This is a genomic window from Pseudoroseomonas ludipueritiae (assembly GCF_014490445.1).
In the GTDB taxonomy this organism is placed as follows: domain Bacteria; phylum Pseudomonadota; class Alphaproteobacteria; order Acetobacterales; family Acetobacteraceae; genus Pseudoroseomonas; species Pseudoroseomonas ludipueritiae.
Map to the genome: position 1 here is coordinate 1 of NZ_JACTUZ010000020.1, position 45123 is coordinate 45123.

The 45123-nt window shown below is 64.2% G+C and carries 32 protein-coding genes and 6 pseudogenes; 25 read left to right on the top strand and 13 right to left on the bottom strand.

The window, feature by feature from the left end; translation table 11 throughout:
* Positions 1-419: 419 nt before the first annotated feature.
* Both IBL25_RS07535 and IBL25_RS07540 read left to right on the top strand, forming a co-directional pair.
* On the top strand, positions 420-3158 hold the full coding sequence (locus IBL25_RS07535; protein ID WP_187777941.1) for an HAD-IC family P-type ATPase: 2739 nt from the start codon (positions 420-422) through the stop codon (positions 3156-3158).
* 56 nt (positions 3159-3214) lie between these two features.
* The gene (locus tag IBL25_RS07540; protein ID WP_187777942.1) at positions 3215-3901 is read left to right on the top strand and encodes a CBS domain-containing protein; all 687 of its coding nucleotides are present in this window, start codon (positions 3215-3217) and stop codon (positions 3899-3901) included.
* Between the two features lie 42 nt (positions 3902-3943).
* Here IBL25_RS07540 and IBL25_RS07545 read toward each other — a convergent pair whose 3' ends face one another.
* A complete protein-coding gene (locus IBL25_RS07545) occupies positions 3944-4591 on the bottom strand; it encodes a universal stress protein (protein WP_367615574.1) in 648 nt (215 codons plus the stop codon).
* Between the two features lie 300 nt (positions 4592-4891).
* Between IBL25_RS07545 and IBL25_RS07550 the strand changes: the two are divergent.
* Positions 4892-5299: pseudogene (locus tag IBL25_RS07550) on the top strand (transposase); the annotation flags it as partial.
* A 297-nt stretch (positions 5300-5596) separates the two neighbouring features.
* Here IBL25_RS07550 and IBL25_RS07555 read toward each other — a convergent pair.
* Positions 5597-6715: an IS110 family RNA-guided transposase gene (locus IBL25_RS07555; protein WP_187777969.1), complete on the bottom strand. Its 1119-nt coding sequence runs from the start codon at positions 6713-6715 to the stop codon at positions 5597-5599.
* A 103-nt stretch (positions 6716-6818) separates the two neighbouring features.
* On the opposite strand from IBL25_RS07555, the pseudogene IBL25_RS07560 reads away from it, so the two are divergent.
* Positions 6819-7154, top strand: a pseudogene (locus tag IBL25_RS07560) (transposase); the annotation flags it as partial.
* A 52-nt stretch (positions 7155-7206) separates the two neighbouring features.
* A pseudogene (locus IBL25_RS07565) lies at positions 7207-8291 on the top strand (IS3 family transposase); the annotation flags it as partial.
* A gap of 57 nt (positions 8292-8348) precedes the next feature.
* Here the strand turns inward: IBL25_RS07565 and IBL25_RS07570 are convergent.
* A complete protein-coding gene (locus IBL25_RS07570) occupies positions 8349-9989 on the bottom strand; it encodes an ISL3 family transposase (protein WP_456315861.1) in 1641 nt (546 codons plus the stop codon).
* Between the two features lie 168 nt (positions 9990-10157).
* A pseudogene (locus IBL25_RS26855) lies at positions 10158-10870 on the bottom strand (transposase); the annotation flags it as partial.
* Between the two features lie 213 nt (positions 10871-11083).
* On the opposite strand from IBL25_RS26855, the gene IBL25_RS07585 reads away from it, so the two are divergent.
* Both IBL25_RS07585 and IBL25_RS07590 read left to right on the top strand, forming a co-directional pair.
* On the top strand, positions 11084-11548 hold the full coding sequence (locus IBL25_RS07585) for a CBS domain-containing protein (RefSeq protein WP_187777946.1): 465 nt from the start codon (positions 11084-11086) through the stop codon (positions 11546-11548).
* A gap of 227 nt (positions 11549-11775) precedes the next feature.
* Positions 11776-13296, top strand: a complete 1521-nt coding sequence (locus IBL25_RS07590; RefSeq protein WP_187777947.1) for an acetyl-CoA hydrolase/transferase family protein — start codon at positions 11776-11778, stop codon at positions 13294-13296.
* On the opposite strand, the gene IBL25_RS07595 is transcribed toward IBL25_RS07590, so the two are convergent.
* The 4 genes from IBL25_RS07595 to IBL25_RS07610 form a co-directional block, all read right to left on the bottom strand.
* Positions 13286-13573 (bottom strand): hypothetical protein, encoded by a 288-nt coding sequence (locus tag IBL25_RS07595; protein WP_187777948.1) that lies wholly within the window; start codon positions 13571-13573, stop codon positions 13286-13288. The two genes, IBL25_RS07590 and IBL25_RS07595, sit on opposite strands and share 11 nt — an antisense overlap.
* A 319-nt stretch (positions 13574-13892) precedes the next feature.
* Positions 13893-15005, bottom strand: coding sequence for an ABC transporter permease (locus IBL25_RS07600; protein WP_187777949.1), 1113 nt, complete (start codon positions 15003-15005; stop codon positions 13893-13895).
* Positions 15006-15007: 2 nt separating this feature from the next.
* Positions 15008-17797 (bottom strand): ribosome-associated ATPase/putative transporter RbbA, encoded by a 2790-nt coding sequence (rbbA, locus tag IBL25_RS07605; protein WP_187777950.1) that lies wholly within the window; start codon positions 17795-17797, stop codon positions 15008-15010.
* Positions 17794-18843 carry an HlyD family secretion protein gene (locus IBL25_RS07610; RefSeq protein ID WP_456315862.1) on the bottom strand — a complete coding sequence of 350 codons (1050 nt, stop codon included), beginning with the start codon at positions 18841-18843 and terminating at the stop codon, positions 17794-17796. Before IBL25_RS07610 ends, rbbA begins: the two co-directional genes overlap by 4 nt.
* Before the next feature lie 256 nt (positions 18844-19099).
* Here IBL25_RS07610 and IBL25_RS07615 point away from each other — a divergent pair, with 256 nt between their 5' ends.
* The 6 genes from IBL25_RS07615 to IBL25_RS07640 all read left to right on the top strand — a co-directional run bounded on the left by IBL25_RS07615 (position 19100) and on the right by IBL25_RS07640 (position 26034).
* Positions 19100-19735, top strand: coding sequence for a TetR/AcrR family transcriptional regulator (locus IBL25_RS07615; protein WP_187777952.1), 636 nt, complete (start codon positions 19100-19102; stop codon positions 19733-19735).
* A 6-nt stretch (positions 19736-19741) separates the two neighbouring features.
* Positions 19742-21538: a PHA/PHB synthase family protein gene (locus IBL25_RS07620; protein ID WP_187777953.1), complete on the top strand. Its 1797-nt coding sequence runs from the start codon at positions 19742-19744 to the stop codon at positions 21536-21538.
* Positions 21539-21546: 8 nt separating this feature from the next.
* Positions 21547-22326 carry an enoyl-ACP reductase FabI gene (gene fabI, locus IBL25_RS07625; RefSeq protein WP_379656221.1) on the top strand — a complete coding sequence of 260 codons (780 nt, stop codon included), beginning with the start codon at positions 21547-21549 and terminating at the stop codon, positions 22324-22326.
* A 6-nt stretch (positions 22327-22332) separates the two neighbouring features.
* Positions 22333-22935, top strand: coding sequence for an HdeD family acid-resistance protein (locus IBL25_RS07630; protein WP_202986714.1), 603 nt, complete (start codon positions 22333-22335; stop codon positions 22933-22935).
* A 151-nt stretch (positions 22936-23086) separates the two neighbouring features.
* On the top strand, positions 23087-24091 hold the full coding sequence (locus IBL25_RS07635) for an alpha/beta hydrolase (RefSeq protein WP_202986715.1): 1005 nt from the start codon (positions 23087-23089) through the stop codon (positions 24089-24091).
* 437 nt (positions 24092-24528) lie between these two features.
* Entirely contained in the window at positions 24529-26034 is a 1506-nt protein-coding gene (locus tag IBL25_RS07640; protein ID WP_187777954.1) for a DASS family sodium-coupled anion symporter, read from the top strand.
* 90 nt (positions 26035-26124) lie between these two features.
* Here the strand turns inward: IBL25_RS07640 and IBL25_RS07645 are convergent.
* Positions 26125-27089 (bottom strand): annotated as a pseudogene (locus tag IBL25_RS07645) (IS110 family RNA-guided transposase).
* Between the two features lie 228 nt (positions 27090-27317).
* On the opposite strand from IBL25_RS07645, the gene IBL25_RS07650 reads away from it, so the two are divergent.
* Genes IBL25_RS07650 through IBL25_RS07660 form a run of 3 tightly spaced genes read left to right on the top strand, consistent with a single transcriptional unit; the run spans position 27318 to position 30807 of the window.
* Entirely contained in the window at positions 27318-27959 is a 642-nt protein-coding gene (locus IBL25_RS07650) for a 2Fe-2S iron-sulfur cluster-binding protein (protein ID WP_187777955.1), read from the top strand.
* A complete protein-coding gene (locus IBL25_RS07655; RefSeq protein WP_187777956.1) occupies positions 27956-29575 on the top strand; it encodes an FAD-binding protein in 1620 nt (539 codons plus the stop codon). The genes IBL25_RS07650 and IBL25_RS07655 overlap by 4 nt, the downstream gene beginning before the upstream one ends.
* Positions 29572-30807 carry a complex I 51 kDa subunit family protein gene (locus IBL25_RS07660; protein WP_187777957.1) on the top strand — a complete coding sequence of 412 codons (1236 nt, stop codon included), beginning with the start codon at positions 29572-29574 and terminating at the stop codon, positions 30805-30807. Before IBL25_RS07655 ends, IBL25_RS07660 begins: the two co-directional genes overlap by 4 nt.
* Before the next feature lie 80 nt (positions 30808-30887).
* Here IBL25_RS07660 and IBL25_RS07665 read toward each other — a convergent pair.
* The 4 genes and pseudogenes from IBL25_RS07665 to IBL25_RS07680 form a co-directional block, all read right to left on the bottom strand.
* Positions 30888-31959, bottom strand: a pseudogene (locus tag IBL25_RS07665) (IS630 family transposase).
* 302 nt (positions 31960-32261) lie between these two features.
* Entirely contained in the window at positions 32262-33902 is a 1641-nt protein-coding gene (locus tag IBL25_RS07670; protein ID WP_187777958.1) for a Na+/H+ antiporter, read from the bottom strand.
* 327 nt (positions 33903-34229) lie between these two features.
* The gene (locus IBL25_RS07675; RefSeq protein WP_187777959.1) at positions 34230-34406 is read right to left on the bottom strand and encodes a hypothetical protein; all 177 of its coding nucleotides are present in this window, start codon (positions 34404-34406) and stop codon (positions 34230-34232) included.
* Between the two features lie 208 nt (positions 34407-34614).
* Positions 34615-35274, bottom strand: coding sequence for a TetR/AcrR family transcriptional regulator (locus tag IBL25_RS07680; RefSeq protein ID WP_187777960.1), 660 nt, complete (start codon positions 35272-35274; stop codon positions 34615-34617).
* Between the two features lie 140 nt (positions 35275-35414).
* Here IBL25_RS07680 and IBL25_RS07685 point away from each other — a divergent pair, with 140 nt between their 5' ends.
* From IBL25_RS07685 to IBL25_RS07720, 9 genes are all read left to right on the top strand, one after another.
* A complete protein-coding gene (locus IBL25_RS07685) occupies positions 35415-35732 on the top strand; it encodes a phasin family protein (RefSeq protein ID WP_187777961.1) in 318 nt (105 codons plus the stop codon).
* Positions 35733-36035: 303 nt separating this feature from the next.
* Positions 36036-37211: an acetyl-CoA C-acetyltransferase gene (locus IBL25_RS07690; RefSeq protein ID WP_187777962.1), complete on the top strand. Its 1176-nt coding sequence runs from the start codon at positions 36036-36038 to the stop codon at positions 37209-37211.
* A gap of 89 nt (positions 37212-37300) precedes the next feature.
* Positions 37301-38026 (top strand): beta-ketoacyl-ACP reductase, encoded by a 726-nt coding sequence (gene phbB / locus IBL25_RS07695; protein WP_187777963.1) that lies wholly within the window; start codon positions 37301-37303, stop codon positions 38024-38026.
* Positions 38027-38357: 331 nt separating this feature from the next.
* Entirely contained in the window at positions 38358-38726 is a 369-nt protein-coding gene (locus tag IBL25_RS07700) for a phasin family protein (RefSeq protein WP_187777964.1), read from the top strand.
* Positions 38727-38808: 82 nt separating this feature from the next.
* Positions 38809-41196, top strand: a complete 2388-nt coding sequence (locus IBL25_RS07705; protein WP_187777965.1) for a DUF3141 domain-containing protein — start codon at positions 38809-38811, stop codon at positions 41194-41196.
* Positions 41197-41199: 3 nt separating this feature from the next.
* Positions 41200-42603 carry a bifunctional enoyl-CoA hydratase/phosphate acetyltransferase gene (locus IBL25_RS07710; protein WP_187777966.1) on the top strand — a complete coding sequence of 468 codons (1404 nt, stop codon included), beginning with the start codon at positions 41200-41202 and terminating at the stop codon, positions 42601-42603.
* Positions 42600-43793, top strand: a complete 1194-nt coding sequence (locus tag IBL25_RS07715; RefSeq protein WP_187777967.1) for an acetate/propionate family kinase — start codon at positions 42600-42602, stop codon at positions 43791-43793. Before IBL25_RS07710 ends, IBL25_RS07715 begins: the two co-directional genes overlap by 4 nt.
* 93 nt (positions 43794-43886) lie before the next feature.
* A complete protein-coding gene (locus IBL25_RS27520; RefSeq protein WP_367615573.1) occupies positions 43887-44315 on the top strand; it encodes a Rap1a/Tai family immunity protein in 429 nt (142 codons plus the stop codon).
* A 19-nt stretch (positions 44316-44334) separates the two neighbouring features.
* Complete coding sequence (locus IBL25_RS07720) at positions 44335-44625, top strand: glycine zipper domain-containing protein (protein ID WP_187777968.1); 291 nt, start codon at positions 44335-44337, stop codon at positions 44623-44625.
* The last annotated feature ends 498 nt before the right edge of the window (positions 44626-45123 follow it).

The following is a 45123-nucleotide window of genomic DNA, read 5'->3' on the forward strand; positions in this document are numbered from 1 at the left end:
GGCGGCGCCGCTGTCCGGCTGTGGCGGGCTGCCGCGCAGCCGCGGCAGCAGCGCGATCAGCGCCGGCGCCACCACCACCGCGGTCAGCGTGCCGGTGGGTAGGTCGTAATTTGGACCGGTAAACGGACCTGAGTTCTGACCCGGCGACCGATTACATGGCAGTTAGAAGCAGGTCGGCTCGTCTCATGAGATCGGCGCGCGCCGTCGGCACTAGGAATAACAACTCCGCACACTGCAGTGGAAGGACATCTTTCCTTTGATGCGGCGTCGAGCAGAAAAGTCTCCCTCTTCCGTTCGCCATCTGGCTCCATTGCACGGTCAATGGCGGTTGATCCAAATCACAGCAGATGTCATTTCCTTAATCTAGACTGCTGTCGGCCTCTCCACGAGAGGCTACTGCGAGGAGGAAAGGATATGGGATGCTGCAGGACGGTCAGAACATCCTGAACCAGCAGGGCCGGCCCGTAGCGGACTGGCATAGTCAGCCGGCTCCTGCGGTGCTCGAGGCTCTTGCCGCCACGCCCGGTGGATTGTCCTCAGAGGAGGCCCGTCGGCGACTGGAGCAACATGGTCCCAACGCTTTGCCCGTCACCCAGGGGCCACATCCCCTCCGGCGTCTTCTCGCCCAGTTCCACAACGCCCTGATCTACTTCCTCCTCGCAGGCGCTGCTGCTGCCTGGAGCCTTGGACATCAGATCGACGCCTTTGTTATCTTGGCAGTCGTGCTCATCAACGCGGTCGTTGGATTCGTTCAGGAAGGCAAGGCCGAGAAGGCCCTCAACGCCATCCGTTCGATGATCGCCCCGCGCGCCAGTGTGACCCGCGACGGCCAAAGGGTCAGCTTGCCCGTCGAGCGGCTAGTCCCGGGGGATGTCGTGCTGCTCGAAGCGGGCGACCGCGTGCCGGCCGATCTGCGCCTTCTGCGGGCCCATGCCTTGCGCATTGACGAAGCGCTGCTAACAGGCGAATCCGTCGCGTCCAATAAGCAACTGGCCCCTGTGTCGCCGAATGCTCCGCTGGGCGACCGCCGCTGCCTGGCCTTCTCCGGCAGTCTGGTTTCGGCCGGCAGTGGTGCGGGGGTTGTCGTAGCGACCGGACAACGGACCGAAATCGGCCATATCAGCAAATTGGTCGGCTCCGTACAGGAGCTCACAACGCCCCTCCTGCGACAAGTCAACGCCTTCGGCCGCCGATTCACCGCGGTCGCCATCGTGGCGGCCGCCTTGCTCTTCGCCTTCGCGGTGACAATCCGCGACTACGACTGGGCAGATGCTCTCATTGCTGTCGTCGCTTTGGCGGTCGGGGTGGTGCCGGAAGGGCTGCCTGCGGTGATCACGATTACGCTGGCAATCGGTGTGCAGCGCATGGCCGCGCGCCACGCCGTCATCCGTCGACTCCCGGCCGTGGAGACGCTCGGTGCCACTTCGGTCATCTGTTCCGATAAGACCGGGACGCTGACGCGCAACGAGATGACGGCTTGCCGCATGATGACTGCCGGTGCGGAGATCAGTGTCAGCGGATCGGGTTATGCGCCGGATGGGAAGCTGACCACGGTCGGCGTCAGTGCCGAGGATGATGCTGAGGCGAATGCCCTCGCAGCGCCCTTGCTACGCGTCGCACTGCTTTGCAACGATTCTCAGCTCAAACGCGCGGCAGTGCATTGGGTCGTCGAAGGCGATCCCATGGAGGGCGCGCTCCTGACCCTCGGTAGGAAAGCCGGCCTCGAGCCGGATCACCTGCGGGCGGAATGGCCGCGCCTGGATGAAATTCCCTTCGACGCGCAACACCGCTTCATGGCGGTGCTCAGCCAGGGCCCGGGTGGCGAGGCTTGGCTGTTCGTCAAGGGAGCCCCGGAGGCCCTGCTGCAGCGCTGCAGCCATCAGGCCGATCAGGAGGGCGAGGTCGCGCTGGACCGGCCGCACTGGAAAGAACATATCGTCCGGGCAGCAGCCAGCGGTCAGCGCGTCCTGGCCTTTGCCGCGCGTCGGGTATCCCAAGGCCGCCAGATCACACCTGCTGTGCTGGAGGAAGGCCTGACCTTCCTCGGCCTGGTCGCTTTTATTGATCCGCCACGCGACGAGGCGATGACCGCCATCCGCCGCTGTCGTGCCGCCGGGATCGCCGTTAAGATGATCACAGGCGACCATCCCGAAACGGCCGCAGCCATAGCCCGGCAGATCGGCCTTGATGAGGCGCCGGTCACCATGACAGGCGCAGAACTCGACACACTTTCCGATGGAGCCCTGGCTACGGCCGTCAGCCGCGCCAGCGTCTTTGCCCGCACCAGCCCAGAGCACAAGCTGCGCATCGTCAGGGCCTTGCAGGCGCAGGGCCATGTCGTGGCCATGACCGGTGATGGCGTGAACGATGCACCGTCGCTGAAGCAGGCCGATATCGGTATCGCCATGGGACACAAGGGCACGGAGGCGGCGAAGGAAGCCTCGCAGATGGTGCTGATGGACGATGACTTCGCCTCCATTGTCGCCGCAGTGCACGAGGGGCGGGTAGTCTACGACAACATCCGTAAGGTCATCGCCTGGACGCTGCCGACCAATGGCGGTGAAGCGCTCACAGTGATAGCCGCCATTCTGCTGGGCTTCACAATGCCCATGACGGCAGCGCAAATTCTCTGGATCAACATGGTGACGACCATCACGCTCGGCCTGATCCTGGCTTTCGAGCCGGCCGAGCCCGGAGTCATGCGCCGCAAGCCACGCTCACGCCACGGTTCGCTGCTATCGCCCTTCCTGCTCTGGCGCGTTGCCTTCGTCTCGGTGCTGTTCATGGCCGGCGGCCTCGCCATCTTCTTCCATGCGCTAAACCGGGGTCTGGGCGAGGACGTGGCGCGGACCCTGGTTGTGAACACCATCGTGGTGCTGGAGATCTTCTATCTGTTCAATGTGCGCTATCTGCACATGACGTCGATCACCCTGCGCGGCATGCTTGGCACGCCGGCGGTGCTCATCGCCCTCGTCCTGGTAGTTCTGGCGCAGCTCGCCTTCACCTACCTGCCCGTCTTGCAGCAGCTGTTTGCAACGGCGCCCGCACCGCTGCTCGAGAGTGCCCTCGTGCCGCTCCTTGGCGTCGCTCTCCTGCTGATCCTGGAGGCGGAGAAGATGCTGCTTCGCCGCCTGGGGCTGTTCGCGGCAGAGGTTTGAAAAGCCTGCTAATCCAACCGGCGCTTGCGATTATTCAACCATAAGGAAACCTTCCGATGCACGTCCGTGACATTATGACCCGCGATGTGATGACCGTGACGCCCGAGACCCCCGTACCCGCCCTCGCGGCCTTGTTCGCCGAGCGTGGCATCTCGGGCGTTCCTGTCGTGGAGGCCGATGGAAAACTGGTCGGAATGGCGACGGAAGGCGACCTGATGCGCCGGTTGGCGGCGGAGGGGGAACCACCCCGGTCGTGGTTCCGCAGCCTGCTGGAATCCGAGCAGCGCCAAGCACAGCATTATGCCCAGACCCATGGCCGCCATGCCAGGGATGTCATGTCGACCGAGTTGCTGACGATCAGCGAAGAGGAGAGCGTAAAAAAGGCCGCGGCGATCCTGGAACAGAAAGGTATTCGTCGCCTGCCGGTCGTGCGGGATGGAAAGCTCATCGGCATCCTCTCCCGCGCCGATCTCATGCGCGCTGTACTGGCTCCGCCGGAGGCAGCCGCGACGGCAACCTCGGACCGGGAGATCCACACTCAGATCCGCCGGGAGATGCGGAAGCATCCCTGGGCCGATTCTTACCTGCTGTTCGTGGATGTCGTGGGAGGTGTCGCGACCTTCCACGGCTTCTGTCGCTCTACCGAGATTGGGCAGGCATTGCGCGTCCTGGCTGAGGCCGTACCCGGCGTCAAGGATGTGCGGCTCGATCTCGCACCAACCCCAGTCTTTGTCATTGATTGAGCCATGGGCGGCGGCCGGGCTTTGCCCGGCCGTTTCCGGCCATCAAGTCAATTTCGGCACCAGCATGACATCGCAAGGCGCGAATTGCATGATCCAGCTCGCCGTACTGCCCAGGATGAGATCCAGCAGGCGGCCACGTCCATGCCTTCCAAGCACAGCAAGATCGATGTTGGCATGCCGGACATAGTCGCGGAGAAGCCAGCCCTTGCTGCCCTGCTCCACCACGACCCTGATCGTTTCGTCAAGACCGTCCGGCAAGTCGGCATCGACGAGGAATTGGCTGCATTCGTCCCAGGCCTCAGCTGCGAATGCCTCCTTTCTCTTGTCTCCCTCGACAAAGCCCGCATAAGGCACATCGAACGTGTGAAACAGCGTGAAGTCTGGGTCTCTGAAGTATCTCAGGGCGGTCCGCAAAGCTGCTCGTGAGCAGGCTGACAAATCCGTCGCCACGAGGATCTTTCGATAAGCCTGCCGGGCACGTTGGCGAACCACCAGGAAGGGGATTGCGGCCACGCGCAAGACTTCATCCGCCGTCGTGCCGGTCAGCATGCGCTCAAGGGGATCCGTCCGCGCCATGCCGGTGACAATCAGCCCAACATCCTGGCTCTGGGCCACGCGCAGCACCAGCTTGGATGGTGCGGCCCGCTCGACCACGAGGTCGGCAGCAACGCCATGGTCATGAAGGTCAATCCTTCACTGCGTGCGTGCCAGCGACATTGGGTCAGCAGGCCTCCGCCAGGCCGACAGATCCCGCAGACCATCCTCCCTGCAATCAGCCTGGAGGACCATTGCGTCGCCAGTTGGGCGGCGGGATCGAAAGCACGATCACAACGGGCACTCAGGTCGGTCGCAAGGAGCACCTTCGATGGTGGGGCGGGGGGATCTGCAGGGAGCATAAGCCACTTCTCCTGATGGGACCTAACACTACTTTGGCACTTTGAGGCCGAGGAACGGTTACCTCCCTGCTGAACGATGCAGCGGGAGGCGAGGATGGCGACCGTTCATGGTGGTGGCGCTGACCTGGATCGCTGGCTGGCGCCGTTCCTGGCGGTGCTCGGCCGCAAGACGCGCCGGACCTGGGCGCCGCTCTATTTGCGGGGCTTGCTGGGCCCTGGTGAGCGCAAGAGCCTGCAGCCGATGGCAGTTCGCCTGGGGCTGGGTAGTCATGACCAACTGCAGCACTTCATTGCCAGCCCGGCCTGGGATGATAGGCCGCTCTGGTCGGTGCTGGCGCATGAGGCGGACCGGCTGGTTGGCGGACCTGCGGCCTGGCTGGTGATCGACGACACGGCGCTGCCCAAGAAGGGTGCGATGTCGGTCGGCGTGGCGCCGCAGTACTGCGGCCAGCTGGGCAAGAAGGCCAACTCTCTGATGTTCGTCGTCAACCGTCTTGGGCGTGATCCGGCGACCTCGGCCACAATGGCGAGGTGATGCTGTGTATGACTGCTGCGCAGCGCAGGAGGCAGAGCCGCTGAGACGACGGCGAGCAGACTCTGATCCGCGGGTTGGTTACCGCATTCCCGTGTGTTCGTCTGGGGCTGCCTCTCTCTGCCAGCGGGCGTCGACGGGTGTCGGCCACACAATTGGTCTCGAGGGATCCCCTGCCGGGGCCCTGCCCCCAGCGATGCGCAACAGGATGTGGTGGTCAGGCCTGAATGGTCCTCGTTTGATCGGGCGGTACGATAAGGCGTGCAGTCAGCTCGCGAGGTTTGGCTTCACCTCACGGCCGATCGCCCATAAGAAGGCCGCCATCTCGCGCGCGATGGCGGTGGTGACCACGGACTGGCGTTTGCCGTGGGCCATGAGCTTGCGGTAGCGGCTGCAGAGCCGCAGCTGCGCCTTCCAGGCGATCTCGCAGACGAGTTTCGGCAAGCCGGCTTGGCGTTCCTGGAGCAGACGGCTCATCCGCGCCCGAAAGCGATAGGTCCAGGCGCCCTCGATCAGCACCCGCCGAGCGCGGCTATTGCCTGCCTTGGTGATGCTTCCACGCCGGACCCGCTCGCCCGTCGAGTTCTCCGAGGGGACCAAGCCGAGATAGGCCATCAGCTGCCGAGGGCTGTCAAAGCGGCGCACATCCCCGATCTCGGCGGCGAAGGTGACGGCGGTCAGAAAGGCGACGCCGCGCAGTGCCTGATAGGCAGCGATCACCGGTGCCATGGACCAGGAGGCCACGGCCTCGGTGACCTGCCGGGTCAGGCGCTCGAGCCGGGCCTCGGCATCCAGGATCGCCTGGCGGTACTCCGCAAGCACCAGATGCTGGGCGGGATGCTCGAAGGCCTGCTCGGAAAGCCAGCGCGTGTGCGCCCGGCTCCAGGCTGTACGGCCGGCGAATACCCGGCCGTGGCGGAGCAGGAAGGACTGCAGGTGCTGGCGCGCGGAGCGCAACTCCTCCATTGCCGTTTCCCGGGCGCGCACAAGCTCGCGCACGGCCTCGTGGGCTGGATCCGGAACCCAGACAGGCGTGAGTTCGCCCGCCCGATGCAACTTGGCCAGGGTCAGCGCATCCCGTCGGTTGGTCTTGACCCGCTCGCCCGGGCGCTTCGGGATCAGCGAGGGGGCGACCACGACGCAGTCCTGGCCGAGTGCTGCGATCTGACGCTGCAGCCCGTATCCGGTCGGTCCGGCCTCATAGGCAAAAGCCAGCCGTCCGTGTCGCTTTGCCAGCTTCCGGACCAAGCGCTCCACCGCCTCGGGCGTGGCGTCGATGTCGCCAAAGAAGCGCACCTCGCCGTCGCGCCCCGCCTCGGCCAAGGCCACCGAGATTTTCAACTTCGACGTGTCCAGACCGACGTAGACCTCGCACTCCTCCTGCATCGCTCGTCTCCTCCGCGTGCGGCTCCATGCCGGCACATCCAGCAGGATCCCGCTCGCCAGATACTGCCGGACGAGCCGCTGCTTGAACGACGAACATACGGTCTGCCAGTCGCTGGTCTCGCTCACCCTGGCGCAGGGGGAGGTGCCGGTTCCGGTGGGCCTGCGGCTGTTCCTGCCCAAGGAGTGGACTGATGATCCTGGACGCTGTGCCCGGGCAGGTGTCCCTGAGACCGCGATGGTGCCGCAGAGCAAGGGCGGGATCGCGCTGGAGGAGATCGACCGGCTGCATGCCGCGGGCGTGCGGTTCGGCACCGTGCTGGCGGATGCGGGCTACGGCGCGAGTGCAGCATTCCGCCAGGGCCTCGATGCCCGGGGGCTGCTCTGGGCCGTCGGCATTCCGCGCCACCAGAAGGTCTACAGCGCTGCGGTACAACTGGTGCTGGACTTGCTTCGGAAAAGTGGAGGGTTCCTGATGAGGCAAAGGGAGCTCCATGACGCAGCAGCGACGGTTCACGAAGGAGTTTGAGGACGAGGCGGTCCGGCTGGTCCGGACGAGCGGGCGGAGCCAGCGCGAGATCGCCGAGGATCTTGGGGTCGGTCTGTCGACGCTGGTCCGCTGGATCAGTCGGAGCCGGGACCGGCAGATGGATGCGCCGGACCGATCCGGGACGGAGGACGTCGCTGTCGAGTTGAAGCGGCTGCGGCGGGAGAACGAGATCCTCCGGCAAGAGCGGGACATCCTCAAGCGGGCCACGGCTTTTTTCGCCAAGGAGGGAAGTCGGTGAGGTTCGCGCTCATCGATGCGGCGAAAGAGGAGTTCCCCATGCACCGTCTCTGCCGTGTCCTCGGCGTCAGCCAGAGCGGCTACTTTGCCTGGAAGGGCCGCCCCGCCTGCCGCCGCCAGCACGAGGATATGGTGCTGCTGGCCCATGTCCGGTCGGCCTTTGCGCTGTCCAACGGCACCTACGGCGGCCCGCGGATGACGCGGGAGCTGCAGTACAGCGGTTTGGCCGTCGGGCGCCGCCGGACGGCCCGCCTGATGCGGGAGAATGGCCTTCGTGCCCGGCAGAAGCGGCGGTTCAGGCGAACCACCGACAGCCACCATGCCTGGCCGATCGCGCCCAACCTGCTGGACCAGGACTTCTCGGCGGAGGGTCCCAACCAGAAGTGGGGCAGCGACATCTCCTACATCTGGACCCGCGAAGGCTGGCTGTATCTGGCGGTGGTCATCGACCTGTTCGCGCGACGCGTCGTCGGCTGGGCCGTGGCGGATCGGCTGCATCGGGAGCTCGCCCTGGCCGCCCTCCGCAAGGCTCTCACCATGCGCCGCCCCGCCCCAGGGTTGATCCATCACGCGGACCGCGGCAGCCAGTACTGCTCCACAGACTACCAGGCCGAACTCCGAAAGCACGGCGTCCTGATCTCGATGTCGGGCAAGGGGAATTGCTACGATAACGCCGTGGTGGAGACGTTCTTCAAGACGCTGAAGGCGGAACTGGTCTGGCCCACCATGTTCGAGACGCGCCGAGGCGCCGAGCAGGCCATCGGCCGCTACATCGATGGCTTCTACAACCCCGTGTCGATGCCGGAGTGAAACTGGTTCTCCCGCACTTTCCGTGCTGGTGGGTGAGGCTCAGGCCGCCTGCAGAATACGGGCGCGGAGGAGCTCAAAGCCCGCGCGTCCATACATGGTGCGCTTGATCATCTTGAGGCGGTTGATCTGCCCCTCAACGGGACTGGTGGTCCAAGGCAGGTCGAGTGCGGCCCGCACCGCGGCGATGTCCTTGCGCAGCTCGACGGCGAAGCTTGCGAGAGGACTGGCGGCAGCCTCGTCCAGCGCCTCCTCAAGCCTATCATCCCCTTTCCGCCGCAGCAGACGGGCAATGCGCTTTGCGACGGCGACTGTGGTCTGCAATGCCGGCACCTCCAGCAAGCGCGCGGTGAATGTACGGTCCGCATCGGACGGTAGCTCGCCATCTGCCATGAGGAGACGCGTGGTGCGGCGGAGTGTTGGCGGTTGCCAGATCTGCCCCCTGGCTGCTCCCGGCAGGGACGCTGCGGGATCACGCCTGCGGCGCTCAGTGGCCCAGGCCCGGACCGTCGAAGGGCGGCCGGGAAAGCCAGCGCTGGCCAGTTCCCGCCACAGCCGCAGAGCATTGTGACACCCCTCGGCCCAGCGCTGCTCCAGGGTGGTACGGTGGCGATCCAGGATGCTTCCCCGCGGTATCCTGGGCCAGCTCGGGGCCGCCCCGGCCTGCAGCCAACGGCGGAGCGTCTTGCGATCGGCCCCTAGCTGGCGCGACATGTCGCTGATCGAGACACCGGCCGTGTGCATGCGGGCGGCTTCCTCGTAGCGGGCCTGCCGCCGCCGCCGTCCCGCCTCCCGGCGCTGCTGGGCCGCTGAGGGCCTGGTTTCGGTGGGCACAGCGGCAGCCGCCCTGATGGCGCAGCCGGCCGCCACTTCTCGCCCGATCCGCCGGATGGCGGCGTGGTGGCGCTCCACCACCGCCTGGACGGCATCGCCGAGGTTGCGCAGCAGGTGCCAGCGATCAGCGACCTGCACGGCGCCCGGCGCGCCCTGACGCGCGCCATCCGCATAGGTGCAGGCCCGGTCCCGGGCGACCACCTCCACGCCAGGGTGCTGCCGCAGCCAGTGGCTCAGGGTCTCGGCTTGGCGATCCGGCAGGAGATCCACCACCTGATTGCGCTCCAGATCGACGAGAATGCTGCCGTACCGGTGGCCGCGGCGCCATGCCCAGTCATCCACCCCGAGCACGCGGGGAGGCGGGCTGGGTTCTGGTGGCGGGCTCTGCCGGCGCGCCATGCGGATCAGCGTGTCGGCGCTGATGGCAATGGCCAGTCGCGCCGCGAGCCGTGCGCCGGCCTCGCCGCCCAGAGCCAGGCCGAGATGCCGTTGCAGGTCGGCCAGCCGGAGGGTGCGGCGTGCCCCACCTGCGGCGCTCTCTGCCAGGCGCTCCACAAAGGTTTGGCGCCGACACTCCTGATTGCGACAGCGCAGGCGACGCGCCTGGATCCGCAAGGTCACCGGGCGGCCCTGCCAGGGCAGATCCTGCAATCGGCGCTCATATCGACTATGCACCACCGCTGAAGGGGCGCCGCAGTCTGGGCAGGCCGCTACCCTGTCCCGGAATGCGGCTACGATGACGAGGCCGTCTGGTGCCGGCAGGATCTGCCGGACCAGCAGCCCCGCCGGGATCAGGGGCAGCAGATGCTTGAGCATGGCAGGCCTCACACATCGGTCGAGGCGCCTCATCTGCGTCCCAGGCGCTGTGCCTGCCACCCACCAGCACGGAAAGTGCGGGAGAACCAATTTTCGATCGGCGTTGACAACCCCGTCCGGCGCCACTCCGCGCTCGACTTCACAAGCCCGGCCCAATTCGAGAAAATGGCCGCCAACTGATCCAACGCCTCTCCACTAAACCGAAGCAAGTCCAACGACCTTGCCCTTGTGCGCCCGGATGACGCGTCTCGCGGTGCTGGGCTGGAGGGTGAGCGAGGCCTGCCGCATGAGGCGCAGAACGCGCTTGCGGTTGATCGGCGGCTCTCCACTGGCCCGCCTTGCCCGGTTCAGCAGGGCGGCAACGCGCCGATAACCGTAGGTGGGCCGGGCATCGGTGACGGCACGGATCTCGGCCAGGAGCGCGTCGTCGCCCTCGCGCTGATAGGGGCCGCGGCGGCGTCCCGGACCCTTCAGCTGCTCGACCAGATTTGAGCGGGCGACGCCCAGGGTGTCGGCCACCGCCTTCACCGGGAACCGGCCGGAAGAGGCGAGGGTAGCCGCAAGCCGGGCTTTCTCCCCCGGGCAGCGTCCAACGCCTCCCGCAGGATCTCGGCCTCCATGGTCTTGCGGCCGAGCAGACGCTCCAGGTCGCGGACCTTGGCCTCGAGCTCGCGAACACGGCTGGCGGCGACCACCTCATCGTCCGCCCGGACCGCCTCCAGGCCTCCCTCGGCCATGCGACGCCTCAACCCGAACAGCAGGCTGGGAGAGACGCCGTGGAGCCGGGCAACGGCCGAGACCGTCATGCCCGGCTGGGACGTCTCCTCGACCAGCCGGACCTTCTCGGCGGCAGTGTAGCGCCTGCGGCGCTCGCGGCCGGTGATGATTTCGACGCGCTCAGCGGGATTGGACATAGGCGTATGCCTAGGCTCAGACCTAGGCCCTCAGGTTACGCCACCTGTCCGGTCGAAATGGGGGGCACTCCACCCGGAAAGTCTGGTCGATTGGCGCGCCCGTCATCTGGTCTATGTCGGACTGAATCCGAAGTCCTGCTGCTTCTGGACCGTACGGGTCATGATAGACTGCCCTCGCCTAAAGAGGCAGCCACCAAGATCAAGGAGGATACAATGAGTGTGCAGGCGAAAGACATCATGACGCAGCAGGTGATCACGGCCTCGCCAGATTCTACATTGAAGGAGATCGCCAGTCTCTTTACGACGCATTCTGTCAGCGCAGTTCCAGTCTGCGATTCCTCCGGGAAGGTTATCGGCATCGTCAGCGAACGGGACTTGCTTCGCCCCTTTGAGAAGACGATCGCCCAACGACGGGACTGGTGGATATCCGTGTTGGCGGAGGGCAACGACCTTGCACCTCAGTCCGTAACGTTTATCGGACGTGACCAGCATCGCGCCACGTTGCTGATGACATCGCCTGTCGAGACGGTGACCGAGGACACCGAGCTTGCCGAGCTCGCGGAAATCATGTCGCGGAAGGACATCAAGCGGTTACCTGTCCTTCGCGAGGGCCGTCTCGTGGGGATTGTGAGCCGCGCAGATCTGGTTCGGGCCATTGCCACGTCGAGCCCGGACTAAGGAGCGCTCCTGGGCGCGGCGCCACAGGAACGAACGGGGGGTTGAAACTCTATGCAGCCGGGCCCTCACTAATCCCGCTTTTCGATGGCCGAGGCACTACCCGCCGTCAATGGTGCAGTCAGCGAAGGGACGGGGTATTTTCATCGTCTGGATACACCTAAGCTGCGTGTCCATAAGAAGCCACCGCCCGTGCCGCGTAACAGTGGCCGCAATGGGAGCTGATGTTTATGTATCGTGACCGCCTGCGCATGCCTGCCCTCTGGAGCAAGGTAATGAGTCCGGAACAGGCGGCGACGCTGTTTCGCGACGGCATGGTCGTGGGCATGAGCGGCTTCACCCGCGCCGGCGACGCCAAGGAGGTGCCGGTGGCCCTGGCCGAGCGGGCTGCGACGGATCCCCTCAAGATCACCCTGCTGACGGGCGCCTCGCTGGGCAACGACATCGACCGCATCCTGTCCGATGCCGGGGTGATCGCGCGGCGGATGCCCTTCCAGGTCGATCCCGGCCTGCGCCGGCGGATCAACAACGGCGAAGTGATGTTCATCGACCAACACCTCTCGGAAACCGTGGAAATGCTGCGGTCGCGCCAGCTGGGTCCTATCGATCTCGCGGTGATCGAGGCAACGGCCATTACCGAGGAGGGGCATATTGTGCCCACCACCTCGGTGGGCAATTCAGCCAGCTTCGCCATCCTGGCCGAGAGGATCATCATCGAGATCAACCTTAACCATCCGGCCGCATTGGAGGGGCTGCACGACATCTATATTCCGACCTATCGACCGCATCGCGATCCCATTCCCGTGGTCTCCGCGCGCAGCCGCATCGGTATGACAGCGATTCCCATAGACCCGGCGAAAATCGCGGCCATCGTCATCACCCAGAAGAACGACAGCACTGCACGGATCGACCCGCCGGATGACGACACTCGCGCGATTGCCGGGCACCTGTCCGATCTGTTCCTGCACGAGGTCAAGAAAGGACGAATGGGCCTGACCCTGCAGCCGATGCAGTCCGGCATCGGTGCCATCGCCAACGCCGTGCTGACGGGTTTCGTCGATAGCCCCTTCCACGGCCTGACCATGTATTCGGAGGTCCTGCAGGACAGCACTTTTGAGCTCTTCGATGCCGGCAAGCTGGATTTCGCCTCGGGCTGCTCCATCACCGTCTCCGGCGCCTGGTATGACCGCGCCATTCTGGGCATCGAATCCTATAAGCCGCAGCTCATCCTGCGACCGCAGGAGATCAGCAACCACCCCGAGGTCATCAGGCGGCTCGGTGTGATCGCGATCAACACGGCCCTGGAATGCGACATCTATGGCAACGTCAATTCTACCCATGTGAATGGCACGCATATGATGAATGGCATTGGCGGCTCGGGCGACTTCGCGCGGAACGCCCACATGGCCATCTTCGTGACCAAATCCCTCGCCAAGGGGGGCGCCATCTCCTCCATCGTGCCGATGGTGCCGCATGTTGACCATAACGAGCATGACGTGGATGTCATCGTCACCGAATGCGGGCTGGCCGACCTGCGTGGCTTGGCGCCGCGCGAACGGGCGGAATGCGTGATCGGCAACTGTGCCCATCCCAGCTATCGCGAAGCCCTGCTGGACTATTACCGGGCGGCCGTCAGGCGCGGCGGGCAAACCCCCCACCTGCTCGAAGAGGCTTTCGCCTGGCACGTTCGGGCCCGCGAAACCGGGTCGATGCGGCTCCCCATAGGCGGTTTGGTCTCCACTACACCGTGACTTGAAGATAGACGTGGTTGCCGGTTGTGGGGTGGCAGCGATGCAGAAAGCCGTAGGTATGCTGGCCCTGACGTTCGTTACTGTCGACAAGTTTCCAGATTTCGCCGTCGCTGTTTTGCTCCAGGTCAGCGCCGTCACCTAGCCCCTTGGCCATAAGTTCCTTTCCCAGTGCCCGCCACCCCAGTTCCAGGAATTCGGCAGACCGGACCGGGCTGGGCAGGAAGCGGCGATTGTCGTTCGCTGGGCCTCCAATTGTGCCCAAACCTTCTTCATGCATTGGCTACCTCACTACCTCCGTCGTGCCTCCGCCATCGTCGTATATGGCTCAGCCTGCGGCAGCCGCCTTCCCTCTGGGCCAGCGCCCGCCACCAGACAGGCGCATGTTCACCCTTGCCGTTCGGACCACCAGGATCGCAGACGCGGCGCATACAGGAACAGCGCGGAGCTGGCCGCAATCATCAAAAGAGCTATGACAAACGCCACGACCTAGAAGCTGATGTCGCCCTCAGCGACGAGCCATCCCGCAATGATGGATGGCACAAAGAGCAATAATCTGGCGATCCAGGGCATGTCGATATCTCCGATTGACTGTGCCGTCAGCGCAGGAACTGCCGAAACCTCTGCAGGGAGAAGGCAAACAGCACCGACCCGATTACCACCATCGCCAGAAGCTGTGGCCAGACCACGGTCAGCCCCGCGCCGCGGAACAGCACCGCCTGGGCCAGCATGACGAAATGGGTGTTGGGTGCAGCGAACATGATAATCTGAATGACCTCAGGCATGCTCTCGCGCGGCGTCACGCCGCCCGACAGAACCTGTAAGGGCAGCAGAACCAGCATCAGCAGCAGACCGAATTGCGGCATCGAGCCCGCGACCGTGGCCAGGAAGATGCCCAGGGAGGTCGTCGCGAAGAGCTGCAGCGCCGCGCCTGTCAGAAACAGCGCGATCGATCCCTGGATGGGGACCGTCAGGATTCCCTGCACGACAAAGATGAGGGAAAATCCCGTGGCAGCGAGTACCACCAGCCCCATCGACCAGATCTTGCTGACCATGATCTCGGTCGCCGTCACCGGCATCACCAGCAGATGCTCGATGGTGCCATGCTCGCGCTCCCGAATAAGCGCCGCGCCGGTGAGAATGATCGAGAGCATAGTCACCGAGGAGATGACGTTGGTAATGGCGCCGAACCAGCCTTTGTTGAGTTCCTGGTTGAACCGGGAACGAAGGTTCAGGTCGATCGGGACTGTGGCGCCGCCGCGATAGCCATTGAGGAACTCGCTGACTTCACTCGAGGTGATGGACTGGACATAGCCGCCGCCGGAGAATGCCTGGGTCATCCGGGTGGCGTCGACGTTGAGCTGGATAGTCGGTGCACGGCCAGCCAGAAGATCGCGCTGAAAATTCGGCGGAATATCGAGGGCGAAAGTATCGAGGCCCGCATCCATGCGGCGATCCATCTCCGGCTGGGAGATGATCCTGGGCACGGAGAAATAGGGGGGATTGAACGCCGTGATGATGCGCGAGGAGACAGGCGACTGGTCCTCGTCCACGATCGCAATAGCGGCTTGATTGAGGGTCTCCGGCATCGATTTTGAGGCGGTGTAGATCGACAAGGTGAAGGCATAGGCGATCAACACCAGCAGCATGGGATCGCGCGCCAGGCCGCGCAATTCCTTGATGCCAAGCTGTAGGATATTCTTGACTTGCATGGTCAGCGCGCCTGTTTGTTGAGAAGCGCTGTCCCCAACAAGAGAAGCACTGGAATAGCGATGAGAAGGGGCAGGAAATCAGCCCAGAGGTCAGCGAAACCCAGCGCCTTGGAGAAGGTCCCGCGTGAGATCGTTACGAAATAGGTGGTGGGATAGAGCCGTCCTATTACCGCCCCGGCGCCTTGCAGCGACGAGACCGGGTCCGTCATGCCAGAAAACTGCACCGCGGGAATGATCGTCATCAGGGAAGTGCCGAAGATCGCGGCGATCTGGCTGTTCATGAAGGTCGAGATCACCAGGCCCATCGCCGTGGTGATGGTCACATAGAGCAGGGCCGCCGCGGTAAAGGTCAGCAGGCTCCCGGTAAAAGGGACACGAAAGATGAAGACGGCCGCGGCCGTCAACATGACGAAGTTCGACATCGCCAGGGCGATATAGGGAAGCTGCTTGCCCAGCAGGAATTCCAGGCGCGTGACCGGCGTCACGTAGAAATTGATGATCGAGCCGAGCTCCTTCTCCCGCACGACGCTGAGCACCGCCAGCATTGCCGGAATCATCATCAGAAGCAGCGGAATGACCGCCGGTACCATAGCCACTAGGCTCTGAATATCCGGGTTGTAGCGGTACCGGATAGCGAGCTGGAAGCTCCCGACCGTAGCGGCATCGCCATAGAACTGCCGGGCTTTCTGGGTCAGCCAGTTCTGATGCATGCCCTGCACGTAGCCGCTGACGGTCTCGGCTCTGGTGGGCATGGCGCCGTCGATCCAGGCACCGATTTCGACCGCCCTGCCGCGCGCCACATCTCGGCCAAAGCCGGAAGGGATCTCGATCGCCAAGCTCAACTCGCCGTTGCGCATGCGCCGATCGAGATCGGCATAGTCGGCGATGGGAGGCTTCTCGATGAAGTAGCGGGAACCGGCGATCTGCAAGGTGTAATCGCGACTGACGGTCGTATCATCCCGGTCGAGCACGGCGAAGGAGAGGTTCTCGACATCCATGTTGATGCCGTATCCCACCACGAACATCAGGATCAGGGTGCCAAGCATGGCCAGCGTAGCCCGGATAGGATCGCGCCGGAGTTCGAGAGATTCACGCTGCGTATAGGCGAACATGCGGCGGACGTCGAAGGTCCGCTTCCGATGTACCTGCCTAGCTGACACTGCCGGCTTCTGATCACTGGTCCGGGCGGGAGCGCCTCGCGGTTCGGATCCTGCTGTGCCCTCCGCTGCGCGAATGGCATCCTCAAGATAGGCGATGAAGGCCTCTTCAAGAGTCGTGGCACCACGTTTCTCGACGATGGCGGATGGCTTCTCGCTGACGAGGACCTTGCCGGCATGCATCAGCGAGATGCGATCGCAAAGCTCCGCCTCGTTCATAAAATGCGTCGAGACGAAGATCGTCACCTGGTCCTTGCGGGACAGGTCGGAAAGGATCTGCCAGAAACTGTCGCGGGCGATCGGATCGACGCCGGAGGTTGGCTCGTCCAGGATGAGGATGTCGGGTGCGTGGATCATGGCCACGGCCAGCGACAGGCGTTGCCGGATGCCCAGCGGCAGGGAGTCCGGCAACGCTTCCGAAATCCCGGCAAGATCGAAGCGCGCGACCATTTCATCGATCCGCGCCGGAATGGCGGCGGGATCCAACCCGAAGAGACGGGCGTGAAGATCGAGATTCTGTCGTACGGTCAGCTCAGTGTAGAGTGAGAAGGCCTGCGACATATAGCCGATGCGGCGGCGTACCGCCATGTCCCTGGCATCGACCTCCTTACCAAAGAGGCGCGCTTTCCCCTCGCTGGCGGAGAGTAGACCGGTCAGCAACTTCATGGTCGTGGATTTTCCGCAGCCATTCGAGCCCAGAAACCCGAAGATCTCCCCCTTGCCAATGCGGAAGCTAACATCGTCGACGGCCGTGAAGTCGCCAAAGCGCATGGTGAGATGCTCGGCCTCGATCGCGACCTCGCTTTCCGCTTCGGCCCGCGGCGGAATCACCACCTCCTGGTGATCGCTCCGCCGTTCCTCCGGCAGCAAGGCGATGAAGGCTGCATCCAGTGTCGTGGCGCCGGTCTGCTGCCGCAGATCATCCGGGGTTCCGGTGGCCAGCACCTTGCCCGCATCCATGGCCACCAGCCAGTCGAAGCGATCAGCCTCCTCCATATAGGCCGTTGCAACGATGACGCTCATGCCCGGGCGGTCCTTGCGGATCTCGTCGATCAGTTCCCAGAACTGGCGACGCGACAGCGGATCGACGCCCGTCGTGGGTTCGTCGAGGATCAACAGATCAGGGTCATGGATCAGCGCGCAACACAGCCCGAGCTTCTGCTTCATACCGCCGGAGAGCTTGCCGGCCGGGCGGCTCGCGAAGGGTGACAGCCCGGTGCTGCGCAGCAATTCGGCTATCCGGCGCTCGCGCTCCTGCTTGTCGTGACCAAAGAGGCGCCCGAAAAAGTCGACATTCTCGAAGACCGACAGCGTCGGGTAGAGATTCTTGCCCAATCCCTGCGGCATATAGGCGATCCGGGCGTAGATGCTACCGCGATGGGTCGCATTGGCGATATCGCCGCCGAGGACCTCCACGGCCCCGTCCTGAACGGCGTGGGCCCCCGACACCAGCGACAACAGGCTGGACTTGCCGACGCCGTCCGGCCCGATTAGCCCGACCATGACACCCGATGGCAGGTCGAGATTGATCGCCTCCAGGGCCGTTGTCTTGCCGTAGCGCAGCGACACTGCCTTGATCTGGACGACGTGGGGGCGCTCCACCGCCGGGGGCGCGACGAGGTCGATGCTGGTCATTGCGCCAGCTGGCCCGTCAGGCCCGGCGGCCATGCAGCCTGTGGATCCAGCCGGACATAGGCCATGCCGGGCAAGCCGGTCTTCACCTGCCGGATGTAGCGCTGCAGCAGCTCAGGTGAGATCTGAGCGCGGATCCGGAACATCAGCTTCTGGCGTTCTTCGGCAGTTTCCACCGTCTTGGGCGTGAACTGCGCCACGTCAGCCACGAAACTCGCCGTTGCGGGGATGACGTATTGCGGGGCGGCATCGAGGATAATGCGGATCTCGGTGCCCATGGCGACGCGGCCGGCCTGCTCGGTCGGCAGGAAGAACGTCATATAGACATCACCAAGGTCCACCAGATTCAGCACCCGCCCACCGGCCGAGAGGACTTCGCCGGGCTCTGCCACACGATATTGCACGCGCCCGGCTCGCGGCGCGACCAGCGTGCTGTCATTGATGTCGGCCAGGATGCTTTCGATAGCCGCCTTCGCGGCATCCACCGACGCTTCCGCATCGACGACCTGTGCCTTGGCCGCATTGATAGCTGCCTCGGAGGCGGCCAGTTGGGCCTGCGCTGCGCCCACCGCGGCACGCGCACCCTGCGTGGTCGCCCGATTGTCGTCGAGCGTCTGGACGGAGACAGTATTGCTGGCCGCGAGTTGCTCGGACCTCGCCAGACGCCGCGTCGCGGCATCGAGTTCGGCCTGCCGTTGAGCGACGACGGCGACCGCCGCCGTGCGCTCGGCCTCGCGTTGGGTCACCAGGCTTTGCGCCGAACCGATGCCGATGGTCGCCCGCTGCAACTGGGCCTCGGCCTGGCGCCTTTGCGCCTCCAGCTGCATGGTATCCATCCGCGCCAGCACTTGGCCCGGCTCGACAAAGTCTCCCTCGCGGGCCAGGATTTCTCGGATACGGCCCGCTGTTTTTGTCGAAACATCGATCTCCACCGCTTCGATGCGGCCGTTTCCGCTGGCAATCCCCTCCGGAAGATCGCTGCCGCCTAGTTTCTTCCAGGCGAAATAGCCTCCGCCGGCGACCAGCGCGGCGAGTGCGCCCAGCAGCAAGCGCTTACGAGTTGCTGTCATTGCCATTCAAGCTCGGCCCCATCATTACCTCGTCCGGCATAAGCTCATGCCCGACATGCCTCAATGCCCCGCTGCCCCGATGCCAGGTCCAGACGACTGGGATCCTATCCTGGCGGCGGCTGCGCTCTCCCTTGCCCACCCGGGGCAACCGCACCCGCCCTGCAATGTTCTCTTTAATTTCCCCTCCGCAGTCAACTGCGGTTGACCATCAGTGACAAGAGGGTAACCTGGGGGCATGGCACAGGAATTCCCCTCGGTTTCGAGACTCAGCGATACGTCTGGAGCGCAGAAGGTCAGGACGCTGGATCGCATCCTGAGCGCGGCAATCGTCCAGTTCTCGCGCCGGGCCTACGAGGAGGTCGGACTGAGGGGTATCGCCGCCGCCGCTGGTGTCGATGTCGCTCATGTCCATTGGAGCTTCGGATCCAAGGAGCGGCTCTTTACCGAGGCGGTTCGACGAGCCACCACCGTCGATCGTGTGGTGTCGACCGCCGGATGTGACCTCCCGCGGTCACTGGCTCGCCAGATCCTCCTGCCCGCTGGAGGACGCCCGCCCGCTGAGATCGGGCAACTAGAGATCGTGATCCGCTCACTCTCCTGTGTCACAGCCGGACCCTTGCTACGGGATTTCATTCCGGAGGCATTGATCGAACCGCTGAGTGAACAGATCGGGGACCCAGACGCGCGGCGGGCCTCGCTGGTTGCGGCTCTGCTGGCGGGGGTCAGCATTCTCAGGAATGTTCTCAAGGCCCAGCCTTTGTGCGGCGCGGATGAGGGCGCGCTCGAGGCTCTAATCGCCGACACTATTGACCATATCGTCAGGGCGCATCCCGGTGAGCTTCGACCGGACATCATCACAAGAGGGGCTTAGGGGCTGATGAACACCATGCAAGCCATCGCCCATCCCGCGAACCATCTCACCCCGCTCGCTCAGAATCATGAAGCGCCGGAGGGTGAAGCCTTCAGAGTCATCGATCGGATGCGCGAGGCCTTGAGCGCGCAGCTGACAGGCGGACTCTCGCCGACGGCTCTGGCAATGGCTTTCTTCGACTGGTCGCTGCATCTGGCCATGGCACCCGGCAAGCGGATGGAACTCGCCGATAAGGCGTCGCGAAAGCTGGTCAGGCTGATGACGTACGCGGCCACCGCCGGCCTCGATCCCGAAGCGCCAGCTTGTATCTTGCCACTGCCGGGCGACTATCGCTTCCATAACGAAGGCTGGCGGAAGCTGCCCTTCAACATCTGGTCCCAGGCTTTCCTGCTCAATCAGCAATGGTGGCACAATGCCACGCATGGTGTGCCGGGCCTCACCCCACATCACCGCGACGTGGTCTCCTTTGCCGCCAGGCAGTGGCTGGACATCTTCTCGCCCTCAAACAATCCGCTGCTCAATCCCGAGGTGCTGACCAAGACCATGGAAGCAGGTGGAAGCAATCTGCTGCGGGGCTTCCGGAACTGGGCTGAGGATGTGAGCCGCCTCGCCGCCGGCCAACCGGCACTCGGCACCGACTCCTTCTTGCCGGGACGCGACGTCGCGGTCACACCGGGCAAGGTGATCTATCGCAATCACCTCATCGAGCTGATCCAGTATGGGCCGATGACGGAGACGGTGCTGGCGGAACCTGTCCTGATCGTCCCGGCCTGGATCATGAAATACTATATCCTTGATCTATCGCCACAGAACTCTCTGATCCGCTATTTGGTCGGTCAAGGTCACACAGTGTTCTGCATCTCCTGGCGCAATCCCGACGCCAAGGATCGCGACCTGACCCTGGATGACTACCGGCGCCTGGGGATCATGGCGGCGCTCGATGCTGTGGCGGCCATTCTGCCGGGCCGCAAAGTGCATGCCACCGGCTATTGCCTGGGCGGCACCCTGCTCGCCATCGCAGCGGCAGCCATGGCCCGCGCCGGTGACGACCGGCTGGGGTCCATGACGCTGTTCGCGGCCCAGACCGACTTCTCAGAGCCAGGAGAACTGGCGCTCTTCATCGACCACAGTCAGTTGCATCTCCTGGAGAGCATGATGTGGCAGCGCGGCTACCTCTCCTCCGACCAGATGGCTGGCGCCTTTCAGCTGCTGCGCAGCAATGACCTCATCTGGTCGCACGTCGTGCACGACTATCTGATGGGCCAGCGCACTCCCATGATCGACCTGATGGCCTGGAACGCGGATTCCACCCGCATGCCCTACAGGATGCATGCGGAGTATCTGCAGCGCCTCTACCTGGACAATGAGCTCGCCGCAGGCAGTTTCATGGTGGAAGGGCGGCCTGCGGTGCTGCAGAACATCCGCGTCCCGATGTTCGTCGTCGGCACGGAGCGCGATCATGTCGCGCCATGGCACTCGGTCTATAAGATCCATCTCCTGACCGACGCAGAGGTTACCTTCGTGCTCACAAGCGGCGGCCACAATGCCGGCATCGTCAGCGAGCCAGGCCATCCCCGCCGTCGCTTCCGCATGGCCACGAAGCAGGCGGCCGATCCTTGCGTCGGTCCCGATGAGTGGATGGATATGGCGCGCTTGAGGGAAGGCTCGTGGTGGAACGAATGGGCCTCCTGGCTCGCCGCCCACTCCGCGCCGGATCGCCTGCCTCCTCCCGCCATGGGCGCTGCCGGGAAGGGTTATCCTCCTCTCGAAGACGCCCCGGGCAGCTACGTGCTCCAACGGTGAGGCCCGGTATGAGCATGACGCCTATCGTTGATCTGAGTGGCAAGCGCGGCCTGGTGGTTGGCATCGCCAATGCGCACAGCATCGCGGCCGGGTGCGCCGCCGCCTTTCGGCAGGCCGGAGCCGAGCTTGCAGTTACCTACCTTAACGAGAAGGCGAAGCCCTTCGTGCAACCTGTCGCGGAAGCCTTGGGGACCTCTCTCCTGCTGCCCTGCGATGTCCGCGTGCCCGGTCAGCTCGAAAGCGTCTTCGATACTGTGCAGCGGGAATGGCCAAGGCTGGACTTCCTGCTGCATTCCATCGCCTTCGCCCCCCGCGAGGATCTGCAGACCGGTGTTATCCATTGTTCCGCTGAGGGCTTTGCCCTGGCCATGGACGTGTCCTGCCATTCCTTCATCCGTATGGCGCGGCTTGCCGCACCACTGATGAGCGAGGGCGGCTCCCTGATGACAGTGAGCTTCTATGGCGCAGACCGCGTCGTCGAGAATTACAATCTCATGGGGCCGGTCAAGGCAGCGCTGGAGGCAAGCGTCCGCTACATAGCTGCGGACCTCGCCAACCAGGGCATTCATGCGCATGCCATCTCTGCCGGCGCGGTCAAAACGCGGGCGGCTTCAGGCATCGATCGCTTCGACGCCCTTCTGGACAAAGTCCGTGACCGCACTCCCGCCGGCCGGCTTGTCAGCATTGATGAAATCGGCCGGATCGCGGCCTTCCTGGCGAGTAGCGCCGGCGCGCCGCTCTCCGGCTCCGTCATCTTCGCCGACAATGGTTTCCACACCACGGCCTGACCAAAGATGCTCATCACCGATCGACAATGGAAGGACACCGGCATGGCCCGGGATATCGACGTGAACAGCCTCGAAGGTGCCATGGGACGGATTCAGTCGAACTGGATCTGGTTCCTGGCCTTCGGTCTCGGGCTGGTACTGCTCGGCCTGGTGGCCTTTGCCAATCTCTTTGTGACGACACTGGCCACGATCTTCATGCTCGGCATTCTCATGCTGGCGGCGGGGATTGCGCATATCGTGCTGGCCATTCGTGGCAGGAACTCGAGCCGCTTCTGGGTCTGGCTGGTCTCCGGGCTGCTCTATGCCGCCGCCGGTCTCCTGGTCATCGTGAACCCGCTCCTGGCTTCCGCGGTCATGACCCTGTTCATCGCCCTCGCCCTTCTCGTGGCGGGCGTGGCTCGCCTCTGCGTTGGCCTTGGCAGCAGCGCCGGCCGTGAGAAGATCTGGTTCATTGCCAGCGGCGTTCTGACAATGCTGACGGGCCTCCTCATTGCGACCGGCTGGCCCGTGAACAGCCTCTGGGTCGTCGGCTTGTTCCTGGCCGTCGATCTTCTCATCCAAGGCTTCGCCTATGCCAGCTTTGGCCTCGCCCTCAGGACGACAAAGTAAGGCTGCTATGGACGATCACCGCCCCGGCGCGACGGGCACATGGGGAAGGCTCCCGGCCTTTCTCCTGCTCTTTCTCCTGATTGGCTGCGCAGCCCGGCCAGGAATGGAGGTCCTGACCCCCTCTGCGACGACGCCGGCCTCAGCAGACGCCGTGACGGTCTATGTCGCCACCACTCGCGAGCGACAGGCTCCCGATCAGAACAGCTTCACCAATCGGCGGGCGCATGAGCTGAACTTCGCCGATTACACTGTCTCGGTTCCGCCGACGCACAAGCCCGGACGCATCGAATGGCCCCGCACGCCCGTCGATCCGGCGACGAGTTTCACGCCGATCCGCGACACTGTGCTCACGCGCCCGTCCTTCGAAGCCGCGCTCGCAGGTCGCCGATGCGGCGAGACCGGAGCGAGCACCGCCGTCTTCGTTCATGGCTACAATACCAACTTCCCAGAGGCCCTGTTTCGGGTCGTGCAGATGACCGCGGATACGGATCCCAGGACGATCCCCATTCTCTTTGCCTGGCCATCAGACGCATCGACCCTTGGCTATGTCGCGGACCGCGATTCAGCGATGTATTCCCGTGACTATCTTGCGGATTTCCTGCTCAGGCTGACCCAGCTCTGCGGCGGCGGCCAGATTACCCTGGTCGGTCACAGCATGGGGGGGTGGCTGACAGTTGAGGCACTCCGCCAGTTGCGCCTTGCGGGCCGTGACGACGTCCTCAAGCGATTACAGGTCGCGCTGGCCTCGCCCGATATCGATATTGAAGTTTTCCGCACCCAGATGAGCATTATCGGGCCCCTCTCCCCGCCGATGACCGTGCTGGTGTCCCGTGATGACCGGGCCCTGTCCGTCTCCAGCCGCCTTGCTGGCGCGCGCCAAAGGCTGGGTCGGCTTAACGTCGACGAACCCGAGGTGCAGGAGGCGGCCCGCACCGCGAACCTCAACATTATCGATATTTCTGGCCTGGAAGCGTCGGACAGCTTCAACCACGACCGGTATGTCAGCTTTGCTGGAGCTTACGCCAAGATGGCAGCGACCGGAGCTGTCACACCCGGCACCGGGCTTCGGCAGGCCGGGGCGTTCGTGTTTAGAGCTGTCGGAACGGCCCTTTCCAGCCCCTTCGTGCTGGCCGGCCAGGCACTGTCGCCTGAATGATCGCCAGCGGCGACAGATCCACTTGGTAGCGTGGGCTTCAATCGGAGCGACGCCATCTTCGGAGAAGGTTCGTGAGATTGCCACTTCCTTATCGCACCTTGCGAAGCAGTTGGAGGTGTGGACTGCTCCTGCTGTGCCTGGTGAAGTCGGCCAGCGGCGGCGTCGCGCTGAGGACCCACGTGAGGCTGCAGCCGCCGAACGATTGTCCTGAAGAGGTAATACTGCGCCTCGTGCTTGAGCGGCTGCCCCGCCTCGCTTGCTGAGCAGCGGGATGGGGCCTGATTGAGATGCCCTGGCCATCGTGGCGCTGGTCCCTACTGGGGAACCCTTAAAGGTGGACCTGCTTCATGCAGCGGCCCTGCTCCCGATGTAGGAAGCCGTCGAGAGACTGTAACCGGGGCCTCTTCCGGCCGTCTGTAAATTGATAGGGAGCCGCGATGTACGAGCGTATAAGGGCGATACTGCATTATTTCGACCAGGTCGTACCGTTCCGGCTTAAACCGGCTATTATCACGACGCTCGTCCTCGTCGCGCTGCTGTTGCTACCGGTGCCAGACGGCCTGACACCCAAGGCCTGGGGCCTGGTAGCCATCTTCCTCACCACGATCGTCGCCATCATCCTCAAGGTGATGCCAATAGGCGTCATGGCGATGATGGCGATCGTGATCGTCTCACTGTCGCAGGTGACCTCCACTTCCTCGAAGGGGGCAGTGGCCGATGCACTGGCCAGCTTCTCCAGCCCGCTGATCTGGCTGATCGTGGTGGCCATCCTGATCTCGCGCGGCCTCAAGAAGACCGGGCTCGGCAACCGGATCGGCCTCATCTTCATCTCGCTGCTCGGCCGCCGCACGATCGGGATCGGCTATGGTCTCGCGGTCTGCGAACTGGTGCTCGCGCCGTTCACGCCCAGCAACACGGCGCGCGGTGGTGGCATCGTGCATCCGATCATGAAGTCGATCGCTACCGCCTTCGATTCGGATCCTGCCAAGGGGACAGAGCGCAAGATCGGAAGCTACCTCGCGCTGGTGAACATGCATGCCAATACGATCACATCTGGCATGTTCGTGACTGCCACCGCGCCCAACCCACTGGTGGTAGATTATGTGGCGAGGGTGACCAACGGGAGTTTCCACCTGTCCTGGACGACCTGGGCTCTGTGCATGGTCCTCCCTGGTCTTGTTTGCCTTCTGCTCATGCCGTTGGCGATCGCCGTCTTGTCGCCGCCCGAGGTGAGGGCTACCCCGCATGCGGTGCAGTATGCGCGCGACGAGCTGCGGCAGATGGGACCGCTGAGCGGCAAGGAGAAGGTAATGATCGGCACCTTTGCGCTGCTGCTGATGCTGTGGGCCAATATCCCGGCGATGCTGTTCGGACCCGCCTTTATTTTAGACCCGACCGCCGTGGCCTTCGTCGGCCTCTTCGCGCTCATTATCACCGGCACCATCAACTGGGACGACGTGCTTTCGGAGAAGAGCGCCTGGGATACGCTGGTCTGGTTCGGTGCGCTGGTGATGATGGCGGAGCAATTAAATAAGATCGGCGTGATCGCCTGGTTTTCCGATGCCCTCAAGAGCGGCATTCTTGCCGCGGGGATGGGCTGGCAGGCGGCGGCCGCGCTGCTCGTCGCCCTGTTCGTGTTTTCACACTACCTCTTCGCTAGCACCACAGCGCATATCAGTGCGATGATGCTCGCCTTCCTCACGGTGGGCGTGCAACTGGTGCCGCCAGAATACCATGTGCCCTTTCTTCTGATGATGGTGGGCGGTTCGACCATCATGATGACCCTGACCCATTATGCCACCGGCACTTCGCCTATCATCTTTGGCAGCGGCTATGTGACGCTCGGCAATTGGTGGCGGGTCGGTTTCGTGATGTGCGTCGGTGAGTTGCTGATTTTCGCAGTGCTGGGCAGCTTGTGGTGGAAGCTGCTGGGCTTCTGGTAAGCCGATCCGGCATCGGCGATCAAGCGGCCCGCACAGTCGAAGCCTAGCCGGGCCGGCAACAAGGTGATTTTGGAGCGACTGTCTTGGCGGTCAAGCGTGATGAGGCTGCCAAGGCTGCTTTTCCCGGATGATAGCGTTGAGGATGGTAAGAAGCTTGCGCGCCGTGGCGATGATGGCGGCGAGCTTGGATTTCCCGGCCTGGAGCAGGCGTTGGTAGAAGGCCTTGAGGGTCGGGTTGTGGCGGATGGCCACCATGGCGCCCATGAAGAGGGCTGAGCGGACGACCGCCCGTCCTCCGCCGATGAAGCTGCGGCCCTGCCACTGACCGGACTGGCGGGTCCATGGGGCCAGGCCCGCCATGGAGGCGATCTGGCGCCGGTCGATACTGCCCAGTTCAGGCAGTTCGGCGATCAGGGTGCGGCTGATGACGCGGCCGATGCCGGGGACGGAGGCGAGCAGTTCCTCCTTCTCCCGCCAGGCGGGGGAGCCGCGGACCGCCTCGTCGATATCATGATCGAGCGAGGCGAGTTCCGCCTCCAGCGCCTTGAGCAGGCGGACAATGGAGGCGAGGAGGCGGCGATCGGTGAGGCGCTTCTGGCGCTGCCGCTCAGCGGTGATCATCTGGATGATCTGGCGGCGCCGGGCGACCAGATCCGCCAGCAGACTGGTCGCGGCCTCGGGCAGCGGGCGGATGGCGGGGCGGGTCGCGGCCAGGAAGTGGGCGATGAGCGCGGCATCGATACGGTCGGTCTTGGCACGCTGGCCAGCGCCTTGGCAAAGGCGCGGACCCGGGCCGGGTCGACAATGACCAGCGGCAGCTGCGCGGCGGCCAGGCCGGCGGCGACGATGGTCTCGAAGCCGCCGGTGGCCTCGACGGCGACGATGCTGGGCTTAAGGGGCAGGAGGCGCTGGATCAGCGCCTCGATACCGGCGGCGTCGCGTGGGACGCAGAAGCTGGCCTCGGGCATCGGGTCCTGCCCGTGCAGGGCGATGTCGAGACGATCCTTGGAGACGTCAATGCCGACAAAGATCGCAATTGCAGCGGTGGGGTCCATCTTGTCCCGTCCTTGCACAAGCGGGCTTCGCTGGCGGCCCAAGCGACTGTTCGGGTTCGATGGAACGGCAGAGGCAGACCCGGGCTCCAAAACGGGCTTCCAGGCCCCAGGGGGAAACGGGCTCACCTCTGCCACCGCTCCCGGAACCTTATCGGCACCGCGATCGGCTCGCACCAAGTTACAAGGGGGGCCGCTGTTAAAGAGAATGGCACCGGCAGCGCGGCGGAGGTGAGCTTCATCTTCGATGGTCATGCTATCGCAGCCACGGCCGGGCTTTCCCTGCTGCAGGCTTGGAGCGCTGCCGGCTTGCCCTTGACCGAGAATGTGGGCTGCATGGGCCAGGGCGTCTGCGGCGCCTGCCGCGTGTTGGTGCGCCGTGCCGGCGAGAGGCTGGCCGGCACGGCACTGGCCTGCGAGACGCAGGTGGAGGAGGGGATGCAGGTCGCCTTCGTCGACCACTTCCCGGCCGACCGCCCCCATGCTTACGACCTGCGCACGCTGACCGATAGCTGGACCGCACTGGACCAGATCGACGCCGTCTTCCCTGAGGCCAAGCACTGCCGCCACTGCGGCGGCTGCGATCGCGCCTGCCCCAAGGGCATCGAGGTGCAACGCATGGTCAACCTGGCCGCCGGGGGCCACGCCTTCGCAGCGGCCGAACTGTTCGATCACTGCGTACTCTGCAACCTCTGCGTTGCCGCCTGCCCGGAGCACATCGATCCGGCGCATCTCGGCCAGTTCGTGCGCCGCATGAACGCCGCGCTGACCTTGCGCCCCGTCGACCTGATTATGCGCCTGCGCGAGATCGAGGAAGGGCGTCAGCCGGTCGATCCCGACGCCCCCGGCGCCAACCCACCGGTGCGGACATGACTGCCGGCATTCCCTACCCCGAGGCGCTGGCCGCCTGGCGCGCCCGGATGCCCGCCCTGCCGCAGGCGCTGGACCTACCAGTGCCCGATTTGCTGCGCGGATTCCACCCAGACCAGCAGCCCGATGCCACGGTGCCGCTGCGCGTGGGCGCCAGCGCCGGGCAGCCCTGCCGGGCCGAGTTGGCCGCGCTGTTGCACGCGGATGCACTGGTCGAAGATGTTGACATCGCCGGCGCGCCGACCCTGGACACCGATGTGCTGGTGATTGGCGGCGGCGGCGCCGGCTGCGTAGCGGCGCTGACGGCGGCGCGCGCCGGGGCGCGGGTGGCATTGGCCACCAAGCTGCGGCTGGGCGACAGTAACACGGTGATGGCGGAGGGCGGGATCCAGGCCGCGGTGGGCCCGGACGACAGCCTGCAGCGGCATTTCGAGGACACTCTGCGCGCCGGCCAGTTCGCGGCCGACAAGGCGCTGGTGGCGGCGCTGATCTCGGACGGGCCGGCGGTGATCCGCTGGCTGATCCAGGAAGGCATGGGCTTCGATCTGGCCGAGGGCAGCGACCGCATGGGCGGTACGCTGCTACGCAAGAAGCCCGGCGGCGCCACAGCGGCGCGGCTGCTGTCCTACCGCGACTTCACGGGCCTCGAGATGATGCGGGCGCTGCGCGAGGCAACGCTGCTGGCCCCCGGCATCACGCTGCTAGACCGCCATCCGGCGCTGGAGCTGCTGACCGACGATCGCGGCCGCTGCGCCGGCGCCGCGCTGCACGATTTGGCGCGGGGCCGCACAGTGCTGGCGCGCGCTGGCGCCACGGTGTTGGCCACGGGCGGCGCCGGCCGGCTGCACATCGCCGGCTTCCCGACATCCAACCATTATGGCGCCACGGCGGACGGGCTGGTGCTAGCCTACCGGCTTGGCGCCACGCTGCGCGAGATAGACAGCTTCCAGTATCACCCGACCGGCATCGCCTGGCCGCCCTATCTGGAGGGGCAACTGGTCAGCGAATCTGCCCGCTCCTCTGGCGCCGCGCTTGTGAATGGCCTGGGCGCGCGCTTCGTGGACGAGTTGAACACGCGCGACGTGGTGGCCGCCGCCATCCTGCGCGAGATCGTCGAGGGGCGCGGCATCGTGCGCGACGGCTATGCCGGGGTGTTTCTCGATACGCCCGGGCTGGAGCAAACGAAGCCCGGCATCCTGGGCAAAAGCCTGGTCACGCTGACCCATCTCGCGCGCCGCGCCGGGCTCGACGCGGCGGCCGAACCCTTCCTGATCCGCCCGACCCTGCACTACCAGAATGGCGGCGTGCTGATTGACCCGGAGGGGCGCAGCGGCATCCCCGGCCTGCTCTGCGCCGGGGAGGTGACGGGCGGGCTGCATGGTCGCAATCGCATGATGGGCAATGCGCTGCTGGAGCTGGTGGCGTTTGGCCGCCGCGCCGGCCGTAACGCCGCCGCCGATGCGCGGGGGGAGCGGCCGCGCAATGTCGGCCTGACTCACCTGGCTGCTTGGCGCCGCTCCCTGATCGCGCAGGACCTGCCGCTGTCGCGCAAGGCGCCGCTGTTATTCCCCCCCTATGGCAATTTTAACGCGGTCACGGACCGGGGAAGAGCTGCATGAAAGTGCTGACCGAAGACCGCAACTGCGTGGGCGCCGACCTGGCCGCCTGGACGGCGGTGGGCGGCGGCGGCGGCCTGGAGCGCGCCCTGGCCGATCCCCCCAGCATCATCCCGGCTATCGAGGCATCGGACCTGCGCGGTCTGGGCGGCGCCGGGTTCCCGACGCACCGAAAATGGACGGCCGTGGCGGCGCAGCCGCCCGGCCTCGGCAAATGGGTAGTGTGCAACGGCAATGAGGATGAGCCAGGCACTTTCAAGGATCGCTTCCTGCTCTCCCGCACACCGCACCAGGTGATCGAGGGCGCTCTGGTGGCGGCCCTGGCGGTAGGCGCCGCCAATATTGTCCTCTACGTCAACCCGCGCGAGGGCGCCACAGTGGCGGTGCTGCGGAAGGCGGTAGCGCAGTGGGAGGCCCACCCGCTGCTCGCACGGCTGGGGGCCACCATCGGGGAGGCGCTCCACCTTGTCGTCGTCACCGGGTCGGGCCTGTATATCGGCGGAGAGGAAACAGCTGCCATCGCCAGCATCATGGGCGGCTTCCCCTTTCCCTCGCTCAAGCCGCCATTTCCGGCGGAGCAGGGAGTGCATGGCGCACCGACCCTGCTGAACAATGTCGAGACCTTGACGTATGCTGGGCAGATCCTGCGCCATGGGCCGGCATGGTACCGCGCGCTCGGCCTGGGGGGCGCGCCGGGCGCCAAGCTGTTCTCGCTGTCGGGCGACGTGCTGCGTCCTGGGCTGCACGAACTGCCCATGGGCACCTCTCTCCGCACCCTGGTCTTCGAGCATGGCGGCGGCATGCTGGGGGACAAGGCCTTCAAGGCGGTGTTCACCGGCGGCCCCTCCAACACGCTGTTGACGGCTGCGGACCTTGACGTGCCAATGGATTTCGACAGCCTGCGGGCACGCGGCTCCCGCCTCGGCACCGGCGCGATGATCGTGGTAGGGGAAGGCACCAGCATCCTGCGCAAGACGGCGGAATATGTCGCTTTCTTCGCCAATAATTCCTGCGGCCAATGCCCACCCTGCAAGATCGGCACGCATCAGGTGTCGCGCATCCTGGAGCGGATCGAGGCCGGCGCCGGCCGGCCTGGAGACCTCAAGGCGCTGGAAAATCTGACGCAATTGTTGCCTGGTAGCGGACGCTGCGGGCTTGTGGATGGAGCGGCCACGGTACTGACATCCTCACTGAAGACCTTCCGTGCCGAATATGAACGGGCATTGGTCGGCTGAGCCCAGCCGGTCAGCAAGCCCGCTATCATCAAGACCACGAGGTCGCGGGGCGCGGAGAAAGGTGACTGATACGCCCGGTTTCATCGAGTGACCTGTGCCCAAGCGCGAGTTCCGATGCTTGTGATGCGTTGAGGCTGTTGTGTAAGCCAGTTCCAGGCATCGGAGCAGGCCTCGACGATGGCGTCGTAGCTGTCGAAGACACGATTGCTGAGCTTGTTGCTGCGCAGATAGGCCCAGACGGTCTCGACGGGGTTGAGTTCCGGACTGTAGGGCGGCAGGTGCAGGAGGGTGATGTTGTCCGGCACGCGCAGCCTGCCGCCCGGGCGATGCCATCCCGCACCATCGATGGTCAGCACGGCATGCGCCCCGGGGGCGACATTGGCGCTGATCTCGGCCAGATGCAGGTTCATCATGGCAGTATTGGCCAAGGGCAGTACCAGGCCCGCGCCGATGCCGCGGGCCGGACAGATGGCGCCGAACAGATAGGCCCAGGAATAGCGCTGGTCTCGCGGGGCCACGGGCCTGGAACCGCGTGGGGCCCAGAGCCGGGTCAGCGTGCCTTGCTGGCCGATGCGGGCCTCGTCCTGCCACCAGAGTTCCAGCGGCTTGCCGCGGGCACGCTCTGGCAGCCGGGCCTCTATGAGGGCGGGGAACGCCTGCTGAAAGACGCCTGCGCCGCGGCGTCACGGCCAGGATGGCGGGGGCGCGCGACCAGGCGGCGAAAGCCCAGCCGATGCAGCAGGGTGCTGATGGTCCGCTCGGCCGGCACCACGCCGAAGCGGGCCTGGATCTCGTGTGCCAGATCCGCTCTGCGCCAGCGCACCACGCCGTGCTGCGCCAGATCCGGCCCCTGGCGCACCCATTCGGCAACCGCGCTTTCCTGCTCGGGCGACAGCCGCCGCCTGGGGCCGACATCGCCTGGCCGATCCGATAGCCCGGCGAGGCCTTCGTCATTGTAGCGGTGCACCCAGTCCCGCAGCGTCTGCCGCTCCATCCCCGCAACTCTGCCGCCTCCGTGCGCGAGGCACGCTCCAGCACCAACGCAAGCGCCAGTATCCGCCGCGAGGCCGCAGCATCCTTCGTGCGCCGGGCTGCCTGGCGCAGCCCGGTCGCATCCAGCTCCATACGGGTTATCTCGATCGCTATCGCCATGCCGGACACTCCGTCTGTCAAATGCAGAGCCCAGCGAATCACCTCCAGCCCGAGCCCGATAGCCCTCACGAGTCAGCCAAATCAGCTGGCCGTATGAGTACGACGCTTCGAATAGCTCATAGTGATCAAGATATTATTCGATCACGGAGCATTTACTATAAACGCAATATTTCGCGACCATCTATGAACGCCCAATCCTTCCTCGGTATCCTCCGCCTTGAAGCCGCCGCCGAATGGACCAGTCCTGACAGAGCCTCAACTTGCGTGGCTACCCCCTCTACTATCTACTGTGATGCGATCCGCTAACGCATTCCGACGCGGGCCTCGACAAGATCAATCTCACGGACAAGCCTACGGACAAGATCATCGTGGATCTGGCGGGAACGACCGAGACGATAGAGTTCCTCACGCTCGGCCCGCATGGCCTCCAACCGAAGCCGGTGATCGATCTCCTCCAGCCTTCTGACCTGGGCCGCGGCTTCACCGGTCATGGCGCGGCCGTCAATGCGTTGCCGGTAAAGCTCCATCAGCCGGGCGGCGGCGTCTGTGATGAGATCCGCGTCGCTACGGCCCTGTGACAAGTCATGCTGCATCCCTTCGATGGCCTTGATCGCAGCATGGGCCGCGGCGATGCGGGCACTATCTTCCTCTTGCTGATGGGAAGGCTCAGGCGGCAATTCGAGGCCTGTGAGAAGAATAGGCAGGCCGATGCTGGCGGTGGCCAGCGAGACGATGATCACCCCGGCGGCCAGAAAGATCGCCAGGTCGCGCGCCGGGAAGGGAGAGCCATCGTTCATGAGAAGAGGAAGCGTCAATACACCTGCCAAGGTAATGGCGCCTCGGACGCCTGCCAGTGAGGTGGCGACGACCAGGCGCCAGCTGGGCTTCGGCACTTGTGTCCCTTTCCTGGACGCACGAAACAACGTGAAGCGCAGCGACAGCCAGACCCAAAGGAAACGCAGCGCCGCCAGAGCCGCGTTGATCGCAATGACATAGACAATCAGCCAGACAGGATCGTGGTGGCCGGTCGTACGCACGACTTCCGCCGCGCCGACCACAATGCTTGGTAGCTGCTCGCCGAGCAGGACAAAGATGATGCCATTCAGGGTGAACTGCACCGTGTCCCAGACTGCGCTGCGGCGCACGCGTGTGACAGCGAGTGCCTGACCGCTCTGTTCCGCATAACTCATGGTGATACCCGCTGCCACGGCGGCAAGAATGCCGGAGCAGTGGAGGTGCTCGGCCAGGAGGTAAGCGCCGAAGGGGATCAGCAGACTGATAAGGATCTGGGAACCGGTCTCCTCGCCTAGACGGCGGGAGACAAAGTCCTTCGCCTTCATCACGACCCAGGTCACGGCGGCGCCGAGAGCGATGCCGCCGAGAGCGACCCACAGGAAGGTGCCGAAGGCCTCTGTCATCGAGAAGATGCCCGTGAGCGCAGCCGCTACGGCAAACTGCATGCAGACCAGCCCCGAGGCATCGTTGAGCAACGATTCCCCCTCGAGGATATGCATCAGCCGCTTTGGGATCGGCACGCGGGCAGCGATGGCGGATACCGCGATCGGATCCGTTGGCGAGACGATGGCCGCCAGTGCGAAGGCCACCGCCAGCGGCATCGACGGGATCATCCAGTTGATGAACAGGCCGACGCCGACGACTGTGAAGACAACCAGGCCGAGGGCCAGCTCGAGGATCGTTGCCTTGTCGCGGAACAGCCCTTCCTTGGGAATGCGCCAGCCATCGAGAAAGAGGAGCGGCGGCAGGAACAGCAGGAAGAAAATGTGGGGTTCCAGCTGCACACCGAGATCGGCGACGGATGCGATGACGGCGCCCAGCGCAATTTGGACCAGTGGCAAAGGAAGGGCTATGGGCGACAGCCTCGCGAGAGTTCCGCTCAAGACGACGGAGACCAGAAGAATCAACGAGACGCTGATACTTTCCATGCTGACGTTTTCTCCATGGATTGAGGTCCCAGCATTTTGAAGTCCGACCAAAGCAGGACGGCATGACGAAGGGCTGCAATATCAAGGCCCCAGTGGGTGGGGCTGGGTAAGGGCGCGCAGCACGTCGGGCTGGAGCACACCAGGCTGCACCACCACCTGAGACGAGGGCGGCAGTGGGGGCGGCGGCACGACTGCTGGCTCGGGAGAGCGCAGACAGCCCCGCACGATGGGCGCACAAACGCCATCCCGCCCGGCCAGATCATCATTATCACCCGTATAGTTCAGGCCAATGACCCGTCCTTGGGCGATGCGGAAGATGGCGTGACATTAGGAACCGCTGCCGGCGACCTTGAACCCACCAACCAGGGGAAGCGTCATGTCGAAGCCGCCGACATTGGCGTTGGCCTGCTCGTAGGAGAGCAATTCCGATCCGTCCTCGAGCTTCAGGGTCCGCTTGGGGATGCCGGTACAGGCCTGCAGGTCCACCGCTTTCATGCCGACCACGCTTTGCCGTGCCTCGCGCGCGACCCGAGCGCCTTGAGAGGAACAGCCGGCCAGCATCAGGGCCAGGAGCAGGACATGGCAACAGTAGGCATCGATCCCCCCTGGGTGTGGTGCTGCAAGGCGGGTGTGGCTACAGGCGCGGGCGATGCCCGAGAAGTTTACCAATCCTGGTGCGCGTCGATCCCGACGAGCAAGATTGCCGCGTCCGTCAGGATGACCGCCCACGACTGGATCCCCGCACCTTACTGGAGGCCCCAGGCTTACTGACCTTCGGAGAGGGCGGCGGAGGAACGGCAGGTGAGTTGCCTATACTCACATCAATGATGTTCGCGATCAGCATCTCGAGATGATCATCGACCTCACCTTGGAGGGGCTCGGTCCGCAGCACATGGCGGAAAATGCTGATGCCTACAAGGCAGGCTGCCAGCAGCGCAGCACGCTGGGGTGCCAGGTCATCAAGCTTCGGAACGAGCGGCGTGATGACATCTCTGACAAGGACTTCGCGGAGAAGTGGTATCGCCTCGGGACTGAGCAGATTTCGAACCAGAATATCCAGGGGATCGATTACCCGGAGGGCCTGGTCCAGGCTGGGCTCCATAATTCTGGCGGTTAGACGCGCTGTCAGCTCATCGCGTTCGCCCGCGAACAGGCGTTGCGGCTGGACAGCGATATTCACTACCTCTGTGAAGAGCTTCTCCTTCGAGCCGAAGCTGCGATGGACCAGTGCGACATCGACGCCGACATCGGCCGCTATGTCACGGAGCTTGGTCTCCTCATAAGTGTGCTGCGCGAAACGGAGCATCGCAGCTTCCAGAATGCGGCGGCGTGTATCCTGCCCGCGGTTCTCGATATCCTGTTTCAGGGGCATTTCACCCCTCGGACCCATTGCTCATGCTTAACCTTCAGTATAGCGTTGCTTGGTATCAACCGTGGTTGATATAGATCAGGGCCGCTTGGCTGGCGAGCTGATAATGCTCATGCGTGACCATGCAAGGGGAGTATTGTGTCATGTCGACGGATCCACGCGAAGCCCGGCTGCTACTTGCGCCGCCGGAAGCGACGGCGTTCCCGGCCTCCCCGGATTGGGCGAGGCCGCTGACCGATGCGTCCAGCAGGTTTTCGGGCGAGTTCCTGAAATTCGCCGCGTCGGGCTTGCGAACCCAGGCTGAGTTTCTGCATGAACTCGCGAGTTGCAAGGATCTCGCGGATGTCTTCCAGCTTCAGATCAGGTTCATGCAAAACACGTGGGAGCTTTGCCTCACCGGAGCGGCACACTTGTCGAAGATCACGCCAGACAACTCGGTCTTTGCACGGAGCCCCTTGTAGCGCCATCGCCCAGGCAGAGGCGGCGCGAGTCAGGAGAAGCGACATCCTGCGCCGGACCGGCGGCCTCTTAGGCTGACCGGGACGCACAGCGGCACTGTTCCGTTTCGGCCAAGCTCTGGTATCGCGATTTCCGCTGTCGTGGCGCCCATCCGGCCAGAAGACGACGCGGAATCATCTGAATGTCCACGAAACAACGGTTGTTGACATAGATCAAGGCGGCGGACCAAAAGGGGGTTAACTCTTGGCAATATGGTCCGGAGTTCTGCGGATCTCCTTGGTAAGCGATGGGGACTGGGCGAACTGATGAAGAATGACATCGTGATTGTCGCCGCAACCCGCACGGCGGTTGGCTCCTTCAACGGCGCCTTTGGCGCAACCCCAGCCCATCAGTTGGGTGCAGCCGTGATCAAGGCTGCCCTCCAGCAGGCGAAGGTCGAGCCGCGGGAGGTCGATGAAGTCATCCTGGGGCAGGTGCTGACGGCGGCTCAGGGCCAGAACCCGGCGCGTCAGGCGGCGATCGGCGCTGGCCTGCCACAGGAGACCACCGCCTGGGGCCTGAATCAGGTCTGCGGCTCGGGCCTGCGCGCCGTCGCCGTGGCGGCGCAGCAGATCGCCAGCGAAGACGCCGCTGTCATGGTGGCCGGCGGTCAGGAATCCATGTCCCTGTCCCCTCACGCGGCCCATCTCCGGGCCGGCGCTAAAATGGGTGACGTCCCCTTCGTCGATACCATGATCAAGGACGGTCTCTGGGAAGCGTTCCTTGGCTATCACATGGGAACCACCGCCGAGAACGTCGCCCGGAAGTATCAGATCTCCCGCGAAGACCAGGATGCCTTCGCCGTTGCCTCGCAGAACAAGGCGGAGGCGGCGCAGCGGGAGGGACGGTTCAAAGGGGAGATTATCCCCTTCACAGTATCGACACGGAAGGGTGATACCATTGTCGATCGTGACGAATACATCCGTGCTGGTACGACGCTGGACGCCGTAACCAAGCTTCGCCCGGCCTTCGCCAAGGACGGTAGCGTCACCGCCGGCAATGCCTCGGGCATCAATGACGGCGCCGCGGCCCTGGTGCTCATGAGCGCCGCGGAAGCCAACAGGCGGGGCTTGACCCCCCTCGCCCGCATCGCCTCCTGGGCGACCGCCGGTGTTAATCCCGCCCTGATGGGCACAGGGCCCATTCCCGCGTCACGCCGGGCGTTGCAGAAAGCTGGCTGGAGCATCGGCGATCTCGATCTGATCGAGGCCAACGAGGCCTTTGCGGCGCAGGCCTGCGCGGTGAGCAAGGAACTCGGCTGGGATCCGGCCAAGGTCAATGTCAACGGCGGCGCCATCGCAATCGGTCATCCGATCGGTGCCTCCGGGGCGCGCATCCTGGTAACCCTGCTTCACGAGTTGATCCGACGCGATGGCAAGAAAGGCCTGGCGACGCTGTGCATCGGCGGAGGGATGGGTATCGCGCTTACCATAGAGCGTTGAGAGCGCCGGGTCGTTGCGGGCGTCGCAGAGTTCCCCAATACAGTGAAGACGCCTGAGCCTTTTCAGGCCTGACGGGAGAAGAGAAAATCATGTCGAAAGTGGCGGTCGTCACGGGGGGAACACGCGGTATCGGTGCCGCGATCTCGAAGGCCCTTCATGCAGACGGCTATCGGGTGGCGGCTGTCTATGCTGGCAATGATGATGCGGCGTCGGCTTTCCAGCAAGCGACCGGAATCGCCGTTTACAAGTGGGATGTTTCGAATTTTGAGGCCTGCGCCACTGGCCTGATTCGGGTAACCGAGGAACTCGGCCCTGTCGACATCCTGGTGAACAATGCGGGCATCACGCGTGACAGCATGCTGCACAGGATGACGCTCGAACAGTGGCAGGCCGTCATCAATACCAACCTGAACTCGCTTTTTAACATGACCCGGCCGGTGCTCGAGGGAATGCGGAGCCGCGGCTTCGGTCGCATCATCAATATCTCCTCGATCAACGGGCAGAAGGGTCAGATCGGGCAGGCCAACTACTCCGCCGCCAAAGCCGGGGACATCGGATTTACCAAGGCATTGGCACAGGAGAGTGCCAAGAAAGGCATCACGGTCAATGCCATCTGTCCCGGCTACACAGCCACAGACATGGTGCGGGCTATGCCACAGGATGTTCTCGAGAAGTCGATTCTCTCGCAGATCCCCGTGGGTCGCCTTGGCGAGCCGGAGGAAATCGCTCGTTGCGTGCAGTTCCTGGCTTCCGAGCAGGCAGGCTTCATCACCGGCTCAACGCTCACGGTCAACGGAGGGCAGTATCTCAGTTGACCAGCCATCCGTGGCTCGCCATCGGGCGGTAGGGAGAACAGAAAGCATGGCATTGCAGCTTAATGGCGAGAGAAGAGTAGCAGTCCATCACCACAACGAATCGCGTGATGTTGCTGTTCACAGCAGCATTTTTCCGGATTCTAATGTTAGACTTACTGCTCAAACTCGAAAGGCTTTACAAACCGGTTAGGCGGACTAAGAGATCGTGAGTGTCAGGCCGCACGCTCCTCATCGTGCCCGCGAACTGCGAGCCACCTCTTCAACCAGAGCTGCCGCTGACCCGCTGGCCTTCCATTTCCCCCAGATCACTCCATCATCGAAGGATCACTCCATGTCTGCTTCCTTTCCGCCCAAAATTGACGGCATGCCAAACCTGTCCTGGGATGCCATTGCGCCGCGCCTGCAGCCGCTATGGCATGCCACCCAACAGTCGCAGTCCATCGTCGCTGACGCCGCCAAGCGCGAGATAGAGATCCTCGCCGAAGTGCAGGGCCGGTTCGGCACGGCCGTGCAGAAGCTGGCCAGCGCCAGGGAGCCCGGCCAGTTCCTTGCGGCTCAAACGGAGGTCATGGGCGCCTTTCTCCAGGGCGCGACGCTGAATGCCCGCAATCTCCTCCAACTCTCTGAGAAGCTGCAGGAAGCGAATGCGTCTTTGCTGGCAGAAGTGGCCAACAAGGCATCGACAACGACCGGCAAGTAAGTTCCCGGCATCGGGCGCGGCCTCGGCGGCGCCCGCCATGCTGCTCGCTTGCGGCATGGATCCCCCATGCGCGAGGCATCTCATGAATAGTTTTGCCGATCTCCCCGCTGCCGCCTGGAACGCCCCCTGGACGCTGTGGCAGTCCGCTGCCGAATACGCGATCGATGCCTGGCAGCGGCAGATCCTCTTTCTCGACGTGTTGCGTCAGCGTGGTAATCAGTACCACGAGCACATGGCGGAGAAGGCGCCCAATGTGTTGCACTTCTCGGCACAGGTGGTGCTGGATGGCAATCGCTTGCCGCGACCCGTCAATTATATGCTCTCCCGCATTGTGCCGGCAGGGGGCATCGAGATCGACGGCCGCAAGCGACCTTTCATCATCATCGATCCTCGCGCCGGGCATGGGCCCGGCATCGGCGGCTTTAAGGCTGATAGCGAAATTGGGGTCGCGCTGAAGGCCGGCCATCCCTGCTACTTCGTCGGCTTCCTGCCACGCCCGGAGCCTGGGCAGACGGTCGAAGATGTCATGCGGGCGGAAGTAGCCTTCGTGTCCCATGTTGTCGGTCTTCATCCTGAAGCCGAAGGATTGCCAGTCGTGATTGGTAATTGCCAAGCCGGATGGCAACTCCTGATGGCGGCCGCAACACATCCGGAAAGCTTTGGTCCTCTCCTGGTAGCAGGCACCCCCTTATCCTTCTGGGCAGGAGAGCGGGGCCGCAATCCTATGCGCTATTCGGGCGGTATGCTGGGTGGAACCTGGCTGACCGCATGGGCGAGCGACATCGGCAACGGTCTGTTCGATGGCGCCTGGCTGGTGCAGAATTTTGAGAATCTAAATCCCGCCAACACGCTGTGGACCAAGCAGTACAATGTCTACAGTAAGGTGGACACCGAACCGCCTCGGTTCCTCGAATTCGAAAAATACTGGGGCGGCTACGTTCTGCTGAACGAGCCTGAAATCCAGTACATCACCGATAACCTCTTTGTCGGCAACCGATTGGCCACAGCGGAGCTGGTGACGCAGGATGGCCTGCGGATCGACCTGCGCAACATCCGTTCCCCCATCATCGTCTTCTGTTCCAGGGGCGATAATATCAGCCCGCCGCCGCAGGCGCTCGGCTGGATTCTGGATCTCTACGAAAGCGTCGATGACATCCGCGCGCATGGTCAGACGATCATCTATGCCCAGCATGACAGCATTGGCCATCTCGGGATTTTCGTCTCCGGCAAGGTTGCGCGGAAGGAGCACGAGGAATTCGCCTCCAATATCGACTTCATCGACGTGCTGCCGCCCGGCCTCTATGAAGCAGTGATCGTCGACCATCGCGAGTCCACGCCGCAGGGCAGCCCCTATATTCTGCGTTTCGCAGCGCGGGACATCGAGGATCTCGTTGCGATCGTGCAGCCCAGCCAGCGCGACGATCGCAGCTTCGCCGCGGTCTCCAGGCTCTCCGAGATCAACCTCACACTGTATCGCAACCTGATGCAGCCCTGGTTGCTAGCGGTGATGACAGAGGAAGCGGCCGAGACAATCCGCTTGATGCACCCGCTTCGGCTGAAGCATGAGCTTCTCTCTGACGCTAATCCGCTGTTTGCTGGTCTGCCGGATATGGCAGCCCGTGTGCGGGAAGGCCGGAGGCCAGCATCCCCTGACAATCCCTTCCTGGTGTTGGAACATCAGGTTTCAGATCAAATCGAGACGCTGCTGGATCAGTGGCGGGATGCCCGCGATAACATCGTCGAGCTGACCTTCCTTAGCGTCTTCGGCAATCCCGTATTGCAGGCACTCTTCGGCCTCGGCACGCCTGAAGCGCCGGTACGTCGGCGCCCTGGCCAGGATCCGGAAAGGCGCGCCTTCGTTGCGCGTCAGGTGACCGAGCTACGGAATGCTGTCGCCGAAGGGGGGCTCTTTGAAGCCTTACTGCGTGCTTTGGTCTTTGTTGGCCTTAAGGAGGGCCTGGCCGATGAGCGGACCTTCAATATGCTGCGTCGCCTGCATGATGCGCACGGCAAGAACCTCACGCTGCAGCCCTTCAAGGAGACGCTTCGCCGGCAGTTTTTCCTGATCATGCTGGACGAAGACGCAGCGTTGAAGACCATGCCTGATCTTTTGCACGAGGCCAGCGCTTCGGAGATCGAGGCTGGGCTATCGGGCCTGGTAGCGATCTCGGAGGCGAGCGGAGGCCTGAGCTCCATGGGGCGGACGCGGCTGCGCCAGATTGAGGACATGTTTCGCAGGGCCTCGCGCGCGGCCTCCTTGGCCGATCTCACCGGATCTGCTGCACCCGTTACGACCACAACGACGTCCGTCCCTGCTGTAACCACCGCCCCTGACGTGCCATCTGATTCATCCACGCCTTCCGGCGCAGCACCATCCGTTGCTCCTTCTGTACCGGCGGCGCCCTCCCCTGCGCCGGCCGCCAAGGTCGTGCCCGCTCGTCCGTCGGGTCGGAAAGGGAATGGGAGGTAGCGCATGACGACCGACGTCGTCCCGAACCGGACCTTCGCCGAGATAGAGGTCGGTGACAGTTCCAGCCTGACCCGTGTCATCGCGCAGCAGGATATTGAGCTTTTCGCTGCGCTGACCGGTGATGCCAATTCAACGCACCTGACAGCGCCGCGCCAGCCCGAGGGAGGGCCCCTGCCGACAGCGCACAGCATGCTGGGGGCCTCCCTGATCTCCACCCTGCTGGGAACGCACTTGCCCGGTGCCGGAACAACTTATGCTGGGCAGACGTTGCGGTTTGAGAGGCCGGTCCAGGCGGGGGACGCTTTGACCGTCTCAGTGACCGTCAAGGAGAAGCGGGACGCCGATAGCCGCATCTGGCTGGGCTGCCGTGGCACCAACCAGCGTGACGAGCTGGTGTTCGACGGCGTGGCCGAGGTCACCGCACCCGCCGGGAAGCTCTGGATCTCCCCCGGCGATCTGCCCGAGGCGGTGCTGCATCGGCACTCCAATTACGACCGTCTGATCGCCCGCTGCGCCGGCCAGCGCAGGGTACCTTGCGCCGTCACCCATCCTTGCGATGCAGCCGCCCTCAGCGGCGCCCTTGAGGCCTGGAAGCAGGGCCTGATCCTACCGATTCTGGTTGGGCCCACCGCGCGCATTCGGGGGGTGGCGGCGGAGGCCGGGCTGGAGTTGGGCGAATTGGAGATCGTGGACACGCCCCATAGTCATGCCTCGGCAGCGCGCGCCGTCGAATTGGTCCGGGATGGTCAGGCCGAGTTGCTGATGAAGGGCAGCCTGCACACTGACGAGCTCATGTCAGCTGTCGTCGCGCGGGAGGGTGGGTTGCGCACCGGACGGCGCATCAGCCACGTCTTCATCATGGACGTCCCGACCTATCCGGAACCGCTCTTCATCACCGATGCCGCTATCAATATCCTTCCCGACTTGGCGACCAAGGCCGACATCATCCGAAATGCCATCGACCTGCACCGCGGGCTGGGCCTGGGGGCCCCGCGCGTTGCCCTGCTCTCGGCCGTCGAGACCGTGAACCCCAAGATCCCCAGCACACTGGATGCGGCAGCGCTGTGCAAGATGGCAGATCGCGGGCAGATCGTCGGCGGCATCCTCGACGGACCGCTGGCGCTGGACAATGCCATTAGCCCGGCTGCGGCCCGCATCAAGGGCATCGTCTCGGAGGTCGCCGGCCGGGCCCAGGTGCTGGTGGTGCCGGATCTCGAGGCGGGCAATATGCTGGCCAAGAATCTCAGCTTTCTTTCCGGCGCCGATGCAGCAGGCATCGTCCTTGGGGCACGCGTCCCAATCATCCTGACCAGTCGCGCCGACAACGAACGCGCCCGCCTTGCTTCCTGCGCCGTGGCCGCGCTTTATGCCGAGCATCTGATTCTTCAGGCCGGGCCACGGGCGTGATGCGCACCATCCTGGTGGTGAATGCCGGCAGTTCGAGCACCAAGTTCCAGCTTTTCGAGGTGGGGCCAGCCGCCGCCTTGCTCCGCCGCCTCAAGGGGCGGCTGGAGGGCATTGGCACGGAGCACCCACGCTTGCTCGCCTGGGACGAGAAGGATGCGTCATTGGCCGACCTGACGTTGCAGCCGGATCAGGCAGCGACGGGCGAGGCAGCTCAGGCCGTTCTGGGTCGTTGGCTTGCCACCCATCTCGGCGGGCCGCCATCCGCTGTGGGCCACAGGATCGTGCATGGTGGCAGCGAATTCACCAAGCCGGTGCTGATCGATGAGGCGGTGCTCACACGCCTCGAGGCCCTCGTTCAACTAGCTCCGCTACATCAACCGCATAACCTGGCGCCCATCCGCTCGATCCGCTCCCGTGTCCCGCAGTTGCCGCAGGTGGCCTGCTTTGACACCGCATTCCATGCCTCCATGCCTGAGCTGGCTCGACGTTTCGCCATTCCGGAATCGTTGTACCAGAAAGGTGTCCGACGCTACGGTTTCCATGGACTGTCCTATGAGTTCATCGCGTCCCGCCTGCCGGCAGTCGCGCCAGAGATTGCAAAAGGGCGCGTCATCGTGGCGCATCTTGGTTCGGGAGCATCGGCCTGCGCCATGGTTGGCGGTCGTAGCGTCGACAGCACCATGGGGTTCAGCACGCTGGATGGGCTGCCGATGGGGACCCGTCCGGGCCAGCTCGATCCCGGGGTGGTCCTCTACCTTGCGCGGCAGGGCATGGCCGAATGGGAAGTCGAGCACCTGCTCTACCACGATAGCGGGCTTCGAGGCCTGTCGGGCCTTAGCGGTGACGTGCGCGATCTGTTGGCCAGCCCCCTGCCCGCCGCCGTCATGGCACTCGAATACTTCGCCTATCATACGGCGCAAGCCTTCGCGGCGCTGGCGTCATCCATGGGGCGGCTGGACGGCATCGTCTTCACCGCTGGCATTGGGGAAAACGCGGCCATGATCCGCGCGATGATCTGCCAGCGTTGCTTCTGGATGGGCGTTAAGTTGGATGCCCGTCGCAACGTGATCCACGGCCCGCGCATCAGTGCGCCAGCGAGCACTGTGCCGGTCTATGTGATCCCGACCGATGAGGAGCAGATGGTGGCGTGCCATACCCTCGCTCTTCTCGATGCCGCGGGTGCACCGTGAGTCGGCCTGTACGCCTCCTCGACCATGTCATGGTTGTCGTGCAGGCGGTTACGATCCGAGGCTGATCGACATCACCGGAGACATCATAAGCCCATGTGTAAAATCGTTTTCCCGGCTGCGCTTGCAGCCCTGCTTGGCATCAGCGCTCCTGCCCTGGCCGAGCCCGCCCCCGCCCTGCCGACCTCCGCCAGGACCGCCGCGGATCTCGCTGCAATCTGTCTCCCAGACGCACAGGCGTCACAGCGCCTCCAGGCCATTGCCTATTGCCAGGGTTTCGTCACCGCTGCCGGGCAGTATCATGCGCTATTGCATCGACCCGGCGGGCCCTGGCGGCCGCTCTATTGTCTGCCCGACCCCACACCCAGCGTGGCGCAGACGGCGATTGCCTTCGCCACCTGGGTTCAGCAGAACTCGCAATACGGCAATGAGCCTGCCCTGGATGGGCTCATCCGCTGGGCGCAGCTGGCTTATCCATGCCCGCCCGAACCGCCCGCTCCCGCCCGCGCGCGGCCGGCCCGCTAAGAAGAGAAGGATCACTGCCATGACGACCTCTCATTCTTCCCGCCTCACCCTTGCAACTTTGACACTGCTCGCGCTTGGCGCCTGCGCCAATATGACCCGGTCTGAACGCAATGTTGGAACCGGTGCCCTGAGCGGTGCAGCCCTGGGCGGCATCCTTGGTTCCTTCACCGGCGATCTCGGGTGGGGAGCGTTGATCGGCACCGGCGTCGGTGCCGGGGCGGGTTATCTCTATGAGCAGTCCGAACGCTCCCAGGATCGGTCCTACCGTCGGGGTGTACAGGACGGTTCGCAGCACCGCTCAGGCCGCTGAGACATTGGTACGGTGCCGAGGGCGGAGCCGATGCTCATCCGACAGCGACGGTTCCGCCTCAATGCCGGTCCTGTAACTGAGCGAGCGGCCACCGTCAGGCGAAGCCTGGAGATCGGCGTAGTCTATGCTTTTCCGACGGCGTCAACCAACGTTTCCGCCCTACAGGTGACGAGCCCTCACACAAGAACCCATCGGCGCAGACGCGCCCCGGCGAGGGGGAAAGGGGCGCTGCCCCATTTCCCCCAGGGCATTCGGCCTATGGCAAGGCAGGGCCGCCCCGGCCGCAGGGCGCAAGCACGCCCCGCCTCCGGCGCAGCCCGGCCTCGCCCGCCCAAATGCCACCCCCCTATCCCCGGTCTCGCCGACGGGCAGCAAAGCAGCAGCTGCTGCTTGGAATATTTAAGTAAAGAATATAATTAGTGAATAGGAGGCAGCTGCAGCATCCGAAGTGGAGACCTCGAAGAACCTGCCGCTGGGCTGTGTTCACGAGAGGAACAG

What these genes read in the sequence shown, in the direction of transcription:
- IBL25_RS07540 (WP_187777942.1), top strand. Translation starts at nt 3,215, where the DNA reads ATGCACGTCCGTGACATTATGACCCGCGATGTGATGACCGTGACGCCC.
- IBL25_RS27520 (WP_367615573.1), top strand. Translation starts at nt 43,887, where the DNA reads ATGTGTAAAATCGTTTTCCCGGCTGCGCTTGCAGCCCTGCTTGGCATC.
- phbB (WP_187777963.1), top strand. Translation starts at nt 37,301, where the DNA reads ATGTCGAAAGTGGCGGTCGTCACGGGGGGAACACGCGGTATCGGTGCC.
- IBL25_RS07670 (WP_187777958.1), bottom strand. Translation starts at nt 33,902, where the DNA reads ATGGAAAGTATCAGCGTCTCGTTGATTCTTCTGGTCTCCGTCGTCTTG.
- IBL25_RS07710 (WP_187777966.1), top strand. Translation starts at nt 41,200, where the DNA reads ATGACGACCGACGTCGTCCCGAACCGGACCTTCGCCGAGATAGAGGTC.
- IBL25_RS07570 (WP_456315861.1), bottom strand. Translation starts at nt 9,989, where the DNA reads ATGAGGCGCCTCGACCGATGTGTGAGGCCTGCCATGCTCAAGCATCTG.
- IBL25_RS07720 (WP_187777968.1), top strand. Translation starts at nt 44,335, where the DNA reads ATGACGACCTCTCATTCTTCCCGCCTCACCCTTGCAACTTTGACACTG.
- IBL25_RS07660 (WP_187777957.1), top strand. Translation starts at nt 29,572, where the DNA reads ATGAAAGTGCTGACCGAAGACCGCAACTGCGTGGGCGCCGACCTGGCC.
- rbbA (WP_187777950.1), bottom strand. Translation starts at nt 17,797, where the DNA reads ATGACCAGCATCGACCTCGTCGCGCCCCCGGCGGTGGAGCGCCCCCAC.
- IBL25_RS07685 (WP_187777961.1), top strand. Translation starts at nt 35,415, where the DNA reads ATGTCGACGGATCCACGCGAAGCCCGGCTGCTACTTGCGCCGCCGGAA.
- IBL25_RS07615 (WP_187777952.1), top strand. Translation starts at nt 19,100, where the DNA reads ATGGCACAGGAATTCCCCTCGGTTTCGAGACTCAGCGATACGTCTGGA.
- fabI (WP_379656221.1), top strand. Translation starts at nt 21,547, where the DNA reads ATGAGCATGACGCCTATCGTTGATCTGAGTGGCAAGCGCGGCCTGGTG.
- IBL25_RS07555 (WP_187777969.1), bottom strand. Translation starts at nt 6,715, where the DNA reads ATGCAGGAGGAGTGCGAGGTCTACGTCGGTCTGGACACGTCGAAGTTG.
- IBL25_RS07630 (WP_202986714.1), top strand. Translation starts at nt 22,333, where the DNA reads ATGCTCATCACCGATCGACAATGGAAGGACACCGGCATGGCCCGGGAT.
- IBL25_RS07600 (WP_187777949.1), bottom strand. Translation starts at nt 15,005, where the DNA reads ATGCAAGTCAAGAATATCCTACAGCTTGGCATCAAGGAATTGCGCGGC.
- IBL25_RS07690 (WP_187777962.1), top strand. Translation starts at nt 36,036, where the DNA reads ATGAAGAATGACATCGTGATTGTCGCCGCAACCCGCACGGCGGTTGGC.
- IBL25_RS07590 (WP_187777947.1), top strand. Translation starts at nt 11,776, where the DNA reads ATGTATCGTGACCGCCTGCGCATGCCTGCCCTCTGGAGCAAGGTAATG.
- IBL25_RS07680 (WP_187777960.1), bottom strand. Translation starts at nt 35,274, where the DNA reads ATGCCCCTGAAACAGGATATCGAGAACCGCGGGCAGGATACACGCCGC.
- IBL25_RS07655 (WP_187777956.1), top strand. Translation starts at nt 27,956, where the DNA reads ATGACTGCCGGCATTCCCTACCCCGAGGCGCTGGCCGCCTGGCGCGCC.
- IBL25_RS07640 (WP_187777954.1), top strand. Translation starts at nt 24,529, where the DNA reads ATGTACGAGCGTATAAGGGCGATACTGCATTATTTCGACCAGGTCGTA.
- IBL25_RS07595 (WP_187777948.1), bottom strand. Translation starts at nt 13,573, where the DNA reads ATGCATGAAGAAGGTTTGGGCACAATTGGAGGCCCAGCGAACGACAAT.
- IBL25_RS07705 (WP_187777965.1), top strand. Translation starts at nt 38,809, where the DNA reads ATGAATAGTTTTGCCGATCTCCCCGCTGCCGCCTGGAACGCCCCCTGG.
- IBL25_RS07535 (WP_187777941.1), top strand. Translation starts at nt 420, where the DNA reads ATGCTGCAGGACGGTCAGAACATCCTGAACCAGCAGGGCCGGCCCGTA.
- IBL25_RS07700 (WP_187777964.1), top strand. Translation starts at nt 38,358, where the DNA reads ATGTCTGCTTCCTTTCCGCCCAAAATTGACGGCATGCCAAACCTGTCC.
- IBL25_RS07585 (WP_187777946.1), top strand. Translation starts at nt 11,084, where the DNA reads ATGAGTGTGCAGGCGAAAGACATCATGACGCAGCAGGTGATCACGGCC.
- IBL25_RS07620 (WP_187777953.1), top strand. Translation starts at nt 19,742, where the DNA reads ATGAACACCATGCAAGCCATCGCCCATCCCGCGAACCATCTCACCCCG.